At 38.5% G+C, this 57671-nt stretch carries 45 protein-coding genes (2 of these 45 cut by a window edge); 29 read left to right on the plus strand and 16 right to left on the minus strand.

Going from position 1 to position 57671, the window contains the following annotated elements:
• From ACNARN_RS16195 to ACNARN_RS16220, 6 genes are all read right to left on the minus strand, one after another.
• Nucleotides 1-447 carry the 5' portion of a DUF459 domain-containing protein gene (locus ACNARN_RS16195; RefSeq protein ID WP_198620559.1) on the minus strand. It extends 756 nt beyond the left edge of the window, so 447 of the gene's 1203 nt are visible here — the first part of the coding sequence; the start codon lies at nt 445-447; its stop codon lies beyond the left edge, outside the window.
• Entirely contained in the window at nt 434-1852 is a 1419-nt protein-coding gene (locus ACNARN_RS16200; RefSeq protein WP_368888167.1) for an MBOAT family protein, read from the minus strand. The genes ACNARN_RS16195 and ACNARN_RS16200 overlap by 14 nt, the downstream gene beginning before the upstream one ends.
• A gap of 163 nt (nt 1853-2015) precedes the next feature.
• Nucleotides 2016-2810: a protein bax gene (locus tag ACNARN_RS16205; RefSeq protein WP_160230737.1), complete on the minus strand. Its 795-nt coding sequence runs from the start codon at nt 2808-2810 to the stop codon at nt 2016-2018.
• Nucleotides 2811-3085: 275 nt separating this feature from the next.
• On the minus strand, nt 3086-4240 hold the full coding sequence (locus ACNARN_RS16210; protein WP_109373272.1) for a DUF4056 domain-containing protein: 1155 nt from the start codon (nt 4238-4240) through the stop codon (nt 3086-3088).
• Nucleotides 4240-5382, minus strand: coding sequence for a BamA/TamA family outer membrane protein (locus ACNARN_RS16215; protein WP_198620557.1), 1143 nt, complete (start codon nt 5380-5382; stop codon nt 4240-4242). Before ACNARN_RS16215 ends, ACNARN_RS16210 begins: the two co-directional genes overlap by 1 nt.
• Nucleotides 5382-6368 carry a hypothetical protein gene (locus ACNARN_RS16220; RefSeq protein ID WP_198620556.1) on the minus strand — a complete coding sequence of 329 codons (987 nt, stop codon included), beginning with the start codon at nt 6366-6368 and terminating at the stop codon, nt 5382-5384. Before ACNARN_RS16220 ends, ACNARN_RS16215 begins: the two co-directional genes overlap by 1 nt.
• A gap of 355 nt (nt 6369-6723) precedes the next feature.
• Here ACNARN_RS16220 and ACNARN_RS16225 point away from each other — a divergent pair, with 355 nt between their 5' ends.
• Nucleotides 6724-7185 carry a regulatory protein RecX gene (locus ACNARN_RS16225; RefSeq protein ID WP_198620555.1) on the plus strand — a complete coding sequence of 154 codons (462 nt, stop codon included), beginning with the start codon at nt 6724-6726 and terminating at the stop codon, nt 7183-7185.
• A gap of 4 nt (nt 7186-7189) precedes the next feature.
• Here the strand turns inward: ACNARN_RS16225 and ACNARN_RS16230 are convergent, their stop codons facing one another.
• The gene (locus ACNARN_RS16230) at nt 7190-8062 is read right to left on the minus strand and encodes a LysR family transcriptional regulator (RefSeq protein ID WP_198626462.1); all 873 of its coding nucleotides are present in this window, start codon (nt 8060-8062) and stop codon (nt 7190-7192) included.
• A gap of 424 nt (nt 8063-8486) precedes the next feature.
• Here ACNARN_RS16230 and ACNARN_RS16235 point away from each other — a divergent pair, with 424 nt between their 5' ends.
• From ACNARN_RS16235 to caiF, 9 genes are all read left to right on the plus strand, one after another.
• The gene (locus ACNARN_RS16235) at nt 8487-15338 is read left to right on the plus strand and encodes a neuraminidase-like domain-containing protein (RefSeq protein WP_416304694.1); all 6852 of its coding nucleotides are present in this window, start codon (nt 8487-8489) and stop codon (nt 15336-15338) included.
• A 55-nt stretch (nt 15339-15393) separates the two neighbouring features.
• Nucleotides 15394-19725: a SpvB/TcaC N-terminal domain-containing protein gene (locus tag ACNARN_RS16240; RefSeq protein WP_416304695.1), complete on the plus strand. Its 4332-nt coding sequence runs from the start codon at nt 15394-15396 to the stop codon at nt 19723-19725.
• Nucleotides 19726-19787: 62 nt separating this feature from the next.
• Entirely contained in the window at nt 19788-20105 is a 318-nt protein-coding gene (locus ACNARN_RS16245; protein WP_109373279.1) for a phage holin family protein, read from the plus strand.
• Nucleotides 20102-20491 carry a M15 family metallopeptidase gene (locus ACNARN_RS16250; protein WP_416304696.1) on the plus strand — a complete coding sequence of 130 codons (390 nt, stop codon included), beginning with the start codon at nt 20102-20104 and terminating at the stop codon, nt 20489-20491. Before ACNARN_RS16245 ends, ACNARN_RS16250 begins: the two co-directional genes overlap by 4 nt.
• Nucleotides 20488-20844: a hypothetical protein gene (locus ACNARN_RS16255; RefSeq protein WP_416304697.1), complete on the plus strand. Its 357-nt coding sequence runs from the start codon at nt 20488-20490 to the stop codon at nt 20842-20844. The genes ACNARN_RS16250 and ACNARN_RS16255 overlap by 4 nt, the downstream gene beginning before the upstream one ends.
• Nucleotides 20845-21047: 203 nt before the next feature.
• Complete coding sequence (locus tag ACNARN_RS16260; protein WP_416304698.1) at nt 21048-23879, plus strand: RHS repeat domain-containing protein; 2832 nt, start codon at nt 21048-21050, stop codon at nt 23877-23879.
• Nucleotides 23880-24266: 387 nt separating this feature from the next.
• The gene (locus ACNARN_RS16265; RefSeq protein WP_416304699.1) at nt 24267-24878 is read left to right on the plus strand and encodes a lytic polysaccharide monooxygenase; all 612 of its coding nucleotides are present in this window, start codon (nt 24267-24269) and stop codon (nt 24876-24878) included.
• Nucleotides 24879-25166: 288 nt separating this feature from the next.
• Nucleotides 25167-25829, plus strand: coding sequence for a fructose-6-phosphate aldolase (gene fsa / locus ACNARN_RS16270; RefSeq protein WP_416304700.1), 663 nt, complete (start codon nt 25167-25169; stop codon nt 25827-25829).
• Between the two features lie 573 nt (nt 25830-26402).
• The gene (gene caiF / locus ACNARN_RS16275) at nt 26403-26795 is read left to right on the plus strand and encodes a carnitine metabolism transcriptional regulator CaiF (RefSeq protein WP_100158920.1); all 393 of its coding nucleotides are present in this window, start codon (nt 26403-26405) and stop codon (nt 26793-26795) included.
• A gap of 71 nt (nt 26796-26866) precedes the next feature.
• Here caiF and caiE read toward each other — a convergent pair whose 3' ends face one another.
• From caiE to caiT, 6 genes are all read right to left on the minus strand, one after another.
• Nucleotides 26867-27460 (minus strand): carnitine operon protein CaiE, encoded by a 594-nt coding sequence (gene caiE / locus ACNARN_RS16280; protein WP_416304701.1) that lies wholly within the window; start codon nt 27458-27460, stop codon nt 26867-26869.
• Between the two features lie 39 nt (nt 27461-27499).
• Nucleotides 27500-28285: a crotonobetainyl-CoA hydratase gene (gene caiD, locus ACNARN_RS16285; RefSeq protein ID WP_198620545.1), complete on the minus strand. Its 786-nt coding sequence runs from the start codon at nt 28283-28285 to the stop codon at nt 27500-27502.
• A 77-nt stretch (nt 28286-28362) separates the two neighbouring features.
• On the minus strand, nt 28363-29919 hold the full coding sequence (gene caiC, locus ACNARN_RS16290; protein ID WP_198620625.1) for a crotonobetaine/carnitine-CoA ligase: 1557 nt from the start codon (nt 29917-29919) through the stop codon (nt 28363-28365).
• Between the two features lie 74 nt (nt 29920-29993).
• Nucleotides 29994-31214, minus strand: coding sequence for an L-carnitine CoA-transferase (gene caiB, locus ACNARN_RS16295; protein WP_198620544.1), 1221 nt, complete (start codon nt 31212-31214; stop codon nt 29994-29996).
• Between the two features lie 69 nt (nt 31215-31283).
• Nucleotides 31284-32426, minus strand: coding sequence for a crotonobetainyl-CoA dehydrogenase (gene caiA / locus ACNARN_RS16300; protein ID WP_099074590.1), 1143 nt, complete (start codon nt 32424-32426; stop codon nt 31284-31286).
• Between the two features lie 41 nt (nt 32427-32467).
• Nucleotides 32468-33982: an L-carnitine/gamma-butyrobetaine antiporter gene (gene caiT, locus ACNARN_RS16305; RefSeq protein WP_196532892.1), complete on the minus strand. Its 1515-nt coding sequence runs from the start codon at nt 33980-33982 to the stop codon at nt 32468-32470.
• Between the two features lie 600 nt (nt 33983-34582).
• Between caiT and fixA (ACNARN_RS16310) the strand changes: the two genes are divergently transcribed.
• The 16 genes from fixA (ACNARN_RS16310) to ACNARN_RS16385 all read left to right on the plus strand — a co-directional run bounded on the left by fixA (ACNARN_RS16310) (nt 34583) and on the right by ACNARN_RS16385 (nt 52079).
• Entirely contained in the window at nt 34583-35356 is a 774-nt protein-coding gene (gene fixA / locus ACNARN_RS16310; RefSeq protein WP_368927906.1) for a putative electron transfer flavoprotein FixA, read from the plus strand.
• An 11-nt stretch (nt 35357-35367) separates the two neighbouring features.
• Nucleotides 35368-36306: an FAD-binding protein gene (locus tag ACNARN_RS16315; RefSeq protein WP_416304702.1), complete on the plus strand. Its 939-nt coding sequence runs from the start codon at nt 35368-35370 to the stop codon at nt 36304-36306.
• 57 nt (nt 36307-36363) lie between these two features.
• Nucleotides 36364-37656, plus strand: a complete 1293-nt coding sequence (fixC, locus tag ACNARN_RS16320; RefSeq protein ID WP_198620541.1) for an FAD-dependent oxidoreductase FixC — start codon at nt 36364-36366, stop codon at nt 37654-37656.
• A complete protein-coding gene (gene fixX, locus ACNARN_RS16325; protein WP_023582978.1) occupies nt 37653-37940 on the plus strand; it encodes a ferredoxin-like protein FixX in 288 nt (95 codons plus the stop codon). Before fixC ends, fixX begins: the two co-directional genes overlap by 4 nt.
• Nucleotides 37941-38027: 87 nt before the next feature.
• Complete coding sequence (locus ACNARN_RS16330; RefSeq protein ID WP_416304703.1) at nt 38028-39359, plus strand: MFS transporter; 1332 nt, start codon at nt 38028-38030, stop codon at nt 39357-39359.
• Nucleotides 39360-39855: 496 nt separating this feature from the next.
• On the plus strand, nt 39856-41493 hold the full coding sequence (locus ACNARN_RS16335) for an AMP-binding protein (protein ID WP_416304704.1): 1638 nt from the start codon (nt 39856-39858) through the stop codon (nt 41491-41493).
• A 66-nt stretch (nt 41494-41559) separates the two neighbouring features.
• Entirely contained in the window at nt 41560-42795 is a 1236-nt protein-coding gene (locus ACNARN_RS16340; protein ID WP_098941845.1) for a CaiB/BaiF CoA transferase family protein, read from the plus strand.
• A 36-nt stretch (nt 42796-42831) separates the two neighbouring features.
• A complete protein-coding gene (locus ACNARN_RS16345; protein ID WP_151436161.1) occupies nt 42832-43659 on the plus strand; it encodes an acyl-CoA dehydratase activase in 828 nt (275 codons plus the stop codon).
• On the plus strand, nt 43656-44897 hold the full coding sequence (locus tag ACNARN_RS16350) for a 2-hydroxyacyl-CoA dehydratase subunit D (RefSeq protein ID WP_069369783.1): 1242 nt from the start codon (nt 43656-43658) through the stop codon (nt 44895-44897). Before ACNARN_RS16345 ends, ACNARN_RS16350 begins: the two co-directional genes overlap by 4 nt.
• A complete protein-coding gene (locus ACNARN_RS16355) occupies nt 44897-46030 on the plus strand; it encodes a 2-hydroxyacyl-CoA dehydratase family protein (RefSeq protein ID WP_349442902.1) in 1134 nt (377 codons plus the stop codon). Before ACNARN_RS16350 ends, ACNARN_RS16355 begins: the two co-directional genes overlap by 1 nt.
• Before the next feature lie 80 nt (nt 46031-46110).
• The gene (locus ACNARN_RS16360; RefSeq protein ID WP_109373297.1) at nt 46111-47430 is read left to right on the plus strand and encodes a GntP family permease; all 1320 of its coding nucleotides are present in this window, start codon (nt 46111-46113) and stop codon (nt 47428-47430) included.
• Nucleotides 47431-47525: 95 nt separating this feature from the next.
• Nucleotides 47526-48665, plus strand: coding sequence for an acyl-CoA dehydrogenase family protein (locus ACNARN_RS16365; RefSeq protein WP_088494521.1), 1140 nt, complete (start codon nt 47526-47528; stop codon nt 48663-48665).
• A gap of 53 nt (nt 48666-48718) precedes the next feature.
• Entirely contained in the window at nt 48719-49495 is a 777-nt protein-coding gene (fixA, locus tag ACNARN_RS16370; RefSeq protein ID WP_198620536.1) for a putative electron transfer flavoprotein FixA, read from the plus strand.
• An 11-nt stretch (nt 49496-49506) separates the two neighbouring features.
• A complete protein-coding gene (locus ACNARN_RS16375) occupies nt 49507-50448 on the plus strand; it encodes an FAD-binding protein (RefSeq protein WP_198620535.1) in 942 nt (313 codons plus the stop codon).
• Nucleotides 50449-50511: 63 nt separating this feature from the next.
• Complete coding sequence (locus tag ACNARN_RS16380; protein WP_198620534.1) at nt 50512-51798, plus strand: FAD-dependent oxidoreductase; 1287 nt, start codon at nt 50512-50514, stop codon at nt 51796-51798.
• Nucleotides 51795-52079, plus strand: coding sequence for a ferredoxin family protein (locus ACNARN_RS16385; RefSeq protein WP_416304705.1), 285 nt, complete (start codon nt 51795-51797; stop codon nt 52077-52079). Before ACNARN_RS16380 ends, ACNARN_RS16385 begins: the two co-directional genes overlap by 4 nt.
• Nucleotides 52080-52150: 71 nt before the next feature.
• On the opposite strand, the gene ACNARN_RS16390 is transcribed toward ACNARN_RS16385, so the two are convergent.
• A complete protein-coding gene (locus ACNARN_RS16390) occupies nt 52151-53116 on the minus strand; it encodes a helix-turn-helix domain-containing protein (RefSeq protein WP_196532881.1) in 966 nt (321 codons plus the stop codon).
• A gap of 609 nt (nt 53117-53725) precedes the next feature.
• Entirely contained in the window at nt 53726-54373 is a 648-nt protein-coding gene (locus ACNARN_RS16395; protein WP_416304706.1) for a lysostaphin resistance A-like protein, read from the minus strand.
• A 122-nt stretch (nt 54374-54495) separates the two neighbouring features.
• Between ACNARN_RS16395 and ACNARN_RS16400 the strand changes: the two genes are divergently transcribed.
• Nucleotides 54496-55350 carry a helix-turn-helix domain-containing protein gene (locus ACNARN_RS16400; protein ID WP_198620531.1) on the plus strand — a complete coding sequence of 285 codons (855 nt, stop codon included), beginning with the start codon at nt 54496-54498 and terminating at the stop codon, nt 55348-55350.
• Here ACNARN_RS16400 and ACNARN_RS16405 read toward each other — a convergent pair.
• A complete protein-coding gene (locus tag ACNARN_RS16405) occupies nt 55329-56120 on the minus strand; it encodes a helix-turn-helix transcriptional regulator (protein ID WP_198620530.1) in 792 nt (263 codons plus the stop codon). The genes ACNARN_RS16400 and ACNARN_RS16405 overlap by 22 nt on opposite strands.
• A gap of 442 nt (nt 56121-56562) precedes the next feature.
• Here ACNARN_RS16405 and ACNARN_RS16410 point away from each other — a divergent pair, with 442 nt between their 5' ends.
• On the plus strand, nt 56563-56832 hold the full coding sequence (locus ACNARN_RS16410; protein WP_198630406.1) for a helix-turn-helix domain-containing protein: 270 nt from the start codon (nt 56563-56565) through the stop codon (nt 56830-56832).
• A gap of 131 nt (nt 56833-56963) precedes the next feature.
• Nucleotides 56964-57671: part of a hypothetical protein coding region (locus tag ACNARN_RS16415; protein WP_416304707.1), annotated on the plus strand (this coding region is incomplete at its 3' end). Its footprint extends 193 nt past the window's final position; the window shows 708 of its 901 annotated nt.

Here is a 57671-nt window from a genome sequence, read left to right on the forward strand (position 1 = left end):
CGCATCAGACACATCCGTGACCGAATGGTAAGGTAATCCTCCCATTGCTTGCTTACGTTGCAGTAATTGCGGGAAGCGTTGCGTCAATTGAGATGCAGGTCGTGTATAACCATTAAAGAAATGCAATCCCACCGCAAAGCCTTCTGGAAGTTGCTCCGATGTTGAGATTTGTTCTATTGGCTTTGCCTGATTATCAGGATGATTAACCTGTAGATAATCTCCATAGCTTTCTACCGCAACAAATACGCCATCACGCAGTTGTCCTCCCACTTGCCAAGCATAATAGTGAGAAAGCCCAGACCAAGGCGCAGGACGATGATATTGCTGTTGCCAAAAGCGCTCTAGTGATGTTTGGTTTAGCCAAATCAGCAAGAGGGTACTAAATAGCACCATTAAAGCGACTTTTGCTGTCTTTTTTAAGTTTGAGCAGAAATCAAAAGCTGGCATAAATAAATCCTGGCACCCCATCTGGAGACAACATAAAAATAATCGTGAGGATCAACGCAAGTGGTAGAGGATAAACATACCACGGCACTCTTTTCTCAAGACGAGCCACAATATCCCTTAAGGTGACAAAGCAAGGGTAAAGTAAGAAAAGTCCCCAGAACATAAAGAGCGTTAAGCCTTCAGCTTGTAATGAAGCCCAAGCACCTGCACTAAAGAGTTGTTGTATCAGAACAAGAGCATCTCCGATTGTTTGGCTGCGGAAAAAGATCCAAGCAAAACAAACAAAGTGGAACGTGATAATCCATGACAACAACATATTTAACGAAGATAGCGCAGTGGGTGGCGCATTTTTCCTCACAGGAAACAGGCGGTGTTTAATATTTAATAACACCACGCCAATTCCATGAATTGCGCCCCAAATAATAAAGGTCATTGCTGCGCCATGCCACAATCCTGAAATGACCATTGCTGCAAAGGCATTAAAGTTCTGTCTGATAACGCCTTTACGATTGCCCCCTAAAGGAATATAGACGTAATCGCGAATAAAGGTAGATAGACTGATATGCCAACGACGCCAGAAATCAGCGAGGTTGATCGCTAAATACGGCGCATTAAAGTTACGAGGCACGACAAAGCCGAGTAATAAGGCAATACCTGTCACTAGATTGGTATAACCCGAGAAGTTGAAATAGATATGCCATGCGTAGGCATAGATAGCCGTTAAGACTTGCCCACTTTGCGCTAAATCGGGTGCATTAAAAACAGGATCAACATAGTTTGTTGAGAACCAACCACTTAACCAAAAGAGTTTTGCGATAGCTAAAACAATCAGCATGATCGCCCCTTTATAATCAATGATTTTTCGTGTTGGTGCCTGAATTTGAGGGAGAAATTCTTTGGCGCGATTAATTGGCCCGGCCACAATGCTTGGGAAAAAGCATAAATAAAGAACGACATCTAAAAAAGGCGCTTTGGGGATCTCTTTTCGACAAACGGAAACCACATAACTGACCGAGTGAAAAATATAGAAAGAGAGTCCTAATGGTGCCAGTAATTCAATAAGAGGAAGCTCAATACTGAGTCCCCATTGCTGGAATGCCTGTGTCAGTGATTCTTGGAAAAACGAGTAGTATTTAAAGGCAGTAAAATAAACAGCAACCAATAATCCCAATAGCCAATAGATGACTTTAGAAGAAGTGTACTTAGTTAATATATTTGCCAGTAAATAAATAAAGAGTGTATAGCTTAATAAGATAATCGCAGGACGATAATCCGCATAAAAGAGAAAAGCGTAACTGACTGTAATCAGTAGAATATTTTGGATCTTAATCTGCTTTTGAAAGAGCCAGTATAGAATAAAAAAGCTAACAAAGGCTCCGAGAAACTCGAATGAAAAAAAATTCATAAATGGCTCTAAGGGTGTGATTTAAAAGTCATACCAAACGTATTACCACATATATTATGAATTCTAAGCCGGCTTTCAATCAAAAGATTGTCTTGTGATAAATAAAAGCCACTTTTCTCTAGAAAGAAAAGTGGCTTTTTACACTATGAAAGCCTGCTAAGGCCTAACTTTCTTGTTTCGACTGCAACTGAACTTGGGTGATCAGTTTTTTATTTGAGTCGAACATTTCGGTCAGATAATCGTTATAACTTGAGCCCATTTCTGAGTAACCTTTCAAGTCAGTGATTAACTGGCGAGAGTCGAGTTGCTGTTGCGTCATTCTTTGCTGTGCTCTTGAGGAGCGCAATGAATTGTAGGCGCGGTGCGTATTGAGATTACGCATATAAGCAATCACAGAGCCTTCAATATCAGGGTAGGCTGCATAGCCTTTGGTTTTCCCTGGTACATTATTGCAAGACTGACTCCCACATCGCATACCGAATAAGTTATTGTTTTGCTGTGCCAACTTCGATGTGCCCCAACCTGATTCTGTAGCGGCTTGCGTTGCGACAAAGTGTGTCGGAATAATGTCAACGCGAGTCAATAACGAATCCCAATTTACTTTTTTGGGGCTGGTACATGTAACGCCATAGTATTGACAGATCTCACGCAGTTTTTTTAACTCTGCGCTGCCCCAGTGCTGGGCTTTACGTTGAGCGAGTAACCACTCACGATCTCTCAAAATCTTATTATTAACATTGTCAATAATAGGAACTATGACATTTAAAAACGCTTTCTTACGCTGCGTTCCCGATGGGTATTTTTTCAAATCTGGCAACGGTGTTGACGTGCTTTTGAAAGAATACGCCTGCAGCATTTGGGAACTGCCGGTACTGGTTGAAGCAAAGCTTACACCAGTAAAGAGTAGTGAAATCAAGAAAGCGAAGACGGCACTTGTCCTCATCAATTGAGAGGGCATTGCTTCTCCTCGTTTAACTGGATAAAAATCGAACGAATACTAACAAATTACTTTTTTCATAGCTACAAAATATCGCCTCACATTAGGATAACTACGAGTGGTTTGTTAAATAAATGTATAAGGTTTACTGGAAAGCCTCGTTTTATAATCGATTTTTTCCTTTAACAAAAAGTGCTTTTTTTGCGAAAACTTTAATTTATCTTATATAAAAAGGTGTGACTTAACCAAAATTTAGCAAAATTAAGGGTTTTTAATGTGTCAATTTTGTTTGTTATTTAGTCAATTTTTGTTGTTTTTGGTCTAGTTTTATTATCAATTTCGCGTGCTTTTTCTGTTAAATCAGTAAAATCCGCTTCACGCCAATAGGTTTTTGGGCGAGGTAAATCTTCCATTTGATTTGTTGGCCAAAGCTGAAATTCTGCTAATTGTTCTAGAATGTAACCGGAATAAGCACTAGGTAATGTGAGGTAATGAGGCGACGCCATTTCCTCAAAAGGTAAGACCGGATAGCGTTTATCAGAAATGTGATAATCACGCATTAAAACTAAAAATTTATCAGGTACACGTTGCTGACTATCCCACCATTGCCCATCAATTACATCAAACCATTGCTGAGTTAATTGACGAGGTTGAGCCTCTAATTGATAAAGCGCAGAAGGAATAATACCTTGCATCGATTGATTATATTGCTCAAGGCTGGTGGCGTGACCATTAAGGATCAAGGTGAGAGAAAGGCGAGCGCCAATCAAGTTAGAGTAGAGATCTTCGGGTGAAAATGCGGATATTCCTTCTGGAAATCCGGGCACCGAACGTAAACCATACCACTGTGCAATCTCATGCCATATTGCAAGGCGATAACCTAATCGAGCAGCAAGATAGGCACTTAAGGTATAACGCTGTGCTTCATTTTTAGGCGGTGTAAAGGCGTTAAAGTGTATTTTACGTTGTGCCAACTCATTACTTAGCGTTAACGTCCACTCTTGCCCTAATTTTGGATAGATATGACTAAAGAGATAATAAGTATAATCTGCGGTGTCACGAATATGGGCAATATCAAGAAACCCACCCTTATGAGAGTAAATTAAACCCGATTTTTCGCTGCCAATCCCTAATACTGCCGCGGTGCCGAGCCAAAAACTGTCGTTATAGCGATGATTGCCCAATGCAGAGGCTTCAACAACATTATCAATACGATAAAACGGGATAGGAATTTCGAGCGCTTTGACTTTTAAGTCATAGCCAAAAGCACAGCAAGGTCTTAATCCATTAGGCGCGGTAAGAGGAGGTGGTGTTTGCCAAGCTTGTGACGCTTCTTCATGAGTGACACTTTCAAGATTGGCATGAATGGGATTAACAGGTGTGACTTGAGTGCAACCTGCAATAAATAAGAAGAAGGCAATGGTGTTAATAAAAAGAAAACGCTTGAACATCAAAATGCTTCACCTACTTGAAAATAGAATCCTGTACTTTCTTTACCTATACCAAAATCGAGACGCACATTCATGCGTGGCTTAAATTCAAATCGATAACCCACACCAACACTAGGTAGCCAATGACCTTGACCTAAATCACGGGCTTGATCGCTTAACGTACCACCACCAATCCAAAGTGCGATGCCATGGCGCCAATTGAGTTTTTGGCGGTATTCTAATTGCGTAGAAAAGACGTGATTATCTTGATATCGCCCTTCGTAATAACCGCGCATCTGGTGCCCATTACTTAACTTAGAAAGTTGGCTCCAAGGTACATCGCCTGATGTGAAGCGGGCATAATTATCAAAAGCTAAAACCGCACTGTCACTTAAAGGATAATAGTAGTTATATTGCATCTGTGTCGCATTAAAGCGGTTATTACTGCCTGTATCAGGAGAATAGTGAGTATAACTAATATCAAATGCTTGCCCTTGACTCGCATTAGGTAAAAAATCACGGCTGTCGTAAGTAAAGCGGAGACTTAACCCAGAGCTTGTGGAGCGCAAAGGTAAATTGTGTTTATCCATATACGCTTTGAAGGGAGCGTCTGGGGCTGCGGCTTGTAAATTTGAATAGTCCCATCCTAATCCGATATAGGTGTTTTGGGCGATTTGACGCAATAAAGTCGGTGTTAAGTGCAATTCTTGAGAGCGGTATTCACCAAAATGATCTTTTACACGACCTTCATGATAACCCTCTCCCCAATAATTGGTTGGCACATTGTTTAACGAGCCAGTGAGATAAAAGCGCCAAGTATCATCCGCGAGATAAGTGTAGTTGCTAAAGGTCATCCCAAAAGCACCCGTTGATGAACCAAAGCCACTTAAAGAGAGTGACGAGATTTTGCTATCAGGGCGACTATCTGCTTGATAAAGACCAACAAGCGCAATACCTACACCAAACTCTAATTCTGGTGTATAGAAAGGTCCAGGCAAAACTCCCCAATCAATGGTTTTACTGCGGTCGAAACTATTTTCTCCTCCTAAGCCAACTAACCATTGGTCTATTTGTTGTCTATCTGGGAAGAGTTGTGCTTGTGCTGTGTGTGAAATAAAGAGGCTGGCAAATGCCAGCCCCAAAATAAAAGGGTATTTAACCATTAAAAACGGAACTCACCAGAAACAAAGAAGCTATTACGATTATTAAAGCCAAATTCGGTTATCACGTTAAAATTACGCGTTAATTCTAAACGGGCACCTAAAGTTTGGCTCCATTTATGGGCAAGATGCTGTTCAACATCGAATTTCATGCCAGGATCATCTAATGCTTGGATTAAGCCTGCAAATGCTGGTGGAAGGTTTAACTTATTAATATCCCCTTTAAAACGTTGGGTAATATCTTGGTACATTGCACCTGTCCACACTTGTAATTTGGTATTTCCTTGTCCAGCAATGAACGGTGAAAAGACAAATTCATAACCCACGCGAGGTGAAATCACTAATGCTTTAATATCACCATCTAAGATATCAAGGTTAGTTTTGGTGTAGTTTAAATCGAAAGTAGCGAAATATTGGTTATATCCTCCCGCCAAAGTAAAACCACCACCATAAGTATCACCTTTAAAATCAAGATCAAAAGGCATACCTTCTATAAACGGTAAAGGAAAACCAGCAAAACTACCTCCATTCAGGATTGTTTTTGATGTACCTTTAGTTCGACCATATAAGCCATAAACGTTCATAAAAGGGAATACCCAGCTATCGAGTTTTAGCATATGGGTTTCACTTTTTTCACGCGTATGACCTGCATCTATTTTTAACGCGTCTGCTGTTTCTGGATTTTTAGGCATGATAAAACCAATTTTATCTACGATGATATCTTGGCGTAGATTCATATAGCTGTAGCTGGCACCAAAAGGCTCTGGTAAATCATAACCACGGGCGCGGGCTTCATCGCCCCAAATAGGTAAAACGCGAGATTGGCTTGCTGGGGTGCGAGTATCTAACGAACCTTCGCTATTTAAGGCAGTACCGCCGGATTGGCTCACACTTAAAGAGAGCAGGGGGCGATCGCTATCAGCATAAGAAAAGCCAGTAGCAAGAAGAGAGGCAGTTAACACCACCTTATTTAAATTGGAAAAGTTCATACATAACCCACAGAAAATGTTTAAAAAGAAAGTAGTAAGTAAAAGAGTAGCCGGAAATTTTAATCTTTTTCTTTTTAATGGTCACCAGCTATAAGTGCGATATACAGTAAGAGATGCTTATATTCTGTATTATTATAGGATTATTAAAGGTTTATTAAGGGAAAAGCGCGATATTTTCTAAGTTAATCTTAATAAAAGTAGAATTTATAAAGAAGAATGATAACGTTTCTTTTAATTATTCTTATTTTGTTATTTTTCTTTTTATTGACTAAATAAACATCGAAATAAGATATTCGTGTGATAAACAGTTATGATAATAATCATCTAGTATGGATTATTTTTATAAAGGAACGTTATGACCTATCAAGAGCTTTATCAGTACGCTATTTTTATGCTCTCTCGCCGTGATTACGGCACAGTAGAGCTACAACGTCGCCTAGCGCGAAGAATAAGAGAAAGCGATCGAGAAGCACAAACTGTCACTGATGAAACCTGCTTACCTCAAGTGATGGAACATTTATTAGAAAATCATTATCTTGATGATAATCGTACTGTTTATGCTTTCTTTCGCAGTTATTTAAATAAATCTTATGGTCCTTTGCGTATTCGTCAAGAATTACGCGTAAAAGGTTTCCCCGGTGAAATTATTGAACGTCTCTTCGAAGAAGATGAAACTGACTGGTACACCCTTTGCCAAGAGGTTCATGAAAAAAAATTTGGTGGTAGTAAACCCAAAGATTTTAAAGAGAAAGCGAAACACATTCGTTATCTACAATACCGAGGGTTTACCTCTGACACGATTAATGCCCTGTTTTAAATCATTAACGTAGTGTCATTGCGATATCATCTAATTTCTTATTATTCTCTTTTTTAAAATAGACTTTTTGATGTAAGAAAATATCAAAAGGAAAAGGAGAACGAATAAACTGTACTTCATCGTTTGTAATGGTTGAAATATAATGAATATTTTCAGGCATAAAGCAGTAACCTGCCCCTTCATCAACGCAGTGCAAAACATCCGCCATTTCTGTTAAACCTAAAGTATGGTATTGATAACCTTGATTTTTTAGCTTGTCTAAAATCGTTGAAAATATGGGGTTTTGCAAAGTACTGCTTCTTTGTATTAAGGTTTCTTTGGCAAAAAATGTTTTGGTATTGGGATATTGTTCAAAGAGTTTTTTGCTCACCAATAATCCGACTTTTTGTGTGCATAAATTAATTGCATTGATATTTTTTTGTGGATAGTCAAACTCAAGAGAAGAAATCACAAGATCAAACTCTTTATCAAAAAGTTCCTCTTTAATATCATCAATATAACCATCTTCTAAAGATAGGCTATATTGACTGTTTTTTTGGCGGATCTCCAACAGTTTTGTTTTTAGATCAGGGTAATAAAGACCATCTAATTTAATGGAGAGCGAGGTTTTATCATCATTGGAATTCATTATCTGATTTTCAATTTTTCTAATTTTTTCATAATAGGGATATAAACGTTCATAGAGTGTTTTCCCCGCAGGGGTTAGATCCATTCCGTTTTTGGAGCGTTTAATCAGTGACTTACCTATTTGGCTTTCAAGTTCATTAATACCGTGGCGCAGTGCAGATGGGGTAACATTGATTTGTTCCGCTGCTTTTACTAGGCTTTGACAAGTCGCAACGGCAAAGAACTGATTTATTTTTCGTGAGAAAAACATGCAGACGTTCTCCATATTTATTTGTATATATATTTAAAATGAATAATCCTCTTGAATGAAATTTTTATATTGATATTTATCAATAATCATTTTAGCGCGACTAAAAATAAAAAAAGCACAACGAATAATTTAAAAAATAACATTACCGACTAAAATTGATAATAAATCAGAATGTTTTTTATAAAAATAAAATCAAATGATTGATTGTATTATGTTGTCATATTTTGTTTGTTATTTACATCTCTTTTCTTGTTTTTTTTTCTTATTTAGAATCGCATTTAGCCGACAAAGAATAAAAAAACTCAATAACAGATTATAAAAAATTCAATTTTCAATTTTTATTTTCTTGATATTTTAATTTTCGAGATGAAACGATGATTCCATTCTCTTAATTTTAAATTAACTTATATTAGGAAAATATTTAATGAAAAACATTAATACACTTTTAACGAAAATGAACTCTTCTACTTCAGAAGTGATTACATTAAAAGAATTAGCACCATTGTCACTTCATGAAATTCGTGCATTAAGCGAAGAGAAATTAAGTTGGCATGAGGCAAAAATATTATATACACACGCACAAGAAGCAACAAAAATTAATAAGCTTAATGAAGCTCATCATTTAGCACGTAATAACCCACAAGTGCAAAATGCCGTGGCGTTAGGTATTCAACAACAATCAGCACAAAGCCGTGCATTAGGTGATTGGATCCCAAATAGAGACAACCATTATGTCGATTCTAAATCTGTTGCATCAATGTTTTCACCCGCTGGTTATTTGACCGAGCTTTATCGTGAAGCAAAAGCCTTACATGCAGAAAATTCAATTTATCACTTGGATAAACGTCGTCCTGATTTAGCGCAATTAGTGTTATCTCAAGACAATATGGATAAAGAAGTTTCTACCCTTTCTTTATCAAATCAAATTTTAACCACAGTATTACAGAGTAAATTAGGTAGTAGCAAAGATCTATTTCGTGAATTAGCCACCAACCGTTTAACCGGTGGTACACCTTATCACCAACCTTATGAAACCATTCGCCAAGCTATTTTACTGCAAGATAAAAACCTTGAAGGATTAATGTCAGCCACTGATATCACTAAAACCTTCGACTCAGCAATACTAGCCTCTATTCAAGCCGATATTTCCCCTGAGCTTTATAATATTTTAACTGAAAATATTGATAAAGATACGAATGCACTTTTTGAGAAAAACTTTGGTAATATTAACGAAAAATTATTGAATAACTCTCACTTTATCGCTGAATATTATGATATTGATATTAAAGATGCTCAATCTGTTATCAAAGCATTTAATAAAAGAGAAACACTGTCAAATAAAGAGCTATTAAATTTAAATAAAATTATTCGATTATATAAAGCCACAGGAATGCCACTACTATCTGTGCTTACCGCCATTAAATCTAAAAATACTCTGTTTAATATTGATAAAGAAACGTTAAGTAGTTTTTTCCACTTGCAAGTAATAATGAAAAATTACCCTATTACCGTGGAACAAGCGATTGTGCTTAATGGAGGATTAATTTCAAAAATATCTTTTGATAATACACCATCTCAATTTGATCAATTATTTAATCATCCACTACTTAATGATACTTTTTTTATTGATGACAATCATTCTCTTGATTTAGTTAATGCAACATCTTCTACCGATATTACTCGTTTAAATACCTTAAAGCGTGCTTTTAATGTCAATAATATTGAACTGGTGATGTTATGGCAATTAGCATCGGATAATGCTAACTTTGCGTGTTCATTAGCGAATCTTTCTTTACTTTATCGTACCCATTTATTGGCTCAAATTTATGGCTTATCCGTTAATGAATTAATATTGCTTATTAATATTTTGCCATCACCTTTTAATAAACAGATTGTGAAACATGAAACTTCTGATGATATGGGTCATTTAATTCACACTATTAATGATGTAGTGCAATTTGCCAAAAAAGAAAAATGGACAATTAGTGAACTATTTTTAATTTGTACGCAACAATATGAGTCTGAATTTAGTTCTGAACTTGAAGTGTTAATTAATACTTTAAAAGTCATATTAAAAAATACACTGACAGATTATGAAGCACAATTCTCAGCTGTTGCATCATTTATTGCCTCTGAGATGGGTGTTGATTCTATTGAAAAAGCAAATTCGATATTACAATGGGTTGACCTAGAAGTGGGTAATAAATATCTAAAAGATGTATTGCCAATAATTATTAAAGATACTCTAACTCAACAAGACAAAGTAGATATTGCACAATTCTTTAACAGGCTTAAAAAAATTACCTTGGTTTCCAATAAAGTGGGATTGAATAAGTATGAGTTGGAATTTATTAGTACTAAATTGAATTATCTTTATTCTAAAGAAGATTATATTTTAACAATTGATAAAATAAAATATGTCACTCAATTCCATCATTTTATTTCACAATGTGGCGATAGAGCGAATGATTTCTTAAATGGCCTTGAAAATAAATCACTAACCGCGAAAAAACTGGCATCTATTTTAAATATCGATGAAACAACGCTTACTCAAGCTTTGGCATTAACGCCAACCAATGCATTAAATGATTTTCAAAATATTACTGTTCTTATTCAATATCTTGAATTATCTAAGATGCTGGGTATTTCACCGAAAGATTTTGAATTATTCATTGAGTTAAAATACACCGAAAATAATAATGTTGCTGCTACATATGATAGTTGGGATAAACTTAGCCAAATTATTCAGGCAGGTTTAAGTCGTGAAAAAACAGCACAACTTGTTCAATTAATGGATGAGAAAAAAGCAACAGTATTAACTCACTATTATGCCAATCAAAGTAACAACCTATCGTTAACGGGTCGTGATGATGTTTATCACCACTTATTAATTGATAATCAAGTTTCTTCTGAGATTATGACAACGCCGATTGCACAGGCAATTGCCAATATTCAGTTTTATATTAATAACTGCTTATCGGGTGATGAAAAGGATGTTGATAAGAATGTGAAAGGCCGTACTTTCTTTGTGCAATGGAATGAGTTTAATAAACGTTATAGCACATGGGCAGGTGTCTCTAAATTAGTTTATTATCCTGAAAACTATGTTGACCCAACCATGCGTATTGGGCAAACCAAAATGATGGATACCCTATTACAATCCATTAGCCAAAATAGTGTGAACCGCGATACGGTAGAAGATGCCTTTAAAACCTATTTAACTTCATTTGAGCAAATCGCTAATTTAGAAGTATTAAGTGGATACCATGATAGTGTGACATTAAATGATGGTATAACCTATTTTATTGGACGTAACCCTGCTGACCAAATGAGTTATTACTGGCGCAGTGCTAATCATAGCAAAATTAAAGGTGATAAATTAGCCGCTAATGCTTGGACTGAGTGGACTAAAATTGAAAATGGTTTAAATCCGTATAATGATTTAATTCGTCCAGTTATTTTTAATAGCCGTTTATATATTGCTTGGATTGAAAGAACAGAAGTTGCTAAAGATAAAGCATCACAATCTATTGAAAAAGAAATTAAATATAGTTTAAAGCTATCTCATATTCGTTATGACGGTTCTTGGAGTGCGCCGGTTAGTTTTGAATTACAGGATGAAATGATTAAGGATAATAAAGGAAGTTTTCATTTAACTTATAATGAAGAGTTAGATGAGCTATTTGTTTTTTTATATAAAATGAAATCATCATATGATAGTGATAATAGTGATTATCATCTTTACTCTATTAATAATGAAATGAATATTTCGTCAATTTATGATTCAGGAAGTCCAGGTGAAAATATAAAAATAATATATAGTAGTGTAAAAAGTGAGTTTGATAAATTTAATGATGGTATTCAAAGAGTTGTCAATAATAAATATACAAGAAGAGATAAAACAAATTATAATATATCAAAAGATGCAGTGAATATTAAAAATGTAAGTGATAGTACTGATGCGTCATTATATGGATCTATATTAAATAATGCGAGTATAACTTATACGGAGGGGGATAAAATAACAAGTCACCTATCTGCATCTATACAATGTGGAATAAAAGAGACTCTATCAGCTTCTTATAAAATAAACGAAATTATTAGTTCTATATTACAAGATTTAAATGATAATAGTGAACTAGAAGATATTTTTTACTGCTCTTTTCCTTTTTATTTACAGAGATATTATCAGGGAGGTGTAGCAATAACAAATTACGAAGCTTATTATTGTTTTAGTATTAAGACTAATAATGTTTTATTTTTTATTTTTGATAAAGAAAATGAAGAATGGGTAACTGATATTACTCATGGAATTAATAACTCCAATCCTACATCTGACTATATGGCTAACGCTTATTTTGTTTATTATGATTCATTTTATTTTAAATTAAAGGATAATTATGGTTATTATTCTTTAACTGATTATAAAGTAAGTGATTTAATAAATTCTAAAATAATGTATAATGCTTTTTTTAGTGGTGGTGAAGAAATATTTAATACGTTAGATGCTGGTATTCCAGCAGAGGATGTTCCGTGTAATAAGCTCAATCAACTTTACAATAATTATGCTGATCATATAAAAGATATTAAAATTTCATTATCAGCAAATTCAAGAGTGAGTAATTATTCAATAAGCGATTGGAGTGATGATTATAATGGATTTTATGAAGATGTAAATTCTCATACTAGTAAAGATGATATTCTAAAGCTTGATATTCCAATTAGTGATTTTGGTGCTAGTGGTGTTATTACATTAAATGCAAATATCTCTGTTATTAATAAAAAAGATCAAGTTTTATCAGAAAAAATATTTGAATTTACGATAAAAAAAATCATCTATAATGAAACTGAAAATGTAATTAGCTTAAATCGTAATACTAAAGGTGCCCAATATCTCTCTATGAAACTGGCAGATAAAACCATGTTAGTGCGTTTAAATACTTTATTTGCGCGCCAATTGGTTAAACTCGCCAATAACGGTATTGATAGCATTTTAACTTTGGATACTCAGCGTTTACCGGAACCCGCATTAGAAGGTAATACTGATAAAACCATGGACTTTAATGGTGCTAATGCACTCTATTTTTGGGAGCTGTTCTATTACACCCCAATGATGGTCGCCAATGTGATGCTAGAAGGTCAAAACTATGATGAAGCGGGTCGTTGGTTGCGTTATGTGTTTAGTCCTAATGGTTATATTGACGGCGGTCAACATACTGATATCGTTTGGAATTCACAACCGCTCTTAACCGATACGGAGTGGGATAAAGAACAACTGGATTCAACCGACCCAGATGCCGTGGCACAAACTGACCCAATACATTATAAGTTAGCCACCTTTATGAAGTGCCTCGATATTCTTATGGAGCGTGGTGACAGTGCTTACCGTGTTTTAGAGCGCGATACCTTAAATGAAGCCAAAATGTGGTATATGCAGGCGCTGAAATTACTGGGTGATGAAACAGAACTACTAGGTGACAACGTTTGGTTAGCACCTAAATTAACCGAAGCGGCATCAAAAACAAAACAACCAACACGTGCTATCAATGAAGAAAGCGAAGAAACCGCATCACCGCGTACCGCTAATTCATTAACGTCGCTGTTTTTGCCACAAATTAATGAGAAGTTAGCACAGTACCATGACACGTTAAAAGTGCGTTTATTTAATTTACGTCACAATTTATCGATTGATGGACAACCGCTATCACTGCCTATTTATGCAACACCAGCGGATCCTAAGGCGTTGCAAAATGCAGCCGTTAATCAATCACAAGGTGGCAGTGCATTGCCAAATGCGGTGATGCCGACACAGCGCTTTCCTGTGATGTTAAACAGTGCAAAATCCGTAGTAAATCAGTTAATGCAGTTTGGTAGCTCGTTGTCTAGCATTACCGAACGCCAAGATGCCCAAGCATTGTCAGAATTACTCACTACGCAAGGTAGTGAAATTATTCTGCAAAATATGAAGTATCAAACAAAGAGTATTGAGGAATTTACCTATAACGAGAAAGCATTAAAAGCGTTACGAGAGGGTGCACAAAAACGCGTTGAGCACTATAGCAAATTGTATGATGAAAATATCAGTACCTCAGAACAACAAGCGATGGATCTCTATCTTGCCTCTTCGGTACTCAATACTGCCAGCCAAGGGCTGAATATCGCTGGTGCAGCTGCCGATTTAGTGCCGAATATTTACGGTTTAGCGGTCGGTGGCTCGCGTCTAGGCGCTATCTTTAATGCTACATCGATTGGTCTACAATTGTCTGGCTCTGCAACCCGTATTGCGGCAGATAGATTAAGTCAGTCAGAGTCTTATCGCCGTCGCCGTGATGAGTGGGCGTTATCTCGTGATAACGCAAAAGTGGAGTTAAAACAAATCGATGCGCAAATTGACGCCCTGAAAATACGTAAAGAAGCGGCAAATCTGCAACTAGATAGTTTGAAGTTACAACAGCAACAGACACAAGAACACTTAACTTTCTTGCAAAATAAATTTACCAATAAAGCCCTGTATAATTGGTTACGCGGTAAATTGATGGCGATTTATAAACCGTTCTACGACTTAACTGTTTCTCGTTGTCGTATGGCAGAATTAGCTTATCAATATGATTTAGGTGAAACACAAACCTTTATTCGCCCTAGTGCATGGCAAGGTAACTATTCCGGTTTGATGGCAGGTGAAAGCCTAATGCATAACCTGACTCAAATGGAAAACAGTTACCTTGAAAAAGATAAACGTGCGTTGGAAATTACCAAAATTGTGTCGTTGAATGATGTATATCAAGGCTTAAGTAGCAATCAGTTTGGTTTTGAACAAGTCGCTGATGTGATTAATAAATCAAAAACACAGTTAGGTACGGCAGAAAACGGTGTTACGTTGAAAAATGGCCAATTACAAGCCTCTGTAAAACTCTCTGGTTTAGCTATCGACAAAGATTACCCTGCTGATTTAGGTCAATTACGTCGTGTTAAACAGATTAGTGTGACATTACCTGCGTTAACTGGCGCTTATCAGAATATCAGAGCGGTGTTGAGTTATGGCGGTAGTGCAGTGAAACCTCGTGGTTGTAATGCGATTGCGATTTCTCATGGCATGAATGACAGTGGTCAGTTCCAACTGAATTTCAATGATGATCGTTATCTGCCATTTGAAGGTTTACCAGTGAATGACACCAGTACACTGACTTTAAGCTTCCCTGATGCGACAGATAAGCAAAAAGAGATGTTACTGACACTGAGCGATATCATTCTCCACATTAATTACACCATTCGTTAATTATCCAAATCTTAATTAATTACAGGCTCCTTAGGGAGCCTGTCAGGAGTTCTACATGCAAAATTCAGAGAAATTGACCTTTGATGCGCCAAATTTACCCAAAGGGGGCGGTGCAGTCACAGGATTAACCGGCAATATGGGCGCCGTTGGCCCTGATGGTGCAGCCACTTTTAGCTTGCCGTTGCCCATTAGCCAAGGCCGTGGTTATGCCCCTTCTTTAGGCTTAACGTATCAAAATCAGGCCGGTAATGGCACGTTTGGTTTTGGTTGGTCTGTGGGGGTGATGTCGATTCGCCGTCGTACGACAAAAGGTGTACCAACTTATACTCAATTAGATGAGTTTGTTGGCGCTGATGGCGAAGTTATTGTGCCGATGATTAATAAAAAAGGCGAAATTGAAACAGCACAACGTAATGAGTTACTTGGCGTAAAACTCGCTCATCAATATCAAGTGACGACGTATCGTTCTCGTATTGAAAAAAGCTTTAGTCGTTTCGAATATTGGTCACTCAATGACAGCAAAGCACCAGCGAATACACCAACCCAATTTTGGGTAATGTATAGCGCAAATGGGGATGCACATTTATTTGGTTATGAAACCACAGCACAGATTGTAGATAGCCAAAACAGTGCGCATATCGCCCAATGGAACCTAAATGCTTCAGTTTCAGCAACAGGTGAACAAATTGAATATCACTATCGCCCTGAAGACGAACAAGGCTGCGATAAACAAGAAATTCAATCACATACCAATGCCAATACACAACGTTATTTAGATAAGGTTTATTACGGTAATTCTATCGGTGAGCGTGCTTTTTCATGTACGAAAACGGATAACACCTTACCTAAAAATGCCTTGTTTACGTTGGTGTTTGATTACGATGAGCGCAGTAGTGCATTAGCAACTTATCCTCAGTGGCAGAGCAATTCAACATGGGCATTGCGTAAAGACTGTTTTTCACTTTTCCATTACGGTTTTGAAGTTCGTACGCGTCGTTTATGTCGCCAAGTGCTGATGTATCACCGTATTGAAAGTTTAGAAAAACAAACACCACTAGCAGAAACGCCAGAATTAGTTGCCAGATTAACGCTCACTTATGATGAGTCAGCATCAGGGGCTGTTTTAGTTTCAGCACAACAATCAGCGTTTAATGATAATAAAGACACTCAATCGTTAGTGACATTACCGCCAGTAAAATTTGATTGGCAAAGGGTCGGTGCGACTCAACAAGCACAGTGGCAATCACTTGATGAACTTGCTTCATTTACGCCACAACAACCTTATCAATATGTCGATCTATTTGGCGAAGGGCTTGCGGGGGTACTTTATCAAGATAGCGGTGCTTGGTGGTATCGCGCACCGATTAGAAAAGAAGATAAGCAAAATTCTAATGCCATAACATGGGATAAAGCGAAAAAGCTTCCTGTTATTCCGTCATTGCGAAATTCAGCCATGCTGACCGACGTGACGGGTGATGGAAAACTGGAATGGTTAGTTACCCAAGGTGATGTGAGTGGTTATTACACTCAAGATGAAACCAATGCAGAAAATTGGCTCAACTTTGTGCCACTTGATGCACTACCGATAGAATATTTTCATCCTAACGCTGAAATTACTTCATTAACAGGCAGTGGTTTTGCTGATTTAGCTTTAATTGGTCCTCGCAGTATTCGTCTTTATGCGGGCTCTGCGCAAGGCTGGAAAAAAAGCAAAGAGGTGATGCAAACAGAAGGGGTGACGTTGCCGATTAAAAACGTTAATCGACGTACCTTAGTGGCATTTAGTGACGTGTTGGGTTCAGGTCAACAACATCTAATTAAAGTGGATTATCAAGGTGTAACCTGTTGGGTGCATTTAGGTGAGGGTAAATTTAGTTCACCTATTACTATTCCTGGTTTTTCTGCGGATCGTCTCAAATTTAATCCTAATCAACTCTATTTAGCGGATTTAGATGGTAGTGGCACAACGGATATTATTTACGCCCAATCGACCCACTTAGAAGTGTATTTTAACCAAAGTGGCAATCAATTTGTACGTGGTGATGATATCGCATTACCTAAAGATGTGCGTTTTGATAGCCATTGCCAGCTACAAGTGGCGGATGTGCAAGGTCTTGGTGTGGCCAGTATTTTATTGACGAAATTGTATCCTGTACCACAGCATTGGGTGCTTTCGTTACAAAATAAAAAGCCGTGGTTATTAACATCGATTAATAACAATATGGGGCTTATTCAGAATTTGCATTACCGTAGTTCGGCGCAATATTGGTTAGATGAAAAATCAACTCGCCAACAACAAAATGAAGCTAAAGCGGTTAGCCATTTACCTTTCGCGTTGCATACGCTTTGGAAAACTGAAACGGTGGATGAAATTACCCAAAGCCGTTTCACACAGACTCTAAATTATCGCCATGGTGTTTGGGATGGTAAAGAAAAAGAGTTTCGTGGTTTTGGCTGTGTAGAAGCCACTAATGCCGAGTTATTTAAAAGTGAAGAAAACACCACGGATAAAACGCCAAGTGTGTTAACGCGTCAGTGGTTTTTAACGGGTAAATCCTTAGTTGATAACCAGTTTTTTAATGAGTTTTGGCAAGGCGATAATGTGGCATTTCCTCACTTCTCACCACGCTTTACCCAAGATGAAGGGAGCGACGAAAAGGCGTGTGATAACACAGTGCGTCAAGAACACGCCTATTGGCTTGAGCGTGGACTGCAAGGTCAACTGTTCAGAAAAGAGGTCTATGGATTAGACAATATCGTTGTATCTGATGTGCCTTATACCGTTACGGAACAACGCCCGCAAGTGCGTTTAATTGAAGCGCAAGGGCGCTCACCCGTGGTGATGCCTTCAGTGGTGGAAAGTCGTACATACCATTATGAACGAATTGCAGCTGATCCGTCTTGTCATCAACAAATCACATTAGAGCAAGACGCCTATGGTGTTGTGACCAAAGCGGTTGCAATTGATTATCCAAGACGCGCTAAAGGTGCAAAAAATCCTTATCAGCATTATGAAAGCTTGCCTGAAACGTTATGGGCATCAAGTTATGATGAGCAACAACATACATTGCGTTTAGGTTTATCGCGTCAGACTTGCCATCATATTGTTCATCCTGAAAAACAGGTTTATCAGCTCGCGATCACCAACGCCAGTCGCCAAGATCGTTGGACATTCGGTGCGGAAAAACAGCCGAAAGAAGGCCTGAATGTCGAAGCCTTATTAGCGAGTAATAATTTGCTCACGCAAAAATCAGCTTCGGTATTTGCTGGGCAACAACAGCTTGCTTATCTGGATGCGAGTGGTAATGCGACATTAGCAGAACCCGATTTCCCTGTGCGTTTAGCGTATAGCGAAACCGCAGAATTAGACGAAGAAACCGCCAAAATCATTTCACAACCTTATCCAGATTTAAAACTGGATGAAGTGATGAAAAATGCGGGTTATCAGCAAAAAGATTACTTATTTGCAGACACATCAGAAAAAGGCAAAAAACTGTGGGTAAAACCGTTATTAGGTATCAAAGCCTATGGTTCATTAGCACAATTTTATAAGCCTTTAGTGTATAAAAAATCTGAGCTTTCTTGCGATTATATACTGTTATGGGATAAGCAATTCTGTGTGTTAATGGGGAAAGAGTCACCTTTAAATACACAAGATTTCCATCTTACTTATGATTGGCGTTTTTTATCACCTAACTCTATTACTGATGAAAACAAAAATATTCATCAGGTGACCTTTGATGGTTTTGGACGAGTCACTACAACCCGTTTTTCAGGCACTGAAAACGGTAAACAAAGTGGTTATAGCGATAAATCTTTTGTGATGCCAACGAATGTTGATGAAGCGTTAGCATTGACATCAACACTGCCTATTGCTTCTGGTTCTGTGTATGTGACTGACAGTTGGATGTCAGCATCCTCAAAAATGCCACCTCACGCGCTGCAAATCATGACAGACCGTTATGACAGCGATCCACAACAGCAAATTCGCCAACAAATCGCCTTTAGCGATGGTTTGGGACGCCTACTGCAAACTTCTGTCAGAGTGGAAGCGGGTGAGTCCTTTTTGCGTAGTGAAAAAGGTGAGTTAGTGGTTGATCGTGCACAACAGGCACAACAAAAAAGTACCACAACACGTTGGGCAATTTCAGGTGAAACCGAATATGACAACAAAGGGAATGTAAAGCGCGTTTATCAGCCTTATTTTCTGAATGATTGGCGTTATGTTTCGGAAAGTTCATCTCAACCTAATCGTTTTGCGGATACCCATTATTACGATGCATTAGGTCATTTATATCAAGTGATTACTGCAAAACAATATCGCCGTCATACGATAATGACGCCGTGGTTTGTGGTTCAGGAAGATGAAAATGACACCTTAGTGTAGGTTATTTATTACGCGGATTAATTAACAATGTCGTTTAATCCGCTCTATTTAGGAATTTTATTATGCTGGTAGCAATCCCATCTGAAAGCGATGCGCTGGCTTGGATGATTATCGGTGGATTTTCAGCCTGGGGAGGTATCGTGAGGTATTTAATGGAAATTAGACAAAAACAAATTAAGTGGTCTTGGTGTGGCATTGGTAGCCAGATCGTGATTTCAGTGTTTACAGGATTATTAGGCGGATTATTAAGTTTTGAAAGTGGTGCAAGTCGCTATATGTCTTACATGATTGCAGGGCTTTTTGGATCAATGGGGAGCACGACGTTGATTTGGCTATGGAATCGTATTTTTGGCATGAATAACCTTAAGGAGCCTAAATGAATACCTATACATTAAGTCAACGTAGCCAAAACAACCTAAACGACGTACATCAAGATTTAGTCCGCGTTGTTTATCTGGCTCTGACATTCAGTGAGTATGATTTTGTCGTTATTGAAGGTGTGCGTTCATTGATTCGACAAAAAGAGTTAATGAAAGAAGGTAAAAGCAAAACGCTCAATAGTCGTCATTTAACTGGGCATGCAGTGGATATTGTTCCGTTAGTGAATGGTGTTATTCCTTGGAAAGATTGGTCAGCGTTTGGATCAGTAGCAAAAGCGATGAAGAAAGCTGCTGAACAATTAGGTATTTCAATTAATTGGGGAGGTGATTGGGTGTCGTTTCGTGATGGGCCTCATTACGAGCTTTGTCGAGAGGTATACCCATGAATATTGCCGCTTTTTTACGCCTAGGCGTGAAAGGCGGGGTGTTGCTGATTATTGTCGTCACATTGTTGGTGATCCGTTATCAACACAATCGAATTAATCAGTTATCGGAACAAAATAGTCAGCTTGAATATCAGCAACGCACACTGCAATTACAGTTATTGCAGTGGCATGAACAAGCAGAAAAAGTCTCTGAAACACTCACGCACCAACAAGAGGAACAACGTTATTTAGAGGAAGAAAATCATGCTATACGCCAAGAGTTACGGTTACTTCTGGCTCAAACGCCTTGTGCTAATGAGCCTGTGCCTGACGCTGTTATCCAGTTGCAGCAAAACGCCTTCAATCATCGTTAAAGTACCTGAGAAATATGTGCCTTCACACCTGTTACAGCCTTGCTCAGCACCGTTTTTTAATGTGCAAGTGTGGGGAGATTACCCTGATTATGTGGCACGTTTAATATTGGTTTTAGAAAAATGCAATACTGATAAAAAGGCGATAGAAACATTATTATCATCAACAAGTTAATAAATTGACAAAACAATTTAAGGAAAGATTTATGAATAAATCAAATCAACAATTACATACACGAACGCCAACGGTGGTGGTTCGTGATAATCGCGGATCAACAATCCGTGAAATTAGCTATTGCCGTCATCCTGATGCAATTAACCAAACGGATGAGCGTATTACGCGCCACCATTATCACGCGCGTGGTTATTTAGAGCAAAGTATTGATGCAAGATTGTATGAAACACAACAATCAAATTCAGCAATACAACCGAATATTCAACAAATAGTGAGTTTAGGTGGGGCATTATCTTTCTCAAAAGGCATTGATAATGGTAGTCACGTTAATCTCAATGATATTGAAGGCACTGTTGCACAACAGATTAATGGCAAAGGTACTGTTACAACTTATGAATATTCAGATCAACGCTTTGAGCGCTATTTAGAACAAGTCAAAGAAGGAACACTGGGTGAAAGCAGTATTGCCGTAGTACAAAAATTTAAATGGGGACAAGGATTAGATGAAGGCATCGTACAAAATCAGGTAGGAAAATGTATTGAACATTATGATACCGCAGGAAAAAAAACAGTCGATAGCTTTTCATTATTAGGAGCCGTGTTATCCGAAACGCAACAATTATATTACGGTAGTTATATTAACTGGGATTCAGATAATGAAGATGATAGTATTGAGCGAGCTGAAAAATTTATCACTCAATATACTTATGATGCAACAGGCGCGGTATTAGAAGAGACGGATGCAAAGGGGAATAAACGCCGTATCGCCTATGATATTGCAGGATTTGTAAAACAAACTTGGTTGACCTTAAAAGGGCAATCTGAACAAACTATTTTGCGTTCACTTTCTTATTCAGCAGCGGGGCAAAAACTGCGTGAAGAGAATGGTAATGGATTAGTTACCACTTATGAATACGAGCCTGAAACCCAACGTTTGTTGCATGTCAAAACCCAGCGTCCTCAAGGGCATGTTTTGGGTGCGAAGATTATGCAAGATCTGCGTTATGAGTACGATCCTGTCGGCAATATTATTTGTCTGAAAAATGATGCTGAAGCGACTCGCTACTGGCGTAATCAGAAAATCGTGCCTGAAAATCGTTATGTGTATGACTCTCTGTATCAATTAGTGAGTGCAACAGGTCGTGAATCTGCCAATCAGCAAACACCCGCATCTATGCAATCTCAAACTATTACCACGTTAGTGAAAGATGCACAAAGCTATACCAATTATACCCGTTTATACGCTTATGACAGAGGTGGTAATTTAACGCAAATTCGCCATAACTCTCCTATTGCGCAACAAAATTTTACCCAAGATATTACCGTATCTAATAAAACTAATCGCGCCTTATTAAAGTCACAGTGTTCAGAACCTCAAAACGTAGATAGCTATTTTGATGAGAGTGGTAATTTAATCAAGCTGTTAAATGGCGATGCCATTATTTGGGATAGCCGTAATCATCTGAAAGAGACAAATGATATCAGTGAAGGTGGACACTTTTATGAAAGGGAAACCTATCAATATAACAGTGCGAGCCAACGTGTGACGAAAATACGCGGGCGTAAAACTGCTAACGGTCATTTAGAAAGAGTCACTACTCACTATTTACCGCATATTGAAATATGGGAAGTGAATGATAATCCTGTGACGGAAAAATATGCGGTAGTGAGCGTTAAGACGGGTACTAGTGCAAAAGTCAGAGCATTGTGTTGGGAGATTGGTACACCGAAAGGAATTGAAAATAATTCACTGCGTTATAGCTATGATGACGGTGTGGGTAACAGTGGATTAGAAACCGATGGTCAAGGGCAATTAGTCAGTTATGAGGAGTATTACCCTTATGGGGGAACTGCGATTTGGTCTAGCGAAAATGCAGTGGAGGCTGATTACAAAACCATTCGTTATTCAGGTAAAGAAAAAGACTCTACAGGCATGTATTACTACGGTTATCGTTATTATCAGCCGTGGATTGGCCGTTGGTTAAGTGCTGATCCCGCAGGTACGATTGATGGGCTTAATTTATACCGCATGGTGAAAGGGAATCCGGTATCGTATATTGATGACAATGGCTTGATGTTCAAAAGATTAAATGCAATTAGAGCTGGTGGAAGAGAGCGCAATTCCTCAAACGATATATCCACCGTTAGTGGTACTTTTGGCGCATCTGAATCAGGCAGGCAATCCCAGTTGAATGTTTCTAATTCCAAAAACGAACTAATTATTAACACTATTGAACGTCTGGTAGGAATTGTTGAAACAGGGAGAGGTGGAATGCGTACGTTACAAGGAGAACAGTTTAATGAAACGATGACTAAATTAGCCGCTTTGTATATTGACTTACAGCCTGAAGGCGTTCTATCCGGTGGAAGCAATATCATGCGTAAATCAAAAGGTTTCAGGCGACCACCTAAAGATTTAGTTAATCAGAACAAAGAACGAGGAAATTTATATGATTTTATGACTCCTTACCTTACCAGAGATTTAGATTCTGAAAATTTTTGCCTCCAAAATGTAACTTCAGACTTATATAAATGGACTGAACATATTATCAATAAACAACAGAAGCGTCTTCCGACAGGAAAAGCAGAAGAGTTACTTATGAGGATGAATAAGGCTGCAAACCCAGAAATTACTCAAGCAGAGTTCACAAAAAATCCTACGTCACGTCCTCCTGAGGATCAAGAGGAGGCAATACAGTTTATATATTATATGGCTGGCCAATTTGAAAGTGAAAGTGAATGGAAAGATTTTGCCCGTGATATGTATTCGGATGAATATCCTCAGCTAAAAAATGTAACTTATGAAAGAGCTAAGAGGGTTTTCAATAAAAACAAATCCTTATCGGTATATAAAGTTGATTAAGGCACCATCATTTTTTACTCAGCTCATGGGATATGAGTAATTAGATAATAATGTCTACTTAGAGTAGACCCAAAAAAGGCAGTCCAGTGAGACAGTTTTCCTGTCTCATTTGGGTTGTTTTTATCTTATGTTGATGATTTTAGTTTTATTAATAAAATATAAAATAAAGTATTAAAAATAATTAAATTTATTATTTTTATGATTGATAGTTATTTAATAAATATTAAATAACAGTGTTAGTTCCATTTTAATATTAAATTAAATCGCGATATTGCTCACAGTTCTTAATAAATGGATATTCAATTATCTATTTTCGACTAATATCTAATGTGATTGATGCAATCATTATATTTAAAAACATTTATTAATAATTATTGAGGCTTTATTATGAAGAAAAATAAACTTATGGTATTTACTGCAACATTATTATTATCATCAGTGGGTTTTATCTCAACGGCATTAGCCGATGTGACGCTAAAACATGGTTATATAGATAAGCCACCTAGCAGAGCTTTTCTTTGTTCATCCAAAGGCAACAACTTAAATAAAAACTGTGGCGATATACAATATGAGCCACAATCTGTTGAAGGCCCTAAGGGATTTCCTGAGACGGGGCCTAAAGATGGCGAAATTGCGAGTGGAGGAAAAGCTAAATTTTCTCAATTAAATCAACAAAGTGCCGACCGTTGGCATAAAGTTGATATAAAAAGCGGAGAATATACCTTTAAATGGACATTAACAGCCCCACATAGTACCGCTTCATGGCGGTTTTTTATTACTAAACCGGAGTGGGATGCCAATAAACCGCTTACTCGAGATGATTTTGATTTAACCCCTTTTTGTCAGCGATTTGATAATGGAACAGTACCAATGAAAACAGTAGAATTAAACTGCAATATACCAAAAAGAACGGGGTATCAAGTTATTTTAGGAGTTTGGGATATTGCAGATACAGGGAATGCATTTTATCAAGTGATTGATGCTGAATTTAAAGAGTAATCAATTTAACTTAATGTAAATAATTATTTAATATCAATAATAGTATTATTTTTAATACTGTTTATTTTCAAATATAAATAAATTCTCAATCTAAATTTTAAATTTAGATTAGAGCTCATATTTTTTATTAAATAAAAAACAACTATTTATTATCGTTATTCAATTAATAGTGCCTTAACATGGGCGCTATTTTCATTAAATCGACTAGAAATCCACCGCTCACAATGTTATTTTCTATGTTATATCTATAATTATTTAGCTTAAAACCAACATCATTAAGGTGCGATTATGGAAATCTATTTAGATACAGCGGATATCGACGAAGTCAGAAAACTCTCTCAAGTTCTTCCTATTGCGGGTGTGACCACAAATCCTTCCATTATTGCTAAATCCGCACAAAATATTGAAACCCTATTACCTGAATTAAAAGCCGCTATGGGCGGTAAAGGTCGTCTATTTGCGCAGGTTATTGCCAGTGATGTGGACACCATGATTGAAGAAGCATTGCATCTTGGGAATATTGCCGATAATACCGTGATTAAAATACCGGTTACTGAAGCAGGTTTAGTTGCCATTAAACAATTAAAACAAAAAAATATGCTGGTATTAGGCACGGCGATTTACAGTGTTTCTCAAGGTTTAATGGCGGCATTAGCAGGCGCTGACTATATTGCGCCTTATGTGCATCGAATGGATAGACAAGGTTCTGATGGGGTTAGAGTGGTAAAGGAATTACAAACGCTGATTACCATGCATAATTTACCCACAAAAATCCTAGCCGCGAGTTTTAAAACACCACGTCAAGTGGTCGATTGTTTATTAGCAGGAGCTTCTTCGGTGACATTACCGATTGAGCTTGCTTACTCAATTATCCGTTCACCTGTGGTTGACGATGCTGTGAATAGATTTGCTGACGATTGGCAAACTGCATTTGAGCGTCGTTCTTTATAATCAAATTAATAATATGAGATTAAGTGCTATATCGCTATATAGCACTTAATTTATCGATTTTTGCGTATGTAGATATTTATCTTCACTTTTACTAATGTATTAATAACTAGGTTAATATAGCTTAAAATAAACGATTATTGATTTACATCTAATAATAAGCCACCTTTCTGGCAATCTAAATTTAGATCTATTACTATAATGTTAGTCTATAAATGGATTATTAATACAATCTATTTATTTTTTGTTTTGTTGTTAAAAATATCTTTTATATCAATAAGTTATTTTTGATTACTTGAGGTGTTTTTTATATTTTAATATTTAATTAATTTTTTGTTTTTACTCGGTTTAATTGTTATTACTTTTGCTTTAATAACAAAATAATAAATTGTGACAGGTGTGTTAATTAAAGAGTTTGGTTGTTAAAAAATAAACTAATATTATATTGATGGGGTAGTTAACTTACCTATATTAACAGGGAAAACCGATACTCCGCGGTGCAATGATAATTAACATATTCAGTTATTATCTTTATTTAGCGATAAATAAAACTTTATTTGTGATACTGGAGTAAATATGTGTGAAGAATACATGAATAAACCACTCTATCTGTCAATTGCTGATTGGGTTCAAGAGCAAGAGCGCTGGGTAAGTGCAAAAGAGATCGCGAAAAAATTCGATATTCCTCAATGCAATGCGATTAATATCGTTTCTTACATTCTTTCTGATGTAAAAGAAATTGAATGTGAAACAAAAAGCGTGCCTAATCAGCTTGAAGGCAGAGGTTGCCAATGCCAACGTATGATCAAAGTGAGTCATATCGATCCTCAGCTTTATTCTCGCATAAAAGGACATATTCAAGGTAAAAGCAGTCAAAGTTCACCTGAAAAATTGGCAACGATGATCCCTCATGGATTAAACCATGAGCAAAAATGGCAATGGATGTTGTCGAAATCGCAACGTCGCTAATCTGAGAAATTAAGTTTTACTCAAAAAATCGAATAAATTCGACAGGCGTTAATGACGCCTGTCGTTATTTGTTACTGACCTTTAGGTTTAACGTTTGTTGTGCCACGTAAACGTGGGCGATTAGGTTCAGGCGCCGTTAAAGGTGTTGTTTCTACCAAGCTTTGGCGACAACGTACCGCTAAATCTTGGTATTCACGGGTGTTCATCCGTTTCCACTCCATATCTTGATCGGTAATATCACGCACATGTTTTGCAGGGCTTCCTATTAACATTTGTCGCGGTTGTCCTTTAAAACCCGCTTTTACAAAGCTCATGGCGGCAACAATACTTTCTTCACCAATGACGGCACCATCCATAATCACGCTATTCATACCGACTAAACTGTCACGCCCGATAATACAACTGTGAAGGATTGCACCATGCCCAATGTGTCCATTTTCTCTCACAATGGTGTCCATATCGGTATAACCGTGCATGATACAACCGTCTTGAAGGTTTGCGCCTGCTTCAACAATCAAGCGTCCATAGTCTCCCCTTAGTGAAGCTAGAGGGCCGATATAAACGCCAGCACCAATAATCACATCACCAATTAATACAGCAGATGGATGAACATAAGCTGTTGGATGAATCACAGGAACAAGACCTTCAAACGCGTAGATACTCATCAGTTTTCCTCATTGTTGTATTATCGAGATTAACAATAATTACCGTCCTTTCCATTCAGGTGTGCGTTTTTCAGCAAAGGCAAGAGGCCCTTCTGTGGCATCTTCTGAATGTAAAACACTTGGGTAATGTTTTAATACGCCACTGCGCATTAATTTGTAGCCCTCTTCAATAGAAAGCTCGCTGGTGGCACGATAAATCTCTTTTAAAGCTGCTACAGCCAATGGGGCGCTATTAGCGATTTGATCGGCGAGTTCGCGTGCGCTATCCATTAATTCAGCAGAACTGACAACACGGTTTGCAATACCCCAACGAAGAGCTTCATCTGCATTCATACGACGACCTGTCATCAGCATTTCGTTGACGATAGCAGGCGGTAAACGTTTTGGTAAACGCAGGACTCCACCACTATCAGGGACAATGCCCAATTGCGCTTCTGGTAAGGCAAAAGAAGCATTGTCTGAACAAACCATCATGTCAGCGGCGAGCGCTAATTCAAAGCCACCACCAAAAGCATAGCCGTTAACGGCCGCAATGACGGGTTTATTGAGATCAAAAAGCTCGGTTAAACCCGCAAAACCTCCCGCACCAAAGTCTGCATCAGGCGCTTCACCTTCTGCGGCGGCTTTTAAATCCCAACCTGCGGAGAAAAAGCGTTCGCCCGCGCCCGTAATAATGGCAACACGTAAGCTTGGATCATCTCGAAAACGCAGAAAAACTTCACCCATTTCATGGCTGGTTTTTGCATCAATAGCGTTTGCTTTTGGTCTATCTAATACAATTTCAAGTACTGAACCACGCGTTGTTAGGTGTAATGATTGGCTCATGTTGTATTCCTTTTCGTCATCAAAAATAAGCATTTATGATTGAGGTTATTGGGTGATTGTTAAAACCGACCTATGGCTTATTTCAAATGCTTTTTGATCACCTTTCCTGAGCAATTACGCGGCAAACCCTCTTTAAACTCAACCGCGGAGGGAACTTTAAATTTCGCCATATTTTGCTCACAGAAATGGAAGAATTCTTCTTCACTCAAGGTTTCACCTTCAACGAGCACCACAAAAGCTTTAATGGCTTCATCACGAATATCATCAGGTACACCAATAACCGCCACATCTTGAATTTTGGGATGTGAACTAATGATGTTTTCAATCTCAACACAAGAGACGTTTTCGCCTCCACGTTTGATCATGTTGCAACTGCGATCAACGAAATAGAAAAAACCTTCATCATCTCGGTAACCATAATCACCAGTATGTAACCAACCTTCAGGCTCTAATGCTTTAGCTGTTGCATCAGGTCGGTTGTAATACTCTTTGAATAAGGTTTTCCCAGGTTCGCCTTTTACGCAGATCTCACCCACAACGCCATCAGGCACTTCGTTGTTTTGTTTGTCTCTGATTTGAGCTTGATAGCAAAAACCAGGTCTACCGATTGACGGCCAGCGGCGTTTATCGCCAGGTCTATCACCGATTAAACCAACAATAGTTTCTGTCATGCCGTAAGAGGTGAGTAATCGCACGTTAAAGCGTTCAATAAAGGCGTCTTTCTCTTCATCTGCGAGATTGAGATAGAACATCACTTCGCGTAATTTGTGTTGCTTTTCTTCTGATGAAACGGGCTGTGCCATTAAGGTTCTCATCATCATTGGAATGCACTCTGTTACTGTTGCTTGATACTTAAGGATCTGCTTCCAAAAGGCTCTTGCACTGTATTTTTCGAGTAAAACAAAGGTGGCACCCACAGAAAAAGCAGGGAGTGATGCCGTGCATTGGCAATCAATATGAAATGCTGGCATCACGGTAAGATAAATATCGTCTTCCCGTAATGCGTTTTGCCATGATGAGTAATAACCCGCAAAGCGTAAGTTATAGTGCGTGATAACCACACCTTTAGGTTGCGATGTGGTGCCCGATGTGAAAAGAATTTCAGCAGTATCATCCACACTTAATGGGGTGTGATGATTAAGCGTAACAGGATGTTTGGCTTTTTCTTTTAAAAAATCTACAACCCCTTTTTCAGTAGATATCGCATTTTCAGAAATTAAAAACAGCTGCGTTAAAGGGTTTTGTTCATCCTGCAACATAGGTTGGTAAATCGGATAGAAATGATCACGAGTGACCACGTAATGGGCTTGGCAGTGATTGATTATCCATGCGCTCTCTTCATACATAAAGCGCGCATTAATGGGCACCATTACAGCACCAATTTTTGCCAGCCCAAACCAGCAAAAGAAAAATTCAGGGCAGTTATCAAGATGTAAGGCAACATGGTCGCCTTTTTTTATGCCACCAGCATGGAAAAGATTTGCGGTTCTATTGATCTCTTCATTTAATTCACTGTAGCTAAATTGTCTCACGAGTCCTTGTGCGGATTCAAAAATTAGCGCTGTTTTTGTGCCATAAACCTCTGCCAAATCATCCCACATTTGACGTAAGTTTTGTTTGCCAATCACATCCATTAAACTGTTATCCCATACTTTTGCCGTGAATTCAGACACGATTTGAAAGGAGTGCTGTGTCTGAATTTACGGTGTTACTTTACGATTTTAGCCAGCCCTTTATCGACCAGCCCCCTGATTTGTTCGTCGCTATAACCGATGTTTTTCAAGATAGCGTCAGTGTCCATGCCGTGAGATGGCATACCACGCCAGATTTTTCCCGGATTATTTTTGAATTTCGGCATCACATTTGGCCCTTTGCAGGTTTCGCCATTCATGGTTTGCCATTGGGTAATAGACTCACGTGCGACATATTGCGGGTTGTCTTCAAGCTCAGGAATAGTCAGCACTTTAGCGCTGGCAATATTGAGTTCAGACAGGCGTTGCAGCACGTCAGTAATCGGTTGTTTTGCCAACCATTCATCTAACTTATCTTCGAATAATTGACCATGAGGGCAATTAATACGGTGAATAAGTTGAGTGCCTTCTGGAACTTCTGGTGTACCCAGTAGATGAGCAAGGCCGATATCTTTGAAGATCTCTTCAATTTGAGTAATACCCACCACTTCCATCACGATAAAACCATCTTGGCAACGGTAAAGCCCACAGCCTGCGTAGTACGGATCTTTCCCTTTGGTCATACGAGGACAGATTTCGCCACCATTGAAATAATCCATCATGAAGTATTGCCCCATACGCAACATGACTTCATACATGGCGATATCAATACTTTCGCCTTTGCCTGTTTGTTGAACTTTATACAGTGCCGCTAAAGCGGAAGTGGTTGCGGTCATTCCTGAGAAATAATCTGCGGTATAAGGGAAAGCAGGCATTGGCTGATCTTTGTCACCGTTTTGGATCAAGTAGCCACTGAATGCCTGAGCAATAGTGTTATAAGCGGGTAAGTTGGTGTATTGCGGATCGCCATATTGGCCAAAGCCCGATAAATGCGCGATAACTAATTTAGGATTATGCTCCCATAAAACTTCATCGGTAATACCACGACGTGCAAAGGCAGGGCCTTTACTGGCTTCAATAAAGATGTCGGTGGTTTCCATTAATTTTAGGAATGCATCACGACCTTCGTCTTTAAAGATATTTAACGATAGTGCATGTAAATTACGGCGAGAAAGTTGAGGGTAGTGAGGTTGAACGCGAATGGTATCAGCCCATGCAACGTTTTCAATCCAAATCACTTCAGCTCCCCATTCTGCGAACATTTGTCCTGCGAATGGCCCTGCAATTTCAATTCCTGAAAACACAACACGAACCCCTGAAAGTGGGCCGAATTGTGGCATTGGTAAATGTTCTGTCATAGCGTCACCTCGTAAGTGGTCTGAGTGAAAACTCTCTCACCGAGTGATGAGAGAGTTATTCGTGATTAATTAGCGATACTGTTTAAGTACTGAACGTCCTAATGTCAGGATCTGCATTTCATCAGAACCCCCAGACACACGATCAACACGAAGGTCACGCCAGAAACGAGAAATACGGTGCTCGCCAGCAATACCAACACCACCAAGCACTTGCATTGCGCTATCAACCACTTCAAATGCCGCATTTGCGCAGAAGTATTTACACATTGCAGCATCACCAGAAGTGATTAAGTTGTTGTCACTCTTCCATGCAGTTTCATATAACATGTTGCGCATTGAATTGAGTTTGATCGCCATATGAGCGAATTTTTCTTGAATAAGTTGGAAACGACCGATAGCTTCACCAAATTGCACACGTTGGTTGGCATAACGAGCGGCATCTTCAAATGCACACATTGCTGTACCGTAGTTAGTGAGTGCCACTAAGAAACGCTCGTGATCGAACTCTTCTTTAACACGGTTAAAGCCGTTACCTTCGCGGCCAAACATATCTTTTTCTTCAAGCTCAACGTTATCAAACGTGATTTCACAGCAGCTATCCATACGTAAACCCAGTTTTTCCAACTTGTTTACTTTGATACCCGGCTTACTCATATCCACAAACCATTCGGTGAAGATAGGTTTATCAGGTGATGCTGCGTCACGGCTCATCACGACAACATAAGGGGTGTATGCACTACTGGTGATAAAGCATTTGCTACCATTAAGGTAAACTTTGCCATCTTTACGGGTATAAGTCGTTTGTAAGCTACCGACATCTGAACCTGCGCCCGGCTCTGTAATTGCAGAGTTCCACATCTGTTTACCTGTACCGCGGAACGCCATAATTTTATCGATTTGCTCTTGTGTGCCTTCACGCAATACAGTGTTAAAACCACCTGGTAATTGATAAAGCACGTAAGTTGGCGCACCTAAACGACCTAACTCCATCCAAATAGCCGCAACAGTGACAAAACCCGCATTTAATCCACCGTGCTCTTCAGGGATAAGCAGATTGTCGATTTCCATATCCGCTAAGGCTTTGACAAAACGCTCTGGGTATTTACTTTCGCGATCACACTCGGCGAAATAAGCTTCCCAGTTTTCACTGGCCATTAATTCGCGGACACCGTCAACAAACAGTTCCTGCTCATCATTCAATCTAAAATCCATGTTAATAACCTCTTAATGTGTCATTCTTTGCGTATAGCGGATCAGTCTTTCCAATGTACTTTGGCATCTTTAATAAAGGACAAGGTGACCATGATATTGACGAAAAATAGTGGGCATCCTCCAGCAATAATGGCGGTTTGAATTGGTTTTAAACCACCAAGTGCTAATAGAATGATGCCGATAACACCAACCAGCACAGACCAGCCGATGCGTACTAATAAAGGTGGCTCAGAGCCTTCTTTCATTGAGCGGCAAGTGGACATTGCCAGTGTGTAAGAACAGGCGTTAATTAAGGTGACAGTGGCAATAAAGCAGAGGATAAAGAAGCCCCACATTGTCGCTGTGCTTAGTGGTAATGCTGCCCATGTTTCGATAATGGCGCGTGGAACACCGTATTGTTCAATCAGTTGTGGAATGTTGAGAATGTTTTGGTCAATCAGTTGTAAGGTGTTACCACCAAGGATTGTCCAAATTAACCAAGTCCCTGCGGTTAAACCGGAAACCATCCCTAAACACAATTCACGAACAGTACGACCTTTAGAAATACGGGCTAAGAAGATACTCATTTGAATGGCGTAGATAACCCACCAAGCCCAATAGAAAACGGTCCAGCCTTGAGGGAATCCGCCTTTGCCGATAGGGTCTGTATAGAACAGCATCCGAGGCATATACATCATCAATGTACCGACAGAATCGGTGAAGTAATTGACGATAAAGCTCGCACCACCGACGATAAACACCCAACCCAACATTAAGAAGCTCAGGTAAGTACGAATATCACTAGCGATTTTCACCCCTTTTTGCAGACCGAATGCCACGCAAATTGCATTTAATAAGATCCAGCAAGAGATAATAATGGCGTCTAATTGCAAGGTATGAGGAATACCAAATAAGTATTGAATACATTCAGTAACTAACGGTGTTGCTAAACCAAGGCTAGTACCCATTGCCAGAATTAACGCAACGAGATAGAAGTTATCAATGATAGTACCCACAATACCATTAACGTGTTTTTCACCGATTAATGGCGTTAAGGTACTACTTGGGCGGATAACCTCCATTTTGCGAACAAAGAAGAAGTAAGCGAAAGCGACAGATAAGAAGCTATAAGTTGCCCAAGGTAAAGGACCCCAGTGGAACAAACTATAAGCTAGACCAATTTCTTTTGCTTGAGTTGAGTAAGCTTCCATTCCAAAAGGAGGGCTTGAAATGTAGTAGTATATTTCAATCGAACCCCAGAAGAGGACGGCTGCGGATGTACAAGACGCAAACATCATAAAGATCCAGCTTGCGGTACTAAATTCTGGCTTATCGTCCCCAAGACGTTTATTGGCATAACGTCCAAAGACTAACCAAAACCAACCCCCGAACATAATGACCATATACCATTCGAAGGCCCAACCCCAGACATTGGTAACATAGCTGAATACGGCGTTAATCACTTCATTTGAAGCGTCAAGATCACGTACCGTTAACCAACATAAAATACCAACAATGATTAATGGCGGAAAAAAAACCTTCGGTTCTATTCCAGCCTTTTTATTATCTTTGCTCATAGGTAAATTTTCCAAATATATTTAGCGCAGAAGTTTAAGTAGTGTTAATTCCTAATATCTAATAAAGCATTTGAGTTTAATTCTATCTATTTCGTCTATTGAGTTTTCATCATAATAGAAAAATAAAGTGATTGGCTAATCCATAAATCCATTAATGATAAAGAATGATGGATATTATAAGAAATCTATTCTGTTATTCACTTCACACTATTCTTTTTGTCGATTTTATGTTACGTTTTATAACGTTTTATTTTCATTGTAACTTATTGATAGTTATCGCTATCAGCTGGTATGTAATAGGGTTGTTATATTCTGTCTTTCAATATTGTTGATCTCGGTGGCAATATTGAACGTTAAATAACATTATGCTTATTACCTTCAATATTGTTGATCAAAGTAGCAATATTGAAAGTTATTCACTTCAATTAAAATTAATTTCAATATTGGTGATGTATTTGGCAATATTGAAACCTATCGATTCATTATTTAATAATGTTCAATATTGGTGACCTAGGTTTAATTTTTTAAACACTTAATTGTGTTAATTCTATATTACATTGCCAGAGCAAATGACATTATTTATTAATTTCAGGAGATGTAATGAATATTATTACATGTTACAAGAGTGTTCCCGATGAGCAGGATATTACGGTAAATAGCGCAGACAGTTCGCTGGATTTTTCTCGTGCTAACACCAAAATCAGCCAATATGATTTAAATGCGATTGAAGCCGCTAATCAGCTTAAAACTCAACTTGAGGGCATTCAAATCACGGCAATGAGTGTTGGTGGTAAATCACTGACAAATGCGAAAGCACGCAAAGACGTTCTTTCTCGTGGTGCTGACGATTTAGTGGTTGTAGTTGATGACCAATTTGAAGCCTCTCTGCCTTATCAAACGGCGGTTGCACTGGCTGCGGCTGCGACTAAAAAAGGTTATGACTTAATTCTTTGTGGTGATGGATCTGCGGATCTAAGTTCACAACAAGTTAGCTTGCTGGTGGGTGAAATCCTAAATATTCCAGCAATAAATGGTATTAACAAAATTGTTTCTCTTTCTAATGATTCAATTACGGTTGAGCGTGAATTAGAAAATGAAATCGAAACACTGACAATTCCATTACCTGCTGTTATTGCGGTATCTACCGATATTAACACTCCTCAAATTCCTTCGATGAAAGCCATTCTTGGCGCCGCCAAGAAACCTGTTCAGCAATGGAGTGTTGCCGATCTTGGTCTGGGTGCGATTACTGCACGTTCAGAACAAAAAGTGGCTGCGCCGAAACAGAAAGTTCGTCAACGCATCATTATTGAAGGTGATGGCGATGAGCAGATTGCTGAGTTGGCAGAACATTTACGTAAAATTCTTAAGTAATAGGGGGAGTTATGAGCCAGTTTTCAACTGTTTGGGTATTTAGTGATGCACTTTCCCGTTTACCAGAATTAATGGGGGGCGCTTCTTCATTAGGACAATCTATCAATGTATTTACATTGAATGATGAGCAAAGCGTTGCTGCCTTTAAATTAGGTGCAACAGCCGTTTTCCAATTAGAAGGCAAACCTGACGATCGCATTATTGAAGACTATGCACAAAGCATGGTTGAAACCATCAAACAGAAAGGCGATGCAGGTTTAGTGCTACTGCCTAACACGCGCCGTGGCAAATTATTAGCCGCTCGCTTAGGTCATCGTTTAGAGGCGGTTGTGTCTAATGATGCACAATCTTTAAAAGCAGACGGTGATTCTCTTGTGACAAAACATATGGTTTACGGTGGTCTTGCCTTTGGTGATGAAACCCTGAAAACCCCTTACTGTGTTGTAACTGCAAGCGTGGGTGCTTTTGATGTTGCACCCGAAACTGACGCTACAGGTGATGCACAAAAAGTCGCATGGATTGCCCCAGCTCAAACCATCGTTCGCAATTCAGTTCAACCACGCGCAATCAATGCCGTTGATTTAGACAAAGCGCGTTTTGTTGTCAGCGTGGGTCGCGGTATCGGCAGCAAAGAAAATATCGCTATTGCAGAAGAACTCGCTAAAGCCATTGGTGCTGAAATCGCCTGTTCTCGTCCTGTTGCTGAAAATGAGAAGTGGATGGAACACGAGCGTTATGTCGGTATTTCCAATCTGATGCTGAAACCTGAACTCTATTTAGCTGCGGGTATTTCAGGGCAAATTCAACATATGGTCGGCGCTAATGGCGCTCAAACCATTGTTGCTATTAATAAAGACAAAAATGCACCTATCTTCCAATTCGCTGACTACGGTATTGTCGGTGACTTAATGAAGGTTCTACCTGCATTAACTCGTCAATTATCTAACTGATTTATTTAAGCAGGGAGGGGAACTTCTCTGCTGTTTATCGCAAATTCTGGAGATGTTATGTCCGATTCCGAAGATATTTTCGATGCCATTATTGTTGGCGCAGGATTAGCAGGATCTGTGGCGGCTCTTGTTTTAGCAAGAGAAGGCGCACAGGTATTGCTAATAGAAAGAGGTAACTACGCTGGCGGGAAAAATGTAACCGGTGGTCGTATGTATGCACATACCCTTGAGCGCATCATTCCTGAGTTTGCGCAAGAAGCGCCTGTTGAACGCGTGATCACTCATGAAAAATTGTCATTTATGACGCAAACAGGCGCAATGACGATTGATTACCAAAATGCTGAAGGGAATAACCCAAAAACGGCCTCTTGGTCTGTATTACGGGGTGAGTTTGACCAATGGCTAATGGAGCAAGCCGAAAACGCGGGTGCGCAATGTATCACAGGCATTCGTGTTGATAAGTTAGTCGAGCGTGATGGCAAAATTGTTGGCGTTGAAGCCGATGGTGATGTGTTAGAAGCCAAAGCAGTGATCCTTGCTGATGGTGTGAATTCCATCTTGGCTGAACAACTAGGCATGACCAAACGTGTTGCGGCCGAAAATGTCGCGGTAGGCGTAAAAGAGATTATCGAACTCCCTGAAAGTGTGATTAAAGACCGCTTCAACCTAAAAGATAATGAAGGTGCAGCTTGGTTATTTGCGGGTTCGCCTACCGATGGATTAATGGGGGGCGGTTTTTTATATACCAATAAAACCACGCTTTCTTTAGGTCTGGTGTGTGGGCTTCACCATATTAAAGATGCTAAAAAGTCGGTACCACAAATGCTAGAAGATTTTAAACAGCATCCCGTTGTCGCACCGCTGATTGAAGGCGGAAAAATGGTGGAATACGGTGCGCACGTTGTTCCTGAAGCTGGGTTAAGAATGCAACACGAATTAGTACGTGATGGCGTATTGATTGCTGGTGATGCAGCAGGGATGTGTATGAACCTTGGCTTTACTATTCGTGGCATGGATTTAGCGATGGCCTCCGGCGAAGCTGCTGCAAAAACCGTGCTATCGGCAATGGAGAAAAATGATTTTAGCAAACAAACGCTAAATGAATATCTCAAGCATTTAGAAGATGGTCCTTTACGCGATATGAAAGCCTATCAGCGTATGCCTGATTTACTTGATAACCCTCGTATGTTCACCGCTTATCCTGAAATGGTCGTTGGTATTGCCAAAGATCTCTTTACTGTTACGGGTGAAGCGCCAGTACCTATGCGTAAAACCCTAATGCGTCATACCAAAAAGGTCGGCTGGATGAACCTAATCAAAGATGGGATCAAAGGAGCAAAAGCAATATGAGTTCTCCCGTAAATGTCGATGTCAAATTAGGCATCAATAAATTTAATGTCGATGAGGAAAATCCACATATCGTCGTCAAAGAGCAACCCGATATGCAGGTGCTAGAAACCTTAGTTAAAGCCTGCCCTGCGGGTCTTTATAAAAAACAAGAAGATGGCACTATCAGTTTTGATTATGCTGGTTGTTTAGAATGTGGAACTTGTCGAATTCTCGGTTTAGATAGTGCGCTTGAAAAATGGGAATATCCACGCGGTACATTTGGCGTGGAATATCGTTACGGATGACGGCTCGCTACTTTTCTCCCAGTGCTGTCTCCGGCCTGGGAGCTTTTCTTTCTTTGTTTTATTTAGAAAAAATACCAGGACGCAGTCATGCAACCCAGAAACTTTGATGATATTCGTTTTACCTCTGTGCATCGTCGAGTGATGTTATGGGGCAGTGGCGGCCCTTTTCTTGACGGCTATGTATTAGTGATTATCGGTGTGGCATTAGAGCAACTCACACCGTTATTACAACTTGATACACGATGGATTGGTCTGCTTGGTGCAGCGACATTAGCAGGGCTTTTTATTGGCACATCACTCTTTGGTTATATTTGTGACAAAGTGGGTCGCCGTAAAATGTTCCTTGTGGATATTGTGGCTATTGCCATTATTTCTATCGCGACGATGTTTGTTTCAACCCCAGTGGGTTTGTTGGTGATGCGATTCCTTATTGGGATTGTGATTGGTGCTGACTATCCTATCGCAACGTCAATGATCACCGAATTTTCCAATAAAAAACAACGCGCTTTTGCGGTCGGATTTATTGCCGCTATGTGGTATATCGGGGCGACTTGCGCCAATTTGGTCGGTTATCTTTTATATGATATTGAGGATGGTTGGCGTTGGATGCTTGGTAGTGCCTTTATTCCTTGCGTTATTATTTTAATTGGTCGTTTTGATCTCCCTGAATCACCCCTTTGGTTAATACGTAAAGGGCGTATTCAAGAGTGCAATGAAATGATGATCAAGCTCTTTGGTGAGCCTGTGGTTTTTGAAGCGGAAGATGCCAAAACAACACGTTTTATCGAGTTATTTAATAAGCGTCACTTTTCTTTCGTGCTCTTTGTTGCAGTGATTTGGACTTGCCAAGTGATCCCGATGTTTGCCATTTATACCTTTGGGCCTCAAATTGTCGGTTTATTAGGATGGGATGCGGGAAGGAGTGCGGCGCTGGGTAATGTAGTCATTAGTCTATTCTTTATGTTTGGTTGTATTCCTGCCATGTTCTGGTTAAACCAAACAGGGCGACGTCCGTTATTAATTGGTAGTTTTGCCATGATGACGTTGGCATTATTAGTGCTCGGCGTTTTTCCTGATCTACCTATCTTATTTGTTATCTTAGCCTTTGCGACTTACGCGTTCTTTTCTGGTGGCCCCGGAATTTTACAATGGCTCTATCCTAACGAATTGTTTCCGACAGATATTCGGGCATCAGCAGTGGGCATCATTATGTCAATAAGCCGTATTGGTACAGTTATCTCAACGTGTGCTCTTCCTGCCTTTATTGCCACTTATGGCATTAACACCACCATGCTGGTGGGAGCCGCAATTTCACTGTTTGGTATGATAATTTCAGTCTTGTTTGCACCAGAAACTAAAAGATTAACGCTTAATCAGACTTCAACCATGCCGATGAAGCGGGGTAAAAAACATATTTAGCTGATTTGCCCAAAATTAAAACCCAATGAATTTCATTATTTTTTCTGATAAAACTAAAAGATATTATTTATTAAGCTTTCTGGAAATATTTTATTAATATGTTATAAAAGTTAATAATTGTTTGTTATTTTAATTTAAATTACATCTTTTATTTATTGATAAGATTTATTTATAAATTAAAATAAGTAGAGTATAGTTTTATTAAAAAGAGAGTGATTTTATTTTCTTTATTTAAATAAAATTGCTCTCCTTTTTATTTTTAATAATAACACATTTATAACGCATCAGTTTCAAATCTATTTCATTCCAATTAATTAATCTTTAATTAGTAAATATATTTAACTCGCTAAATCTAGACGCCAATCACAAATCTCACTCGTGCTATTCAAATGACGAAAAACAGTTCGTTATTTACCAAGAATGAATAATTTCCCCTACCCAGAATAAGGTCATTACAGACGTAAACACCAGCAAAGAAGCGGTTGAGTAGGTATTTATGACCTTATTAGAAACGACAGTTAAAGAATGTCTAAACAGTGTAGTGAAGCAATATTCTTCACAAATAGCCTTGATTGAGAATCAAAGTAAAAAAACACTCACTTGGCAACAATTACAACAAGAAGTGGATCAAGTTGCCCGTGGTTTTTTATCTATTGGTTTAAAAAAGGGGGATCGTTTAGGTATTTGGTCTGCTAATAGTGTGGAATGGATAATTTGTTTTCTTGCCGCCGCTCAAATTGGTGTGCCCGTCGTTTGTATTAACTTTCATTTTAAAAAAAGAGAGTTATTAGATTTATGTCGATTAACTGGAATTAAAGCGCTCTGTTTTTCTGATGGTTTTAAAAGCAATCATTTTATTGAGGTTATTAATTGTCTTTCTAAAAAAGCATCAGAAAATAACGATGTATTACCTCAATTATTTATTAGCATGGGAAATGAACATGCAGAAAAAAGTGTCTCTTTATCTCAATTAAAAGAAAAAGCAATACACGTATCCGACGCTGTTTATCAGCATGCAGTTGAACAAGTTAGTGTAAAAGATTTGCTGACTATTCAAATGACCTCTGGCAGTACAGCAATGCCTAAAGGTGTCATGTTAAGCCAATATAATGTCATCAATAACGCCATGTTATCAGCACAGCGCTTAGGTGTGACTCATGACGATGTAATTTGTCTTGCGGTTCCTCTGTTCCACTGCTTTGGACTCTCTTCCTGCCTCTTTTTTGCATTAACAACAGGATGCCAATTAGTTCTGTTAGATAACTACTGTGCTGAAGATGTTTTAAAAGTCGTTCAAGATTATCGTTGCACTATTATGCATGGCGTTCCGACAATTTTTAGTCGCTTAATGAAGCATGAGCAATTTTCTCACTATGATTTATCTAGTCTTGATAAAGGCATTATTGCAGGAGCGAGTTTTCCTCCTGCGTTAATCGATGACATCGAAAATATCCTCGGCATGAAAGGCATCACCGTCTCTTATGGTCAAACAGAAGCCTCACCTTGTTGTACCCAAACATTACCTAACGATCCTTTAACAATAAAACGTGGATCTATTGGTAAGCCTTTACCTTTTGTTGAAATGAAAATTATCAATCCGAAAACAGGTAAATCTGTGCCAGTAGGTATTTTAGGTGAAATTTGTACGCGTGGTTTCCATGTGATGATGGGCTATGACAATGCCCCTGATAAAACTAAAGAAGCGTTAGACGAAGAGGGTTGGTTACACACGGGTGATATCGGCTGTATCGATGAACAAGGAAATTATCACTATGCCTATCGCATGAAAGAGATTGTGGTGCGCGGTGGTGAAAATATCAGCCTTTGTGAAATAGAAGAAGCTATTGCTGAATATGCTGGTGTTGATGCGACAAAAGCATTTGGCATTCCGTCTGCTGATTTAGGTGAAGAAGTGATTGCCACCATTTGTGTGCAAAAAGGCCACAGCATTGGTGAAAGTGAATTACGTGAATTTCTACAAGAGCGACTGGCTCGCTACAAAATCCCCAAAGAACTCCATTTCTTTACAGAATTTCCTCATACCCCTTGCGGAAAAATTGATGTGCAAGCGCTGAAATTGCAACTGGGTTATAGCGTTTCAATCAAGGATGAAAAAAACAAAGTAGCGAGTTAAGTGACAACGGATTTATCCACATTCTGACAACAGCAGTATGAAGTCTAAAAATAATTAGGAGAAGAAATGACAAGTCATAAAGCACTGGAAGGCGTCACCGTAGTTGAGTTGGCGACCTTTATCGCGGTACCGGCAGCGGGTCGTATTTTAGCTGATATGGGTGCGAACGTAATCAAAATCGAATCTCCAAGTGGTGATAACTTACGCTATACAGCACCAACAGAAGGCCGCCCATTAGATCAACATGAAAACACCAGTTTTGATTTAGAAAACGCCAATAAACGTGGGATTGTGTTAAATACCAAAACAGAAGCAGGGAAAAAAATCCTGTTTGAACTGTTAGAAAAAGCAGACATTTTCTTAACTAACTGGCGCCCTGGAGCAAGAGAGCGTGCGGGTTTAGATTATGAAACGTTAAAACAGCGCTTTCCAAAATTAGTTTACGCCAGCGTGACGGGTTATGGCGATGAAGGCCCAGATAAAGACTTACCAGGATTTGACTACACAGCATTCTTTGCGCGTGGCGGTATTTTAGGCTCTCTGTACCAAAAAGGCACAGTACCTATGAACGTGATCCCTGGCCTTGGCGATCACCAGTGTGCATTAGGCTTGGTTTCAGGTGTGTTAGCTGCTTATATTCGTGCTCAAAATATCGGTCAAGGCGAGTATGTTTCAACTAACTTGTTGCATACTTCTATTTACACTCAAGCCATCATGATCCAAGCGGCACAATACCCAGATTATGGTCAGCCTTATCCTATCGATCGTCGCAATACCACCAGCCCATTTATTTTGGCTTATAAAACGAAAGATGATCGTTTTATTCAAGTCTGTATGCCTGTTTACGATGCTTATTACCCAACCTTTATTTCCTGTATTGGTCGCCCAGATTTAGCAGAAGACGCCCGTTATACACGTCTACAAGAAGTGGCGAAAAATAATCGTTCCCCAGAATTATATGACCTGATTTGGCAGCAAGTTGAGCAAAAAACAGCGTCAGAGTGGGCAGATATTTTCACCAAAAACGATATCCCATTCAGCATTGCGCAAACTTGGGAAGAAGTGTTGGAAGATAAACAAGCTTGGGCAATCAACACCTTCTACAACATGAAATATAAAAATGGCAGTGAAAAAGCCTTAGTTCGTCCACCGATTGATTTCTTAGAAAGTGGTTTACCTGAATATCGCCGTGGCCCTTTGTTAGGTGAAGACACACCGTCTGTATTAGCTGAATTAGGGTATAGCGCTGAAGAGATAGCAAACCTTGAAGCCAATAAAGACGTGATGACGTGGAAAGAATAATCCACTTCCTTTTTTAATTTTCAGGAGAGCAAAGGCATGCAACAAGACATTTTCACAATGGGCGTTGATATCGGATCGTCAGCCTCGAAATGCATCATCATGAAAAATGGTGACGCGATTGTCGCGAAATCATTGGCATCTGTTGGCGCTGGTACATCTGGGCCTGAAAAAGCGATCAATGAAGTATTGCGTCAATTTGGCGGCGATCTCAGTCAGATCAGCTGGATCTGCGCAACAGGCTATGGCCGTAATTCATTGAAAGAAGCCAACAAAGAAGTGAGTGAACTTAGCTGCCATGCGAAAGGTGCGCACTTTCTTTTTCCGGGTGTGAAAACAGTGATTGATATCGGCGGTCAAGACGTTAAAGCACTTCATATGGATGGTGCAGGCCGTTTATTGAACTTTGTGATGAATGACAAGTGCGCTGCGGGTACAGGACGCTTTTTAGATGTGATGTCGCGAGTATTAGAAACCAAGATTTCCGATCTCGCTCAAGAGGGCGCTAAGTCCACGAAGAAAGTCACGATTAGTTCCACCTGTACCGTGTTCTCTGAATCGGAAGTTATTTCTCATCTCGCGAATAACGAAACAATACCCGACGTCATTAATGGTATTCACCGCTCTGTGGCTAGCCGTATTGCAGGTCTTGCAAAACGAGTCGGTGTTGAAGCCCCTGTTGTCATGACAGGCGGTGTTGCCAGTAATTTTGAAGTTGTTCGTTATGTTAGCGAAGAGCTGAACGCGCCTATCGCCACCTCACCATTATCACAATATAACGGGGCGATAGGTGCCGCCATTTATGCCTTTGAAGCGTACCGCCATCAACTGGAAGACGATGCGTTAACAATAGGAACATCAAAATGAGCAATGTAGATATGAATGCGCCGGATTATATTCCTGCGAAAAAACGACTGCAAAAAATTGCCGCTGATGCTTATCAGCGTGCGTGGGATGCCAAAAACAGCGGTGAAAAAATAGGGTGGTGCGCCTCAAACTTCCCGCAAGAAATCGCTGAAACACTGGGTTTATGTGTGGTTTATCCTGAAAACCAAGCCGCTGCGATTGCCGCAAAAGGTGCGGGTTTAAAAATGTGTGAGCACGCAGAAAGCATGGGTTATTCCAATGATATCTGTGCTTATGCACGCATTAGCCTTTCTTACATGGATATTAAGCAGTGTGAAGAGATGGATATGCCACAGCCTGACTTCTTGCTGTGTTGTAACAACATTTGTAACTGCATGATCAAATGGTATGAAAATATCGCTTATGAGCTGAATATCCCGATGATCCTTATCGATATTCCTTATAAAAATGACTATGACACCGATGATGTAACGGTGAAATATGTTCAAGCGCAATTTGATGATGCCATCAAACAACTCGAAAAAGTCACAGGCAAAGTGTTCTCAGAAGAGAAATTTAAAGAAGTCTGTGAAATTTCGCAGCGTACAGGACGTGCATGGTTAAAAGCGGCGGAATATTGCCAATATGAACCTTCGCCAATGAATGGTTTTGATCTCTTTAATCACATGGCTGTTGCCGTTTGTGCTCGCGGTAAATTAGAAGCCGCACTGGCTTTTGAGCAACTGTGTGAAGAGATGGAACAAAATATCAAAGAGAAAAAATCGACTTACCGCGGTGAAGAAAAATACCGAGTTCTCTTTGAAGGTATTGCCTGCTGGCCTTACTTGCGTGCCACATCTACTCCGTTAAAAGAGCAAGGTATCAACGTAACTGCCACTGTTTACGCCACCGCATTTGGTGTGATTTATCAAAATAGTGACGAAATGATGCGTGCTTACTCCTACGTTCCTAACTGTGTCTCTGTTGAACGTGCTGCTGATATGCGTATTAACGTGAGCCGTCAGAATAAAGTTGATGGTGCGATTATTCACGTTAATCGTAGTTGCAAGCTCTGGAGTGGCATTATGCCTGAAATTGAGCGCCGTATTCGTCATGAACTTAAGATCCCAACAGTGACTTTTGATGGCGACCAAGCTGATCCTCGTGTTTTCTCTGAAGCGCAGTATGTCACCCGTGTTGAAGCATTGACTGAAATTATGGCTGCTAACAAAGCAGAAATGAAAAAGGGAGACATCTAATGAAAACATTAGCGGAGTTGTTTGATGAGTTACAAGCCGTGGTGGATAACCCTGTTGCTCAATTAGATGGGTTTATTCGTAGTGGCAAAAAGGTTGTTGGCTGTTTTCCTGAATATACGCCGAATGAAATTGTCTATGCCGCAGGTATGGTGCCTTTTGGTATTTGGGGTGCAGAAGGCCGTGAGATCTCAGAAGCGAAGAAATATTTTCCTCCTTTCTATTGTGCACTAGTGCTTTCTTCTCTTGAGATGGGATTAGATGGGGCATTAAATAAATTGTCTGCTGCCTTAATTCCTTCTCTTTGTGACACCTTAAAATGCTTAGGGCAAAACTGGAAATCTGGTGTACCACAAGTTCCTTTCATTCAATTGGTTCATCCACAGAACCGTAAAACGCCAGCAGGTATTGCATTCTTAACTGAACAATATAAGAAAATTGCACTGCAATTAGGGGAGATTTCAGGTCAAGCGGTAACAGACGATGCACTGAAAAATGCCATCCATCTGTTTAATCAGCGCCGTCGCGCATTACGCGAGTTTTCAGATATCGCGGCACTTCATCCAAACTTGGTCACACCACAACGTCGTAACACTGTGATCAAAAGTGGTTATTTTATGGATGTCGTTGAGCATACAAAAGCCGTTGAAACCATTGTTGCACAATGCAAAACCTTGTCTCCAGAACCTTGGAAAGGACACAAGATTGTTGTAACAGGCATTATTGCGGATAGCCCTTCTATTCTACAAATTTTGGCTGACAACAAAATGGCGATTGTGGCGGATGAAGTCGCGCATGAGTCTCGTCAGTTTCGCCAAGATATTCCTGAAAACAAAGCACCTTATGAAGCGATGGCTGAGCAAATCGCCCATCTTGAAGGGTGTTCACTTTTGTATGATCCAGAGAAAAAACGCGGTCGTTTAATTGCCGATATGGTGAAAAACACAGGCGCCGATGGTGTCGTCTATTTACTGACGAAGTTCTGTGATCCTGAAGAATTTGATGCCCCTATTGTGAAGAAATTCCTCGATAGAGAAGGCATTCCTTCCATCATTATCGAAATCGATCAGCAAACTAAAACATATGAACAGGCAAGAACAGCACTGCAAACTTTTGCAGATGTGCTTTCTGCTTAACAACGTTAATTAATAGTCACAAAAGACCTGCGTGATTTACGCAGGTCAATTGAACCCTAACACATATAAGTGGGGCAATCATGGGTATTATTTGTTTAATCATCGGGCTAGCGATATTAATGATTATGTGTATGAAAGGCATACATATTTTTATTTCTGTCTTTACCACCAGCCTATTTCTTGCTGTGACTGCATGGCTTGTATCACCAGATATGCTTAATCCTGTCGATGCACTATTACAAGTGTATACCGGCGGATTAGGTGGCTATTTTGGCAGCTTCTTCTTCATTTTCGTACTAGGTGCGATTTTTGGCAAATTAACCGCTATCAGTGGCGCTGCTGATAGTGTTGCCTCTTTTATTATTGGTAAATTTGGTGAAAGAGCCGTTATTCCATCATTAGTGGCGGCTTGTGCCATTTTAGCCTACGGCGGTGTGTCAGTGTTTGTTGCACTGTTTACCGTCTATTCAATGATGGTGAGTTTATTCCGTAAAGCGAATCTTCCTCGCAGACTTATTCCGGCTGTCTATTTTGCAGGTGCGGGTACGTTTGTGATGATCATGCCGGGATCGCCTCAGATCCAAAACCTTATCCCAATGAAATTTCTAGGCACGTCAGCAACTGCGGGTTTAGTACCAGGTATGTTGACAGCATTGTTCCAAGTCACCTTAGTGATTATTTATCTCACTTGGCTCTTTAAGCGCGTAAAAGCGAAAGGTGAAGGTTGGGTTGAAGATGAAAAAACGGCGAAAGCAGAAGAGGGTAAAAAAGATCGCCAATTACCGAATGTGCTCGTTGCATTACTGCCGATGCTTATTCTGCTTGTCGTGCTGAATATCCTGAAATGGGATCCCGCTATTGCACTGTTCTGCGCCATTATTGCTGCCTTGATTGTGTACTTACGCTATCTAGATTGGAAAAAACTCATACCTAATTTAGCCGCAGGGACGATGGAAGGGGTGACCTCCCTCTTTAACACGGCGGTTATTGTTGGATTTGGTGCGTTAGTCATGACGTTACCTGCCTTCAAAGAATCATTCCAAGCGATTGCTCAATCGGGTCTTAATCCACTTGTTGTGACTGCAATTTCAGTCGGTGCGCTAGTGTTTATCAGTGGTTCAGGCTCTGGTGCGTTAAGTATCGCCATGCCAATGATTGCTGCGATGTTCCCTGCAACCGTGGTTGATCAAGGTTCATTACACCGTGTTGCCACAATGGCATCTATGAGTACAACACCGCCATTTAACGGATTGATTATTACTGTCTTTAGCGTCTGTGGTGTCAGCCATAAAGAGGGCTATGGGCCAGTGGGGACATTAACCCTCGCTATCCCACTGTTAGCCATGATGTTTATGTTGCTGCTGTACACCTTTTTACCTGCATCAATAGCGACGATGTAGAAATAACGTTAACCCATTAATGCGTGCGATAAGACGACAAACGTGAAATCGCTCGCCATAGAGATAACCATCAATATTCTCAGAGGAAGATAAACATGGATTTTCAGCTAACAGAAGAACAAGTCCTGATCCGCGATATGGTCAGAGAGTTCGTTGAAAACGACATTAAACCAATTGCGGGTGCTATTGATAAAGAACATCGCTTTCCTAGTGAGAGTGTTGCACCGATGGCTGAATTGGGACTCTTTGGTTTCAACATTGATGAAGCTTATGGTGGTACAGAAGCAGATGCTATTAGCTATGTATTAGCCACAGAAGAGATGGCGAAAGTGAGTGCCTCTCACGCCATGATCATGGGATCACAATGTTCTTTAACAGGACCAATTATTCAAAAATATGCTGATGAAGAAACTAAAGCACGCATTTTACCAGGTGTGGTTTCTGGCGAAAAATTAGGGTGCTTCTGTTTGTCAGAGCCTAGTGCGGGTTGTGATGCTGCGGCTCAGGAAACAACAGCGGTTCGCCAAGGCGATAACTATGTGATTAATGGCTCTAAATTGTGGATCACTGCGGCGCCTCAAGGTGCTTTCTTTATCGTGTTTGCTATGACCGATAAAAGCAAAGGCGTAAAAGGGATCACCGCATTCTTAGTTGAGCGTGATAACCCTGGTATTAGCATTGGTTTACCTGAAGACAAAATGGGTATGAACGGCTCTGAAACCTGCTCTGTGAGCTTCAGTGATTGTGTTGTTTCAGCCAGCGCTATGTTAGGCGAAGAAGGCAAAGGCTTTAATATCGCGATGGAAACCTTAGATGGCGGGCGTTTAAGTTGTTCTGCATTGGCATTAGGGATTGCACAAAGTGCCTTAGATGCCACTATTGCTTACACCAAAGAACGTATTCAATTTGGTAAACCTATTGCGGCTAATCAAGGTATTCAATGGGTATTAGTGGATATGGCAACGCGTGTTGATTGCGCACGTATGCTAGTTTATCGCGCCGCTGCCGCCAAAATGGCAGGTCTTCCTTACACTCGTGAATCAGCTCAAGCCAAACTTTATGCAGCAGAAGCTGCCACTTATGTAACTCAAAAAGCCGTTCAATTACATGGCGGTATGGGTTACACCAAATCCTATCCTGTTGAACGTTTGATGCGTGAAGCAAAACTTACTGAGATTTTTGAAGGCACAAGTGAAGTGCAACGTATGGTCATCGCTAAGCATATTTTAGCGTAATGAGATTTGAGCTTATTAATTTGTTGCATTGTGCAAAACGGAGAATGTGAATTATGAAACTTATTGCCTGCTGTAAGGTTGTTCATGACGAACAAGACATCACAACACGGCCTGATCGTACACTCGCAACCGATAATGCGGGTTTAAAAATTAGTTTGTATGACTTGAATGCAATTGAAACCGCAGTAGAAATAGCCTCTACCCTTGGTGATAGCACTGTAACTGCATTAAGTGTGGGGACAAGTGCAATGGTTGAAAACGCGAAAATCAAAAAAGATATTTTATCGCGTGGCCCAGATGCATTAACGCTGGTTGCTGATGATGCATGTAGCGCGCTTTATTCAACGGATACTGCCAATATTATTGCGCAAGCAGCAAAAAAAGTGGGTTTTGACTTGCTCATTTTCGGCGAAGGTTCAGGTGATTTATACGCTCAACAAACGGGTTTAGCCGTTGGTGAATATTTAGGTTTACCTTGTGTGAACGCTGTAAACAAAATCACGGTTGAAGGCGACAAAATCATTGTTGAACGTGATTTAGAAAATATCACTGAAGAACTTGAACTGACATTACCAGCCATTGTGTGTGTCACTTCAAGTATTAACACACCAAAACTCCCTTCAATGAAAGCCATTTTAGCGGCGAATAAAAAACCAGTTGAAAAGCTGGGGTTAGGAGATATCGGTGTTGATATTTCTTCTCTGACTGTTGTGCAAACACAAGTTTGTGCGCCAGAGCAATCTGATCGCCTTGGTATTATTTTAGAAGGTGATTCAGATGAAAATATTGCCACTTTTGCTGAACATTTACGCCAAGCGGTTAATCAATAAGGAGATTAAAAATGGCTAGTTTACTACCTACTACCTTTGTTTATGCCGAAAAAGCGGATGATTTAGCAAAGCTGATCGCATTTGCGCGTGGCCTTGGCGAAAAGGTCAATGTTCTGTTTATTGGTGATGATGAAAACACGCGTGAATGTGTCAACTTAGGCGCTGATTGTGTGTACTGCTTTGCACCTCAAGAGGGTGTGATTGCTGAAGATTATGCGGCCTCTTTTGCCGCAATTATTAAAGAAGCGGGTGCGAATGCATTGGTTCTACTTGCTTCATCAAAACGAGCAAAAGCGATTGCGGCTCGTCTTGGTGTGACTTTAAACGCTGGTGTTGTCAGTGATGCATTAAGTATTGCTATTGAAAACAATACTGTGATTGCTACACACCAAGTCTATGGTGGTTTAGCGCATGCTAAAGCAGAAATTCGCTCACCTTATGCCATTGCGACTGTCGGTAGTGCATTAGATGTGGAAGCCATCAAAGACGCACCCAATGCACAAGTGGTGCAAAGTGCCTTTATCGCCCCTGCACATACATTAAAAGTATTGGCTCGTAAGCCAAAACATGGCAGTGCCGTTGATTTAGGTAAAGCGCATTGTGTTGTGGGTGTCGGACGCGGTTTTGGTAAGGCGGATGATATTGCACTCGCGGAGGCATTTGCGAAAGCCCTTCAAGGCGAAGTGGGCTGTTCACGTCCGATTGCTGAGGGTGAAGGCTGGATGGAACATGACCGCTACATTGGTGTTTCAGGCGTGACTTTAGGTGCGGATGTTTATGTTGCTGTCGGTATTTCAGGGCAAATTCAGCATATGGTGGGTGTGGATAGAGCAAAAGTCATTGTTGCTATCAACAAAGATAAAAATGCCCCAATTTTCAATATGGTGGATTACGGTATTGTTGGCGACCTCTACAAAGTGTTACCTGCATTAACCGCGAAGCTTGGCGGCTAATCACCGTAGGTCGCTTAGTGATAATTTGCTAAGCGACCACACATAATAAAAGGATAGGAAAGTATGTCAGACGATATTTTTGACGCCATTATTGTGGGTGGTGGACTTGCTGGTGGTACTGCTGCCTATGTATTAGCACAAGCAGGGTGTGATGTTTTAGTTGTAGAGCGAGGTAATTTCGCTGGCAGTAAAAATATGACAGGTGGACGTTTATACGCGCACAGCCTTGAAAAAATCATTCCCAATTTTGCCCAAGAAGCACCTGTTGAACGCCTTGTGACGCGTGAAAAAATTTCCATGCTAACGGAAACAGATGGTGTGACTTTAGATTATCAACACACGCAACAAGAAGAGGAAGCTGCACGCTCTTATACCGTATTACGTTCTTCATTTGACCAATGGTTAATGGAAAAAGCAGAAAACGCTGGCGCACAAGTGATCACGGGTGTTCGCGTTGATGAAGTGTTGGTGAAAGAAGGCAAGGTGTGTGGTGTAAAAGCGGGTGATGATGAAATTGAAGCCCATGTGGTTATCCTCGCTGATGGTGTTAATTCATTATTAGCAAAACAATTAGGTATGACACAAAAAATTAATCCTCACACTGTGGCGGTAGGAGTTAAAGAGTTATTGGAATTCACGCCACAACAAATGGAAGACCGATTTGGTTGTACTAATGATGAAGGCTTAGCTTGGCTTTTTGCTGGCGCACCATCAGGTGGATATTTAGGTGGCGGATTCTTATATACCAATAAAAATACCGTTTCTTTAGGCCTTGTTTTAGGGCTACATAATGTCGATAAATTTGAAAAAACGGTTCCTCAATTATTAGAAGATTTTAAACAACACCCTGTTGTTGCACCACTTATCAAAGACGGCAAATTATTAGAATATTCAGCGCATATGGTGCCAGAGGGTGGCATGAATATGGTATCTGAATTAGTCAAAGATGGCGTATTAGTGGCGGGAGATGCCGCAGGTTTTTGCCTTAATGTCGGCTATACCGTAAGAGGAATGGATTTAGCGATTGCTTCAGGTGAAGCGGCTGCAAAAGCGGTATTAATGGCGAAAGAGCAAAACAGTTATAGCCAAAAAGAATTAAGTTGCTACCAATCTTTATTAAATGACAGCTTTGTGATGAAAGATATGAAGTTATACAAAGACTTGCCTTCTTTCCTCGATAATACAAGATTCTTTACGGATTACCCGCAAATGGCTGCGAACGTGATGCACGACTTATTTGTGATTAATGGTCCAGAAAAACCTGTGCGTAAGAAAATACTGTCTCAAGTTAAGAAAGTGGGTGTGATGAACTTAATTAAAGATGGGTTTAAGGGGGTACGTTCTTTATGAGTCAAGTCAACGTAGACGTTAAATTAGGCGTCAATAAATTTAATGTGGATGAAGAAAATCCACATATTGTCTTAAAGGATGATATCGATCCTGTACAATTTGACATCTTAATGAAAGCCTGCCCTGCTGGGTTATATAAGAAAGATGAAAAAGGACAATACCTTTTTGATTACGCGGGCTGTTTAGAGTGCGGAACTTGCCGTGTTTTATGTGGTGAAACAATTTTAAAGAAATGGGAATATCCATGTGGCACTTTAGGCATTGAATTGCGTTACGGTTAATGTAACAACACCAATCCCCCTCTAACATAATCTCCAAAATTTTAACTAGAGGGGGGAGATAATTAGTCTATTTATCTTAACGAATGTATTTTTCGATATTCTGAAGGCGTCATAAAAAATTCGGATTTAAATTTTCGACTTAAATTAGAAATATCGCTAAATCCGCATTCATAAGCTAATTGTGTAATATTTTTCTCTGCCAAGAGAGGATTAACTAAAGCCGCTTTATAATTCTCAAGGCGTTTTTGGTAGATCCAACGAAGTACAGAGGTATTTTGTTCTTTAAATAACATCTGTAAATAGCGCACGGAGATCCCACAAGCATTTGCACATTGATTAACACTTAAATCTGGATCGGAAATATGTTGCTCTAAATAGTGCTGGGCAAAATAAAACAGTGTTGATCTTCCTAAGCTTTGAGGTGGAGTTGCAATACTGTATTCACTGAAAGCAGACGTAATTAAATTCAATAAAATATCGGCAAGTTGTTGTGCATGTTGTGGTGGCATTGAATCTAAGAACGGAATATAGCGCATCACAAAGCTATAAACGAGGGAGCCTGTAATGCTATTGCCTCGTATTGCTCTTGCAGTAAGATTTTGGGTATTACCTAAACGTGATGCTAGTTTTTCCCTTGGGATCAAAATTTTAAATAATGAGTAATCGTTATCAAAAGACCATGATACGGGTCTTGCCATATCAAAAATACAAAAGTCTCCTTGCCGTAGAAATGCGGTTCTTCCATCTTGAGTAAGATGGCTAGTTCCTGAACGCTGTATCTCAATTTGAAAATGCTCTTCCAAGCTAAGTTTATGAGTTAAAGGACGGCTACTCGCCCAGTGACCATTAGACTCTAGCTGAATAAAGCGAATATTTGTCACCTTCTGCTCGACAATGTTGGCATAAAATCGAGAATGAGGAGGCAATTCGACTTCATTGCATTCATAAGACGATAAAAAGCGGTCTTTTATTGTATCCCTGAATACGGAAAACCGATCTACGTCAGGGAGCTCCCGAGTCGTAAACATGCTTTTCATAGTACGCCCACTTTTATTGAAAGTATTTTTGTTGTGTTGCTATCAATCTAGTATAAAAACGACTTAAACCAGGTTGAAATAGAATAATGTTTTTATAACTTTAATTTTAAAATTAAAATAGTAAGTTTAAATAATTATTAACGGAGATATTCATTATCTTTCTTGTTAATAAATTGAAGACAATATATTTAAAAGTTTTTAATTTATTTAAACTAACATCATGTAAATTATAGAATTAATTTATAGCATTTTTTATGCTAGCATTTCTATGCTATTAATCCTAAGTTAATTTCCTATCTTTAGAGAGAGATCTCATAAATAGATTAAGAGTGATTCTTATTAATATCTTATTTATTTCATTCTTTTCAGAGTGTGAGTTAATATGGATTTTATGTAATTTAAATAATGGCTTGTTAATAAGATGATTTTTTATGGTTAATAATGTAATTTGTTTTTAAGATGCGTTAGTAAGATAATTATAGATAATAAATATTTTTTTATTATAAAAAATATTTAGCTAAAAATAATAAAACTCTTTAAATATTATTATATTAGTTATTAATAATAACCATTTTTCCATATCAAAGAGAGTTTTATTAAATAAACATGCTATATCATTAAGAAAAGAATAGTGATTGAATTATTGATGCAGTGTAGGGCAATAGGTGCGATTAATAAACGAGTTCCTATTCTTACTAAACAAAAGATAACTCCCACAATAAAAATAAGAATAAATGTAGTGATTGATTCATATTGATAGTGCATAGTTGAAAATAGCAGTGAAGAAAGAATAATCGCTATCCATTTTCCTGTATTGCCATACCACATGCCTGCATTTAATAGAAAACCTCTAAAAATAATCTCTTCAGTAATCGGAGCAATAAACATAACAGCAAGGGCAAACAGGAAGAAAGCAAATCCTGTAATGGGTTCAACCTCGGCTATCCATGAATCATCGTCAAAACCTAAAAACATGCCGATAAATAATAATCCCAGTAATGTTAAGACAGGGGCTTTTAATGTTCGCCATTGAAGCCGGCCTAATGGCATTAATGTAATGTGTTTTTGATAGGCAAACCAAATAATTAGGCAGTAGGGAAGGTAAATAAAAAAGCTCACCAATGAGATGATATAAGTTGATTGAAATAGTGCAACAGATGAAGGTGTTAGCAATAGGCTAAAAGAGGAAAAGAAGTAGCCTATAAAGGCAAGTACGCAGATGACTGAATGGTAAACTTGATCTTTGGGAAATTCCATTTATGTTTGTCTGTGAGGGGTAATCAGATAAGTAATTTGTTTTATTTATTATGCATGATAAAAATAATTTTTGTGTTAATGTAATAAATATAAATAACTTATAGCTAATATAAGGCTAAATTTTGAAAGAAAATCTTTTACAGGCTATCCTCGATTGGATTGAAGAAAATTTAAATAGTCCTTTATCTCAAGGTGATGTTATAAAAAAATCAGGATACAGTAAAAGGCATTTTCAAGATTTGTTTTATCATTTTACTGGTAAGACGGTTGCTAGATATATCCTAGCAAGACGTTTGTCGTTGTCTGCAACTTTATTACGATTAACAAGTTTATCTGTATTAGATATATCGATTATTTATCAATTTAATTCTCAACAGAATTTTTCAAGAGCTTTTAAAAGATACTTTAAAGTAACACCAAGTGCTTACCGAACCTGTAAATACTGGGATTTTTCTTATTATATACCACAACACAAATATTTAACTTTCCAAAAATTAATAAGTAGTGAGAGTTTTGTCAATTTATTATCTTCTGAATATGAGGAAAGTGTTTTTTATGTTGATATTCCTTTTGAGCTTAAGGCTAAAATTGCTCGAACTGGGTTAGGTTTTAAGGATAAAAATAAAATAGATAAATTAAAAGGTTTAATAAAAAATAGTTCTGATTTTTATTTGAATGTATATTATCGATGTGAAAAATCCACCTCCACTAAAAATTTGTTAGCTGTATATAACTTTTTTGAATTTAGTAATAAGCATGAAGTTTTTTTGTCTATAAATGGTGATAGGTATTATAAATTTTCATTTTATGGTACATGGGATGAATATTTAATATTATCTAATGTTATTTATTTTAGAGAGTTACCAAAGTTAAAAGCTAAAAAAAGGGATAGCTATGATATTGAGGTTTTTAATATTAAACAAATGAAAGATAAAAGTAATATATGTTCATTGGATTACTTCGTTCCTGTAGTGTAATTTTTTAGTAATTTTTTTGGGGTTGTATTGTAGTATTCTTTAAATTTTTTTATGAAATATGACGTTGTTTTATACCCTAATTTATTTGATATGGTATTTATATTTAAATTTGTTGTTGTTAATAAATTTATAGCATGCTCCATTCTTGCTTTGGTTAATATTTTTGTAAAATTTGTTTTTTCTGCCTCAAGCTTTTTTCTTAAAGATGATGTCCCAATATATAATCTTTTACTAATATCTTTTAATGTCCACTCATAACTTAAATCTTCACTAATGATATTGGTTATTTTATTTGTATATGATGAATTGTACATATTATAGATAAAACTCATAATATTTATTTCTAATCCACTTAATAAGTATGCTATTTTTAATATATATTCATGTTCTATTTTGTCAGATGTAATAATTTCGTTATTAAATTTGGTTTTTAATTTATTAAATAACAGAATATCTTCTGGATGAGTTTTTTTTATCAAAATATTGTTTTCAATATTCTGTGTATTCTCTTTTAATATAAGATGATTAGAGGCAAAATTTATTTTTAAAGCATCTCTAAGGACATCACAAGATAAATAAAGTAAGGTTGGTTTGTTTTCTTTAGAAAAAAATACATCAAACTTTATATCTTTTGATATTAGAGCAATACTATTTTTATTTATTGATTTTTTAAATTTACTCGTTTCTATTCGTATTTCGCTATCTTTTGTTAATAACATAATGTAATTAGATAGGGTTAAGTTTTTTAAATGAAAATAATAATCTTTCATATAAATAGACTCACTTTAATCCAAATTTAATTAGTTAAATAGTAATGATAAATATATTAATGATTAGTCTATGGTTTTATTTTTATAAATGAAATTACATTTTTTGTAGTGTAGCAAATAGTGGTATTTATTTATCTTTTAGTGTTATTTTTTTATGTGGGTTATCATAAGTAAAGACTAATTCTCACAGTAAATTACATAGGTGTAAGTATAACTTTGATTATACGAGTATGTTTTAACATTTTTGGCAGTTTAATTAAAAAAATTAGTTGTTGTATCTTTTTTAGGGTTTCTACTTTATTGATAAACATCTTATTTATTGTTTTGTGGTATTTATTTATTTCTTTGTTTGATTTGGGGCGCAGGGCTAGGTGATACACTGAACTTAAGTGAAATCATATTTGTAGTGTTTCTATGTTCATCCCCTTCTTAGGTAATTAAGATGCATGGCTGGAATATTAATTATGTAATAGGAAACGAGGTTAAAGCTATAAGGAAGGCTCAAAAGCTGACAGGGATTAATGTGGCAAAGAAAATGAATATAAGCCAACAACATTATTCTCGCCTCGAACGAGGTGATGTTAAATGGAGTGTTTCTACATTAATAGAAGTTTGCTTTATTTTAAATATTTCTATCCTTCATTTTATAAAAATATTAGACAGTAAAAAGAGAATAATTATTGATTGTAATCGCGAGTATATTCATAAATAGAAAACAATGCAAATACAAGGGGGAGAATAAGGAAAGACTATTATTTTGTAACTGATTCTTAATAAAGAATTTTTAAATAAACAGCGCGTATTTACTGTTTAGAAGTTCTATTCTAATGCTAGGTAATTATTATGAAATTTATCTTTTCTGAAAAAAATTCAGATATACAAGTGCAGTTAAATCCGCATGCAAAGCATGTGATAACGGCAAAACCCAATGAAGTTTACCAATTAATTGATTCTGAAACAAATCTTTCACCGCTAGATATTAAAGCACTTCGTAAGTCAGATGATCTTATTTTATCTAGTAAAGAACAAGAGTTCGAAGTTGTAATTAAAGATTTCTGGGAAGAATGTAAACCAGGAGAAGAACAGTGTTATGCAACTTTAAATGTATTAGATCAAAACGGGGTCATGGGGGAAGTCACTATTACTCAAGATGGTCCTGTTTTAGAGCATTTAGTTGCTGGTGAAACCGGTACTCTTTCTGATAATGATGATGGAATTGGCCTATTTTTATGGGTTGCTGGTTCTATCGGTAGTGCATTAGCGATCTTTTTAGCTAATAGAAACCATGGTGGTGATAATAAAGGTAATGATGCCGATGTTACCGCACCAAGTAAACCAGGATTAACAGCTGAAGATGATGGTTCTGTGTCTATTGATTTACCAAAAGATGCAAATAAAGGTGATTCTGTAGATGTTACTTTTGAAGATGAGAATGGTAACTCAAATACTGTCACATTAGAGAAAGGAGATAATTGCTGGACATCAAGCAATCCGGACTTAATTCCTGATACAGATAACAATCACGTCACCATTCCGAATGACAATATAAAA

Source organism: Proteus sp. TSJ240517 (genome assembly GCF_047921575.1).
GTDB lineage: Bacteria > Pseudomonadota > Gammaproteobacteria > Enterobacterales > Enterobacteriaceae > Proteus.

Excerpts from the sequence above, each read along its gene's own strand:
- caiB (WP_198620544.1), bottom strand. The coding sequence starts at position 31,214 with ATGACAGAACATTTACCAATGCCACAATTCGGCCCACTTTCAGGGGTT.
- ACNARN_RS16245 (WP_109373279.1), top strand. The coding sequence starts at position 19,788 with ATGCTGGTAGCAATCCCATCTGAAAGCGATGCGCTGGCTTGGATGATT.
- ACNARN_RS16215 (WP_198620557.1), bottom strand. The coding sequence starts at position 5,382 with ATGGTTAAATACCCTTTTATTTTGGGGCTGGCATTTGCCAGCCTCTTT.
- ACNARN_RS16225 (WP_198620555.1), top strand. The coding sequence starts at position 6,724 with ATGACCTATCAAGAGCTTTATCAGTACGCTATTTTTATGCTCTCTCGC.
- ACNARN_RS16335 (WP_416304704.1), top strand. The coding sequence starts at position 39,856 with ATGACCTTATTAGAAACGACAGTTAAAGAATGTCTAAACAGTGTAGTG.
- ACNARN_RS16330 (WP_416304703.1), top strand. The coding sequence starts at position 38,028 with ATGCAACCCAGAAACTTTGATGATATTCGTTTTACCTCTGTGCATCGT.
- ACNARN_RS16405 (WP_198620530.1), bottom strand. The coding sequence starts at position 56,120 with ATGAAAGATTATTATTTTCATTTAAAAAACTTAACCCTATCTAATTAC.
- ACNARN_RS16200 (WP_368888167.1), bottom strand. The coding sequence starts at position 1,852 with ATGAATTTTTTTTCATTCGAGTTTCTCGGAGCCTTTGTTAGCTTTTTT.
- ACNARN_RS16255 (WP_416304697.1), top strand. The coding sequence starts at position 20,488 with ATGAATATTGCCGCTTTTTTACGCCTAGGCGTGAAAGGCGGGGTGTTG.
- caiA (WP_099074590.1), bottom strand. The coding sequence starts at position 32,426 with ATGGATTTTAGATTGAATGATGAGCAGGAACTGTTTGTTGACGGTGTC.
- caiE (WP_416304701.1), bottom strand. The coding sequence starts at position 27,460 with ATGAGTATCTACGCGTTTGAAGGTCTTGTTCCTGTGATTCATCCAACA.
- ACNARN_RS16265 (WP_416304699.1), top strand. The coding sequence starts at position 24,267 with ATGAAGAAAAATAAACTTATGGTATTTACTGCAACATTATTATTATCA.
- ACNARN_RS16250 (WP_416304696.1), top strand. The coding sequence starts at position 20,102 with ATGAATACCTATACATTAAGTCAACGTAGCCAAAACAACCTAAACGAC.
- ACNARN_RS16230 (WP_198626462.1), bottom strand. The coding sequence starts at position 8,062 with ATGTTTTTCTCACGAAAAATAAATCAGTTCTTTGCCGTTGCGACTTGT.
- caiT (WP_196532892.1), bottom strand. The coding sequence starts at position 33,982 with ATGAGCAAAGATAATAAAAAGGCTGGAATAGAACCGAAGGTTTTTTTT.
- ACNARN_RS16205 (WP_160230737.1), bottom strand. The coding sequence starts at position 2,810 with ATGCCCTCTCAATTGATGAGGACAAGTGCCGTCTTCGCTTTCTTGATT.
- fixX (WP_023582978.1), top strand. The coding sequence starts at position 37,653 with ATGAGTTCTCCCGTAAATGTCGATGTCAAATTAGGCATCAATAAATTT.
- ACNARN_RS16345 (WP_151436161.1), top strand. The coding sequence starts at position 42,832 with ATGCAACAAGACATTTTCACAATGGGCGTTGATATCGGATCGTCAGCC.
- fixA (WP_198620536.1), top strand. The coding sequence starts at position 48,719 with ATGAAACTTATTGCCTGCTGTAAGGTTGTTCATGACGAACAAGACATC.
- fsa (WP_416304700.1), top strand. The coding sequence starts at position 25,167 with ATGGAAATCTATTTAGATACAGCGGATATCGACGAAGTCAGAAAACTC.
- fixA (WP_368927906.1), top strand. The coding sequence starts at position 34,583 with ATGAATATTATTACATGTTACAAGAGTGTTCCCGATGAGCAGGATATT.
- ACNARN_RS16355 (WP_349442902.1), top strand. The coding sequence starts at position 44,897 with ATGAAAACATTAGCGGAGTTGTTTGATGAGTTACAAGCCGTGGTGGAT.
- ACNARN_RS16395 (WP_416304706.1), bottom strand. The coding sequence starts at position 54,373 with ATGGAATTTCCCAAAGATCAAGTTTACCATTCAGTCATCTGCGTACTT.
- ACNARN_RS16340 (WP_098941845.1), top strand. The coding sequence starts at position 41,560 with ATGACAAGTCATAAAGCACTGGAAGGCGTCACCGTAGTTGAGTTGGCG.
- ACNARN_RS16390 (WP_196532881.1), bottom strand. The coding sequence starts at position 53,116 with ATGAAAAGCATGTTTACGACTCGGGAGCTCCCTGACGTAGATCGGTTT.
- ACNARN_RS16410 (WP_198630406.1), top strand. The coding sequence starts at position 56,563 with ATGCATGGCTGGAATATTAATTATGTAATAGGAAACGAGGTTAAAGCT.
- caiD (WP_198620545.1), bottom strand. The coding sequence starts at position 28,285 with ATGAGCCAATCATTACACCTAACAACGCGTGGTTCAGTACTTGAAATT.
- ACNARN_RS16360 (WP_109373297.1), top strand. The coding sequence starts at position 46,111 with ATGGGTATTATTTGTTTAATCATCGGGCTAGCGATATTAATGATTATG.
- ACNARN_RS16235 (WP_416304694.1), top strand. The coding sequence starts at position 8,487 with ATGAAAAACATTAATACACTTTTAACGAAAATGAACTCTTCTACTTCA.
- caiC (WP_198620625.1), bottom strand. The coding sequence starts at position 29,919 with ATGGATGTGATTGGCAAACAAAACTTACGTCAAATGTGGGATGATTTG.
- fixC (WP_198620541.1), top strand. The coding sequence starts at position 36,364 with ATGTCCGATTCCGAAGATATTTTCGATGCCATTATTGTTGGCGCAGGA.
- ACNARN_RS16240 (WP_416304695.1), top strand. The coding sequence starts at position 15,394 with ATGCAAAATTCAGAGAAATTGACCTTTGATGCGCCAAATTTACCCAAA.
- ACNARN_RS16380 (WP_198620534.1), top strand. The coding sequence starts at position 50,512 with ATGTCAGACGATATTTTTGACGCCATTATTGTGGGTGGTGGACTTGCT.
- ACNARN_RS16365 (WP_088494521.1), top strand. The coding sequence starts at position 47,526 with ATGGATTTTCAGCTAACAGAAGAACAAGTCCTGATCCGCGATATGGTC.
- ACNARN_RS16350 (WP_069369783.1), top strand. The coding sequence starts at position 43,656 with ATGAGCAATGTAGATATGAATGCGCCGGATTATATTCCTGCGAAAAAA.
- caiF (WP_100158920.1), top strand. The coding sequence starts at position 26,403 with ATGTGTGAAGAATACATGAATAAACCACTCTATCTGTCAATTGCTGAT.
- ACNARN_RS16385 (WP_416304705.1), top strand. The coding sequence starts at position 51,795 with ATGAGTCAAGTCAACGTAGACGTTAAATTAGGCGTCAATAAATTTAAT.
- ACNARN_RS16375 (WP_198620535.1), top strand. The coding sequence starts at position 49,507 with ATGGCTAGTTTACTACCTACTACCTTTGTTTATGCCGAAAAAGCGGAT.
- ACNARN_RS16220 (WP_198620556.1), bottom strand. The coding sequence starts at position 6,368 with ATGAACTTTTCCAATTTAAATAAGGTGGTGTTAACTGCCTCTCTTCTT.
- ACNARN_RS16210 (WP_109373272.1), bottom strand. The coding sequence starts at position 4,240 with ATGTTCAAGCGTTTTCTTTTTATTAACACCATTGCCTTCTTCTTATTT.
- ACNARN_RS16260 (WP_416304698.1), top strand. The coding sequence starts at position 21,048 with ATGAATAAATCAAATCAACAATTACATACACGAACGCCAACGGTGGTG.
- ACNARN_RS16315 (WP_416304702.1), top strand. The coding sequence starts at position 35,368 with ATGAGCCAGTTTTCAACTGTTTGGGTATTTAGTGATGCACTTTCCCGT.